Genomic DNA, 57,300 nt, shown 5'->3' with positions numbered 1-57,300 from the left:
CGGGGTGAGTCAGGAAATATCTGGTAGTTCGGCGGATGTGGCGTCCTCGCGGCAAGAGGGCTCAGGTCAGGAGCCGTCGTTGGGCGGTGCTCATCCTGAGATGTCCGGTGGTTCGGGGTCTTCGTCGCGGGGGGTCGAGGGGTGGTCGTCGGGCGGGGCGTATCCCGAAATTTCCGGTGATTCTGCGGATGTGGTCCCCTCGCAACAGGATGGCGTGCGTCCCGACTGGAGTAGTGGCTACTGGGGCGCCTATCCCGCTGGGCCCGCGTTCTGCGCCGCGCTGTATGAAGGGCGGCCGGTGCGGGCCGTTTGGACGGCCCTACCTGGTGGGCCGCCCACTTGGCCGCAGGCCGTGGCAGAAGCCGTCGGGGCTACCGTGGCCGCCGGGCAAGGAGCCGTGGTCGTGGTTCCCGACGGTAAGGACGTCGCCATGGTCGACGCCGCTCTCGCCGACATCCCCCACGTCGCCATCACCGCCGACCTCGGGCCCGCCGAACGTTATCGGCGATGGCTCAAGGTGCTGCGCGGCGAGGTAGGGGTCGCGGTGGGGAACCGGGCCGTGGCGTTCGCGCCGGTGCGGGATCTCGGGCTCGCGGTTCTCTGGGACGACGGGGACGACCTGCACTCCGAGCGCCTCGCGCCCTATCCGCACGCCCGGGAGGTCCTGGCGACGCGGGTCCACGCGGCCGGTGCGGCGATGCTCATCGGAGGGTATGCGCGGACCGCCGAAGGGACGCGGCTGATCGCCACCGGGTGGGCGAAGCCGCTGACCGCCGCCCGGGAGGACGTCCGGCGGCGGGCACCCCGCGTGCGGGCGGCCGGGGACGACGCCGAGCTCCACCGTGACGAGGCGGCCCGGGCGGCGCGGTTGCCGAGCATCGCCTGGCGGGCGCTCAAGGCGGGGCTGGAGAGCGGGCCGGTGCTCGTGCAGGTGCCGAGGCGGGGATATCTCCCTGCGTTGAATTGTTTGGGATGCCGCAGCCGGGCGCAGTGTTCGGCCTGTTCCGGGCCGCTGGCGCTGACCAACGGGCACGCGGCGCCCTACTGCCGCTGGTGCGGCCGGATCGCCGGAGACTGGCGGTGCTCCAACTGCGGGTCTCCCCGGCTGCGAGCGGCCGTCGTGGGAGCGCGCAGGACGGCCGAGGAACTGGGGCGGGCGTTCCCGTCGACTCGGGTCACCACGTCGGGGCGTGACGGGGTGCTCGCTTCGGTGCCCGACGCGCCGGCGCTCGTGGTCGCGACTCCCGGCGCGGAGCCCGTCGCCGAAGGGGGATATGCCGCCGCCGCGCTGCTCGACGGGTGGGCGATGCTCAGCAGGCCCGATCTGCGGGCCGGTGAGGAGGCGCTCCGTCGGTGGCTGAACGCCGCAGCGCTCGTGCGGGCCGGCGGAGAGGTGGTTGTGCTCGCCGACGCGCAGGCGCCGGTCACCCAGGCGCTGGTGCGGTGGGATCCCGTCACGCACGCCGAGCGTGAGCTCCGCGACCGGGCCGAGCTCGGGTTCCCGCCCGTCACTCAGGTCGGTACGCTCACCGGGTCCCCTGCGGCGATCCGCGAGATGCTCGGGCTGATGACCCTTCCGGAGGGGGTCGAGGTGCTGGGGCCGGTTCCAGTGGGGCGTACCGGCGAGGAACGGGCGGTGCTCAGGGCGGCGCGGTCGCGGGGGGCCGAACTGGTCAGGGTCCTCAAGGGCGCGGCCGGGGTCAGGTCGGCACGCAAGGCCGCCGAGGTCGTGAAGATCGACATCGATCCGCTCGATCTCCTGTGATCACGCGTGATCTCAAGGGCGAAGACCTCACGGTGTTCGTCGGCCCGCGTCGCCTACGACGCCCCGAGTTCACCGATCATCGCCTGCGACCACCCGAGCTCGCCGATCGTCTCCTACGACGACCCGAGGTCGCCGATCGTCGGCCACGACGCCCCGAGTTCGCCGACTGTCACTACCGGAGTGATTACCGGAGTGCCTACCGGGGCGCACCCGAGTTCACCGATCGTCGCCTAGGGCGGCCCCAGCTTGCCGATCTTTGCTTACGACGACCCACGTTCGCCGATCGTCGATTGCGACTATTGGAGGCCGTCGACCGTCACGTGTGGCTACCCGAGGTCGCCGATCGTCGCCTGCGACCACCCGAGCTCGCTGATCGTCTCTTGCGACTAGCGGAGGCCGTCGACCGTCACGTGTGGCTACCGGAGCTCGCCGATCGTCGCCTGCGACCACCCAAGTTCGCTGATCGGCGCCTGCGACTACTGGAGGCCGTCAACCGTCGGCTGTGACCACTCGAGCTCGCCGATCGTCGCTTGCGACGGCCTACGTTCGCCGATCGTTGCCTGCGGCTACTGGAGGCCGTCGACTGTCACCTCTGACTACCGGAACTCGCCGGTCGTCGTGGACCATGCCGAGTTACCTGCGGTGGTGGCATCTTCGGGTTCTGTTAAGACCAGAGTGTCGTCACTTGACCAAGGGTAAGAGCGCTTCCCTCTCTGTCGGGATTCCGGTTCTAATCCGGCAAAAGGATCGCGAGTCGCGGCAATTCTGTCGTTGTGCGCCCGGAAGCCCGTCGATGACTCCACCTGAAGCGGATCCCGCTTGCGTGCATTGGCGGAACTCGAATGCATCAGCACGACAGAGGTCGAAATGGGCATCGTATGCGCCCTGGGCAAGCGGAGTCTTGCCGCCACGTGCTGCCGCGCTGGAGGCCGGGGTCGCCAAGGCCAACCCCGCATAGCCTGAGGCTGTATAGGCCAGCCTGTCAGTGTGTCGGCCGAGTCGATCGCCGCTGACGCAGGTACCCCGCGGAAACCTCCGCACGGTCCGCATGCTCGGCATCACAAGTCGCGCCGCAGGACGGTCCGAATCCCACGCGGAAACGTCGCCGGTTCCAAATGCCGAGCCCTTCGGCACAGACGCCGGCCCATGGATCTCACGTGATGCAGACGTGTTTCCGGCGTGCCGATAATCGACGCCGTGATTGGCTTCGGTTCCCGCCTACACGCCAGGCTCCAGGAAGAAAAACGCGCGATTTCGTCAAGGCCGGTCGCCCGCATATGCGGCCGGCCCAAGCGACGCCATTCCGGTTCCGAGCGCCGCGATGCGAGTGAGACCCCCTCGCGGGCCGGCCCGCCCCATGATCGCGAGCGCCCGCAGGCCCTTCGCGTGGGGTCGTCCAACGGCGTGAATTCGCGATGCGGTCAGTAACCCGTTAGCGTCTCCCTGTGTCGATCGAATGGGTGAACCGGGCCATCGATGGCCTGCGCGTGTGGGGGCACGAGAACGGCGTCACGCCCGATGTCGATGAGATCAGGCTGCTCTGCGACTACGCGAGTGACTACCTGGAGGTCGGGGCGCCGGGGGATTTCCGGCCCGCCACTTTCGAGGAACTGCTGCTGGAGATCTACCCCCGCAAGGTGATCACCCCGCCCGACAGCGCGCCGGGGACCGTCTTGGCCGCCCGCTCGCTCGTCGACTTCCTGGCGGCGACCGGGGAGATCGACGGCACGACCGCCGCCGAGATGCGGGGCACGCTCGACCGGGTGGGGCCGCTGATGCCGGCCGCGCTGGCCGACTCGTCCAAGTTCGGCATGGCCAAGAGCATTTTCAGCGTCATCGGGGCCGACACCTTCGAGCTCATCGAGCCGGGGGTCGACGACGCCGCGCCGCGGCTCGGGCAGGGGCGCAGCCTCACCCTCGACGAAGACTGCGACTGTCCCGGCTGCGCGCCGCTGCCGCCGGTGCGGCTGGCGGCGCCGGGCGAGGTCGCCGCGATGGTGCGGCGGGTGCCGCTGCTGCGCGACGCCCACACCGTTGTCGCCTGGATGGTGGGCAGCGGGGCTACCGCGACTACCCGCAAGGCCCTCCGGGTCAAAGACGCCAAGGAGCTCGCGGGGCGCGGGGTGGCGCGGCCCGCCGTCGCCTGGGGGCTGGCGCTGGAGCTCGGGCTCGCCGAGCTCGACGGCGTCCAGGTCAGTGCCGAGGCCGGCTTTCGGGCCCTTGCCGAGCGGGCCGACGAGGACGTGCTCGACCTCTGGGTCGGGCTGGTCGAGTTCCTCGGCGAAGACCGGGGCGAGGTCACCGGGTCGGCGGTGGTCGACAAGGAGGTCTACGCCATCCACGACCTGCTCTACCGGCTCCAGGTGCCCGTCCCGGTCGAGGCGGTGGGTGACTACCTCAGCGAGGTGGCCGACGACGGGCCGGTGGGCGACCTGACCGAGGCCCTCGAAGGGCTCGTCGCGGCCGGCACGGTCGCCATCACCGACGAAGGTCTCATGCTGACCCCCCACGGCATGTGGGGCATCCGCGAGATGTACGCCGAACTCGGCCTCGACGCGCCCATCGCGCCCGACCTGGCCGAGGGCGACGCGAGCGGGCTCATCGCGGGGCTGCTGTCCGACGGGATCACGCCCGAGGCGGCCGAGCCCGACATCGTGCGCTGGCTGGGCGCGCGGTCGCCCGCCGAGGCGGCGGGGGAGCTGCTCGAAGCGGTCGTCGGGGCGCCCGCCGAGGTGCGCGGGGTGGCCGTCACGATCGTCGACCGGCTGGGGTTCGAGGCCGAGCCCGCCGTCCGGCGCTACCTGTCCGACCAGGAGCTTCGGCCCCACGTCATCCACTGGTTGTCGGCCCGCCGGCTGGGCGCGCCGCCGATGACCGACGACGAGATGCTCTGGGTCAGCGTCGACATGCTCGCCCTGGCGATCCCGGCCGCCGAGGCCGATCCCGAGTCGTTCGCCGAGAACATGGCCGCCTCCGGGCCGTCGCCCGAGGTGATCGAGGACATGTGGAAGGTGGAGCACCCCGACGTCGTGCAGGTGCTTGAATTGCTCGGGCACACCCTGCCTGACCGCAACGCCGCCAAGGCCGCCAGGAAGGCCGCCTTCAAGGCTCGTTCGCGGGGTATCAGGTAACCAGTGTGGAGTAAGTTGCAGGAATGCCAGGTTCAGCGATCCTCGACAGCGACGTGCTCACCTTCCCGCCGGTCGAGCTGGCGCTCGACGACGAGCTCGCCGCTCAGGTGCGGGCGGTCTCCCTGGTACGCGACGCGGCCCGCCTCGCCGCCTGGACCGGCACCCGCCCCGTCGCCGACGATCACAACCTGCTGCCGGGCGACGCCGCGCAGGTCGTCCACGACCTCGGCCTGAAGGCCGACCGGCTGCGGCTGCTGTGGATCGTGGCGGTCAACGGCCGCCTGATCGAGATCACCCCTGAGGGCGCCCGGCCGGGCCCGGGGGTGCGCGACACGATGGAGTTCTGGGACGGCGTCGTCATGGACGTGCTCGACCGGACCGACGAGCAGGGCTTGACCGGCTCGGCCGTCGTCGACGAGCACCTGACCGAGATCCTGGCGACGATGTACTCGGTGCGCGAGGGCATGGCGGTGCCGCTGCTGACGACCGGCATCCTGCAGGCCCACGAGGTCGGCTGCGAGGCCGGGCTCCAGGAGCTGCGGCGGCTGCGGCTGGCGCTGCCCACCGAGCTGGCCGCGGCGATGGAGCTGCTGGCCTACTGCGGGCTGATCGAACCGGCGGGGGCCGACTCGGTGCGGCTCACCCCGATCGGCGTCTGGGCGGTCCGCCGCGACCTGCTGCGCGAGGGCCACGACGCCCCCTCGCTGAGCGAGATCGAGGGCCTGGCCCTGCTGACCGCCGGCGAGCTCATCGACGCGCTGATCGCCGGCAAGGCGTCGGCCAGCGCGGCGAGCCTGTGGCTGGAGCGGCGGGCGCCCGAGGAGGCGGCCCGCGACCTCATCAAGATCGCCGCGACCGGCAACGCCGCCCAGCGCGGCACCGCCGGCACCATCCTCGAAGAGCTCGGCCCCGAGGCGGCCCCGGCCGTGCGCGAGGCGCTCGACGAGCCGCTGATGTGGCGCTACGCCGCCGCCTGGCTGGGCGTGCGCGACTTCGACGCCCCCGCGCTCGGTGAGGCCGACGGCGCGTGGGTGGCCGTCGACACCCTGGCCGCCCTGCTCTACCTGGGCGCCCCGGCCAAGGGCGGCGACCTCGACGTGCTCGGCGACGACCTGCTCAGCCTGGTGCCGATCATGGGTGCGGCCGACCATCCCGACGCGCTGGCGGTGCTCGAACTGCTCGGCAAGAACCACCCCGACGTCGTGGTCGCCAAGGCCGCCCGCAAGGCGGCGATGAAGACCCGGTCGCGCTAAGAGGGCCCTTAAACTGGGCTGATCCCTAGTCCAAGGAGCCTTCTGGTGGCAGTTCAGCCGATCCGCCTGTTCGGCGACCCCGTGTTGCGCACTCCGGCGGAGCCGGTGAAGACCTTCGACAAGGAACTGCGCAAGCTCGTCAAAGACCTGACCGACACGATGATGGACGCCCCGGGCGCGGGCCTGGCCGCTCCGCAGATCGGCGTCGGGCTCCGCGTCTTCACCTACAACATCGACGACGTCGTCGGCCACCTGGTGAACCCGGTCCTCGACCTCGGCGACGAGTGCGACGAAGACGGCGAGGAGGGCTGCCTGTCCTTCCCCGGCCTGGCCTTCCCGACGCCGCGCGCGATCCGGGCGGTCGCCAGGGGCTTCAACATGCACGGCGACCCGGTCACGATCGAGGGCACCGACCTGATGGCCCGCTGCCTCCAGCACGAGACCGACCACCTCGACGGCATCCTGTTCGTCGACCGCATGGACGCCAGGCAGCGCAAGCTCGCCATGAAGGCGGTCCGGCAGGCCGAGTGGAGCGGTCTGGCCGCCCCCGTCGTCAAGTTCTCGCCGCACGCCACGTTCGGGAGGGCGATCTAGTGCGTCTCGTCTTCGCGGGCACCCCCGAGACCGCGCTCCCGTCGCTGAAGGCGCTGCTGGCCTCCCGCCACGAGGTGGCGGCCGTGGTGACCCGGCCCGACGCCCAGTCGGGGCGGGGCCGGCAGTTCCATCCCAGCCCGGTCGCCGAGCTCGCCGCCGAGGCGGGCGTCGAGGTGCTGAAGCCCGCGAAGGCCGGCGACCCGGCGTTCCTCGACCGGCTGCGCGAGATCGCGCCCGACTGCTGCCCGGTGGTCGCCTACGGCGCGCTGCTGCCGCAGGCGGCGCTCGACATCCCGGTCCACGGCTGGGTCAACCTGCACTTCTCGCTGCTGCCGGCCTGGCGCGGCGCGGCCCCCGTCCAGCACGCCGTGCTCCACGGCGACGAGATCACCGGCGCGGCCACCTTCCGCATCGTCAAGGAGCTCGACGCCGGCCCGGTGTTCGGCGTGGTCACCGAGGAGATCCGGCCGTCCGACACGAGCGGCGAGCTGCTGGCGCGGCTGGCCGAGTCGGGCGCGGGCCTGTTGGCCGCCACGATCGACGGCATCGACGACGGCTCCCTCGAAGCGCGCCCGCAACCCGCCGAGGGCGTCAGCCTGGCGCCCAAGATCCAGGTCGACGACGCCCGGGTCGACTGGACCGCCCCCGCCCTCCGCGTCGACCGTCTCATCCGGGCCTGTACGCCCAATCCCGGCGCCTGGACCGAGTTCCGGGGCCACCGCCTCAAACTCGGCGCGACCACCCCGGCGCCCGACGCCGAGAAGCTCGCGCCGGGCGAGATCCGCGTCCAGAAGAACCGCGTCTGGGTCGGCACGGCCAGTCACCCCGTGCTCCTCGGCGAGGTGCGGGCCGAGGGGAAGAAGCCGATGACGGCGGGCGATTGGGCCCGTGGTGCCCGGATCGGGGAAGGCGACCACCTCAGCTGAGCTACCCTGAATGATCGCTCGCCACCACCGACCAAAGGCAACCGCCAGATGACGAACCGGGGCAACAACCCCTCAGGACGGGCCCGCTCCACCGCTCGGCGCGGCGGCCCCCCGAGGCCCCCCAAGCCCGTCCGTGACGAGGCGAGAAACGCGGCGTACGACCTGATGAGGGCCGTCGACGAGCGCGACGCCTACGCCAACCTGCTGCTGCCGCAGATGTTGCGCCAGCGTGACATCACCGGCCGCGACGCCGCCCTCGCGACCGAGCTGGCCTACGGCACCCTGCGGGGTCTGGGCACCTACGACGAGGTGATCGCCGCGTGCAGCGACCGCCCGCCGGAGGAGATCGACCCGCCGCTCCTCGACGCCATGCGCCTGGGCGTCCACCAGCTGCTGCGCACCCGCATCCCGGCCCACGCCGCCGTCAGCGCCACGATCGACCTGGTCCGGCTGCGGGTCGGCCAGGGGCCGTCGCGGTTCGCCAACGCGATCCTGCGCAAGGTCAGCCAGCGTTCGCTCGACGAGTGGCTGAAGGCCGTCGCGCCGCCGGTCGAAGACGACCCGATCGGCCATCTCTCCGTCACCTACAGCCACCCGCAGTGGATCGTCACCGCTCTGCGTGACGCCGTCGGCGGCTCGGTCGACGAGACCGCCAAGGTCCTGGAGGCCGACAACGAGCGGCCCCGCGTGGCCCTGGTGGCGCGGCCGGGCCGGGCCACGATCGACGAGCTCGTCGACGCCGGCGCCGAGCCCGCCCCCTACTCGCCCTACGGCGCCTACCTGACCGAGGGCGACCCCGGCCAGCTCAAGGCGGTCGGCGAACAGCGCGCCGCGGTGCAGGACGAGGCGAGCCAGCTCGTCGCCCTCGCGCTGACCCGGGTGCCGCTCGACGACCGCGACGGCACCTGGCTCGACATGTGCGCGGGTCCCGGCGGCAAGGCGGGCCTGCTCGACGCGATCGCCACGCAGACCGGCGCGCGGCTGCTCGCGGGCGACGCGCAGGAACACCGGGCCCGGCTGGCCTGGCAGGCGACCAAGGAGGCCGCCGTCGTGGTGGCCGACGGCGCCAACCCGCCCTGGCGGGAGGGGGTGTTCGACCGCGTCCTGCTCGACGCGCCGTGCACCGGCCTGGGGGCGCTGCGGCGCCGTCCGGAGGCCCGGTGGCGGCGGGACCAGCGCGGCATCCCCGAGCTCACCGCGCTCCAGCGCACGCTGCTGCGGTCGGCGCTGCGGGCGGTCCGGCCGGGCGGCGTGGTCGCCTACGTGACCTGCTCGCCGCACATCGCCGAGACGCGGGCCGTCGTGGGCGACATGGCCGAGCTGGCCGAGACCCTCGACGCGCGCTCGTTCCTGCCCGAGGTCCCGGGCCTCGGCGACGGTCCCTACGCCCAGTTCTGGCCGCACCGCCACGGCACCGACGCGATGTTCCTGGCGCTGCTCAGACGTCGCGACGCCTGAACAGGACGAACGCGACCACCAGCACCAGGGCCGTGTAGCCCGCGAAGACGCCGAAGCCCTGCCACGGAGGCAGGGTGACCGGCGTCTCGCGGGTGGTCAAGATGGCGCTCCCGGCCGCCGGGGGCAGGAACTTCTGGACGGTACGCCCCCAGTCCTCCGGCAGGAACACCCCGAAGATCGGCGCGACGAACAGCACCCCGAGCACCGACGTGATCGCCCCGGCGGTGTGCCGCACGATCGCCCCGGCGCCGAGCGAGATCAGCGCGATCAGCGTCAGGTAGAGCCCGCCGCCGGTGACCGCCCGCAGCACCTCGGGGTCGCCGATCCCGACGCCGAGCCGCCGCATCGAGAAGACCGCCTGCGAGGCGAAGAACGCGGCGAACGACGAGATCAGCCCCACGGCCAGCGCGACGACGGCCAGCACGACGGCCTTGGCGGCCAGCAGCCGCGACCGGCGCGGCACGGCCGACAGCGAGGTCCGCATGAGCCCCGACGAGAACTCGGTCGACACCACCAGCACCCCGAGCACGCCCAGGGTGATCACCCCGAAGTTCAGCCCGGCCAGCCCGTAGGCGACCGGGTCGAAGGCCAGCCGGGCCCGGAACCCGAGCCGGTCGTACGACAACGTGTACGCCAGCGCCAGCAGCGACGACAACCCCACGGTGACCACGACGGTGGCGAACATGCTCCACAACGTCGACCGCACGGTCCAGATCTTGATCCACTCCCCGGCCACGGCCCCCGCGAAGCCGGCCCGCCGCAGGGTCATCCACCGCCCCCGTGGTATTCGACGCTGTCGGCTGTCAGGCGCATGAACGCCTCCTCCAGCGACGGGTGGACGGCCGCCAGCTCGTGCACCCGGATCCCGTTCCGGTGGGCGAGGTCGCCGACGTCGGCGGGCGTGACCCCGTACACGAGAAGGGCGTTGTCGGCGGGACGGGCCTGCCACCTCTCGGCGGCGACGGCCCTGACGAGGGCCGGCAGGTCGGGGGAGCGGACCCGCACGTGGCTCGCGGGGATGAAGTCGGCCACCGGGGTGTCGGCCAGGATCCGGCCCCGGCCGATCACGATCAGGTGCCCGGCGGTGACCGCCATCTCCGACATCAGGTGGCTGGAGACGAACACGGTCCGCCCTTCGGCCGCCAGCGACTGCATGAGCCGCCGGATCCACAGGATGCCCTCGGGGTCAAGCCCGTTGACCGGCTCGTCGAACATCAGGATCGCGGGGTCGCCCAGCAGGGCGGCGGCGATGCCGAGCCGCTGGCCCATGCCGAGCGAGTAGCCCTTGGCGCGTTTCCCGGCGACGTCGTGCAGGCCGACGATGTCGAGCACCTCGCGGACCCGCCGTTTGGGGATGCCGTTGGTGCGGGCCAGGAAGCGCAGGTGGTCGTAGGCCGACCGGCCGCCGTGCCACGCCTTGGCCTCCAGCAGCGCGCCGACCTCGCGCAGCGGCACGGGCAGGTCGCGGTAGCGGCGGCCGTTGACGGTGACCGAGCCGGAGGTGGCCCGGTCGAGGTCGAGGATCAGCCGCATCGCGGTCGACTTGCCCGCGCCGTTCGGGCCGAGGAAACCCGTCACCACACCCGGCCGGACCGTGAAATCGGCGTGATCGAGGGCGGTCCTCCCGCCGTAGACCTTGGTCAGGCCGGCTGCGCTGATCATGGTTCGAGGCTAGTTTGCGCAGATCATCCGCAGGTTCATGAGGGGACAAAACCTTGCCGCGTAGACTGCGGCGTCATGGCCGTACAGATCTCGCCCAGCATCTTGTCCGCTGATTTCGCCCGACTGGCCGACGAGGCCGCCCGGGTCGCCGGGGTGGCCGACTGGCTCCACGTCGACGTGATGGACAACCACTTCGTGCCCAATCTGACCCTCGGCCTGCCTGTGGTGGAGGCGCTGCTGAAGGCGGTCTCGACGCCGGTCGACTGCCACCTGATGATCGACGACCCCGACCGCTGGGCCGTCGGCTACGCCGAGGCGGGCGCCAAGAGCGTGACCATCCACGCCGAGGCCGCCAAGGCCCCCGTACGCACCCTCCGGGCGATCCGCAAGGAGGGCGCGCGGGCGGGCTTCGCGCTGAACCCGGCGACGGCCGTCGACGCCTACGAAGACCTGCTGCCCGAGATCGACATGCTGCTGCTGATGACCGTCGAACCGGGGTTCGGCGGGCAGCCGTTCCTCGACGGGGTGCTGCCGAAGATCCGCCGGGCCCGGCAACTGGTCTCCAAGCACGGCCTGGAGGTCTGGATCCAGGTCGACGGCGGGGTGGCCGACGAGACCATCGAGCGCTGCGCCGAGGCGGGCGCCGACGTCTTCGTGGCCGGGAACGCCGTCTACGGCCGCGACGACCCCGCCGGGGCGGTGCAGGCCCTTCGTGCGCTCGCCGAGGGGGCGTAGCGTGAGGTCATGAACCAAGACGGGCTGTTCGGCCCCGGTTCGGTCACCTGGCGGGTGATGGCGGAGCCGGTGTTGTTCGTGGGCGGCTTCCGGGCCCTGCTGATGCAGGGCCTCCACCCGCGCGCGATGCGCGGGGTGATCCAGAACTCGGCCCTGTTCGATCCCTCCGAGGCGTGGGCGCGGTTCCTGCGCACCACCGAGTTCGTCCGGGTCCGCACCTACGGCAGCGCCGCCGAGGTCGACAAGGCGGCGAGCCGGGTCCGCAGGATCCACGCCACCCTGACCGCCTACGATCCCGACGTCGGCGACCGCTACCACCTCGACGAACCCGACGCGCTGCGCTGGGTGCACGTCGGGGAGGTCGACTCCTACCTGTCCACGGCCCGTCGCGCCGGGGTGCCCCTGACCGACGACGAGGCCGATCTGTTCGTGTACGAATGGCGCCGCGCCGCCGAGGTCGTCGGCCTGTCACCCGACGAGGTGCCCCACTCGGTGGGCGAGCTACGCGACTTCATCGACGGCGAACGGCCGAAGTTGCGGTTCGTGCCCGAGGCGCCCCACCCGCTGCTGATGTCGCTGAACCCGCCGCTGCCGGCCCGGCTCACCCTGATCAAGCCGATCTTCCCGTGGATCACCGCCGTGGCCTTCGCCAGCCTGCCCCGATGGGCCCGCCGCCTCTACGGCCTGCCCGCCACCCCGTTCGGCGACGTGTGGGCGACGATGACGCTGCGCACCGTGCGGACCGGCCTGAACGCGGTGCCGAGGGCACTGCGACCGGCGCCACATTGACGCCGCCCGGAACCGTCGTGGCAGACTGGGAATAACTTGTGTAGGCAACAGCCTTTACGCAATTCGTAGAAAGCAATGCGTGCTCCGGGGTCGGTGAAAGTCCGAACCGGCGGTGACAGTCCGCGACCCGGCCGAATCCATCGGCCGGTTGACCTGGTGGAATTCCAGGACCGACGGTGAAAGTCCGGATGGGAGGCAGCACGCGGCGGGCGGGTCCCTCCATGGGCGCGTCCGTCTTCGGGCACCTCCATGCCCATGCCCCGGAGCCCTGATTCTTGGGAAGGGACCGGGGTGGACGACCACTTCATGCGCCGGGCGATCGACCTCGCCGCGCGCGGGCTGGGCACGACGAGCCCGAATCCGGTGGTCGGGTGTGTGATCACTTCCGCCGGCGGCTCCGTCGTCGGCGAGGGCTTCCACGCCGCGGCCGGCGGCCCCCACGCCGAGGTCTGGGCCCTGCGCGAGGCCGGTGAGCTGGCCCGCGGCGGCACCGCCTACGTCACCCTCGAACCCTGCGACCACCACGGCCGGACCGGCCCCTGCTCCGAGGCCCTGCTGAAGGCCGGCGTCAAGCGGGTCGTCGTCGCGGTCCCGGATCCCAACCCCGTCGCGGCCGGCGGCCTCGACCGGCTGCGCCGCGCGGGGGTCGCCGTCGAGAGCGGGCTCCTTCGGGCGCAGGCGGAGCGGGGGAACGCCCACTGGCTGACGTACACGCGGCTGAACCGGCCCTTCGTCACGTGGAAGCTGGCCGCGACCCTCGACGGCCGGTCGGCCGCCGCCGACGGCACCAGCCGGTGGATCACCTCGCCCGAGGCCCGCGCCGACGTGCACCGGCTGCGCGGGCAGCACGACGCGATCATGGCCGGGATCGGCACCGTGCTGGCCGACGACCCCCACCTGACCGTCCGGCCCGGCCCCGCGAAACCCCTGCGCGTCGTCGTCGACAGCGAGGGCCGCACGCCCCCGCGCGCCAAGGTGCTCGACGACGCCGCCCCCACGCTGCTCGCCGTCGCGGCCGACGTCGCCCGCGAGGACGCCGTGCGCGTCCCGCGCGGCCCCCACGGCCTCGACCTGCCCGCCCTGCTGGCCGAGCTCCACCGCCGTCAGATCGTCAGCGTCTTCCTCGAAGGCGGCCCCACCCTCGCCGGGAGCTTCCTGCGCGCCGGTCTGGTCGACCGGGTCGTCGCCTATCTCGCGCCCGCGTTCCTCGGCGCGGGGGCCAGTGCTCTCGGCGACGCCGGGGTGACCGGGATCGGCGGCATCCACCGCTGGGAGTTCGACGACGTCGTCCCCATTGGACCGGACCTGCGCGTGACCGCGCGGCCGGCACCCCCGAAGGAGAACTGAGCATGTTCACCGGAATCGTCGAGGAACTCGGCCAGGTCGTCGCCGTCGACCCGCTCCCGCAGGCCGCCCGGCTCGCCTTCCGCGGGCCCCTGGTGACCCAGGACGCCAAGCACGGCGACTCGATCGCCGTGAACGGGGTCTGCCTGACCGTCGTCGCGGTCGACGACGGCGTCTTCACCGTGGACGTCATGAAGGAGACCCTCGACCGCAGCAGCCTCGGCGCGCTGAAGCCCGGTTCCCCCGTCAACCTGGAGCGCGCGGTCAGAGCCGACCAGCGGCTCGGCGGCCACATCGTGCAGGGCCACGTCGACGGGACCGGCGTCATCGTGAAACGCGAGCCCGACGAGCACTGGGAGGTCGTCACGATCTCGCTGCCCGCCGACCTGGCCCGCTACGTGGTGCACAAGGGCTCGATCACCGTCGACGGCGTGTCGCTCACGGTCGCGTCGGTCTCCGATGAGGAGTTCACCGTCAGCCTGATCCCGACCACGCTGGCGCTGACCACCCTCGGCTCGAAGGTCGCCGGCGACCCGGTGAACCTGGAGGCCGATGTCATCGCCAAGTACGTGGAGAAACTGGTGGCCCGGTGAACGCCACCTTCGAGGTCTTCGGGACGCCCGTCCTGTGGAGCGACCTCATCGGCAACGTCCTGGCCCTGGCCACGGTCCTGTTCGCCATCCGCCGCTCGCTCTGGACGTGGCCGGTCCAGCTCACCGCCTCGGTGCTGCTGCTGACCGCCTCGCTCGACGCCGGGCTGATCGGCAACGCGCTCAAGCAGGTCATGTTCGGCGTGCTGGCCGTCTACGGCTGGGTGCGCTGGAAGAGCCAGGGCGAGCAGCTGGCGGTGCGCACCGCGACGCCCGCCGAGCGGCTGTTCCTGACCGGGACCGTCGTCGCCGGGACCGCCCTCGTCGGCTGGTTCTTCTTCGTCACCGGGCTCTCGTGGGGCGCGCACGCGCCCCTTCCCGAGGGGTACTTCCTGGTGGCCGCCGACGCCTACATCTTCGTCGGCAGCGCGGTCGCGACCTGGGCCCAGGGCAGGGCGCTGACCGACTTCTGGCTCGTCTGGATCGCCGTCGACCTCGTCGGGGTGCCGCTGGCCTTCCGGTCGGGGCTGGTCGTCTCGGGAGCGGTGTACGCGGTGTTCTTCGTCCTGGTCCTCACCGGATTCGTGAACTGGCGCAAGCAGGAGGCGGTCGCAGTATGAACGACGACATCAGGCTCGACCCGATCGAACGGGCGATCGCCGACATCCGCGACGGCAAGCCGGTCGTGGTGGTCGACAACGAAGACCGCGAGAACGAGGGCGACCTCATCTTCGCGGCGTCCAAGGCCACGGCGCAGACGCTGGCCTTCACCATCCGGCACACCTCGGGCGTCATCTGCGTCGGCATGCGGGGCGACGACCTCGACCGGCTCGGGCTGCCGCTGATGGTGAACGACAACAAGGAGCGCATGCGGACGGCGTACACGATCAGCGTCGACGCCCGCGACGGGGTCAGCACCGGCATCAGCGCCGCCGACCGGGCGCGCACCATCCGCACCCTGGCCGACTCGGCCACCGAGCCGTTCGAGCTGGTCCGGCCCGGCCACATCTTCCCGCTGCGCTACCGCGACGGCGGCGTGCTGGTCCGGCCCGGCCACACCGAGGCCGCCGTCGACCTGGCCCGGCTCGCCGGCCTGACCCCCGCCGGGGCGCTGGCCGAGGTGACCAACGACGACGGCACCATGGCCCGGCTGCCCGAACTGCGCGCCTTCGCCGACGAGCACGACCTCGCGCTGGTCTCCATCGAGCAGCTCATCGAGTTCCGCCGCCGCACCGAGCGGGTGGTGACGCGGGTCGCCGAGACGTCCATCCCGAACCGCTACGGCATGTGGCGCGCCTACGGCTTCGCCAGCTCCCTCGACGGCGGCGAGCACGTCGCGCTCGTCTACGGCGACCTCGACGACGGCGAGAACGTGCTGGTCCGGGCCCACTCCGAGTGCATGACGGGCGACGTGCTCGGCTCGCTGCGCTGCGACTGCGGCGTGCAGCTCGACCACGCCATGGCCGCCATCGCCGCCGAAGGGCGGGGCGTGGTCGTCTACCTGCGCGGCCACGAGGGCCGCGGCATCGGCCTGCTGGCCAAGCTGCGCGCCTACGCCCTCCAGGACGACGGCCACGACACCGTCGACGCCAACCTCGAACTCGGCCTGCCGGTCGACGCCCGCGAGTTCTCCAACGCCGGCCAGATGCTCGGCGACCTCGGGGTCAAATCGGTGCGCCTGCTGACCAACAACCCCGCCAAGATGCGGGGGATGGACGGGTACGGCATCAAGGTCCTCGGCCGCGAGCCGATGCCGATCGCCGTGAACCCGTACAACGAGAAGTACCTGTACGCCAAGCGTGACCGTCTCGGTCACGAAATTCCTGAGGAGAACGCATGAGCGGCGTTGGACGGCCCGAGACGTGGCCGGTCGAGGCGCAGGGCCTGACGGTGGGCATCGTCGCGGCCAAGTGGCACGAGAAGATCACCGACCAGCTGGTCGAACGGGCCGTCGCGGCGGCCAAGGACTGCGGCGCGACCCCGACCGTGGTCCGGGTCGCCGGATCCCTGGAGATCCCCGTGGTGGCGCAGGCGCTCGCCCGCACCCACGACGCCGTCGTGGCGCTGGGCGTGGTCGTGCGCGGCAAGACGGCCCACTTCGAGTACGTCTGCGACTCGGTCACCAGCGGCCTGACCAGGGTCTCCCTCGACGAGTCGACGCCCGTCGGCAACGGGGTGCTGACGTGTGACAGCGTCCACCAGGCCGTCGAGCGGTCGGGTGTGCCCGGTTCGAAGGAGGACAAGGGCTACGAGGCGACCGTCGCGGCCCTGGAGACGGCGGTCCTGTTGCGCGGCCTCACGCCCGGATCGCGCTAACGTTCGGTTCCATGTTCCCGAGTGTTCCCGCGCCGCCCCTCCCCGTCGTCTGGCGCCCGAAGAGGGCCCGCGTCGTGGCCTACACGCTCGCGGCGGTCATGGTGGGCGGCGCGCTGATCCTGGCGGTCGTCCTCCCGGAGCAGTTCCACCTCCCCGACCGCATCGGGGTCTTCGTCTTCGGCTGCGCCGTCGCCTTCCTCCTCCACCTGCTGGGCCGCCTGCGCGTGGTGGCCGACGACGGCGGCGTGACCGTGGTCAACGCGGTGCGGGTCCACCGCTACGAGTGGGCCGAGATCCTCGGCGTCTCCCTCCCCGACGCCGAGCCCTGGCCCCACCTCGACCTCGCCGACGGAAGCGTCGTGGGCGCGATGGGCATCCAGGGCTCGGAGAAGGCACGGGCAGCCCGGGCGGTGGCGGAGCTGAACGCGCTGATAAAGATCAAGAGCGAGGCCCCCGACCACTAGGCGGCCTTGGCGACCAGGCCCCTCCTGCGCAGCTCGGGCAGCACCCCCTCGCCGAACCAGTAGGCCTCCTCCAGGTGCGGGTAGCCCGACAGGATGAACTCCGACGCCCCGTGGGCGGCGTACTCCTCCAGCAGGTCGGCCACCTCCGCGTGGCTGCCCACCAGCGCGGTGCCTGCCCCGCCGCGCACCAGGCCCACGCCCGCCCACAGGCCCGGGTGGATCTCCAGGTCGCGGGCCCTGCCGCTGTTGAAGCCCTCGTGCAGGGCCAGCATGCGCTTCTGGCCTACGGACTCGCTCGACGACAACAACGTGCGGGCCTTGGCGATGTCGCCGCTCGGGATGCGCTCCAGCAGGCGGCCCGCTTCGGCCCAGGCCGCTTCGCTGGTGTCTCTGGTGATGACGTGCAGGCGGACGCCGTACCGCAAGGTGCGGCCTTCGCGGGCGGCGAGCTCGCGGATCCAGCTCAGCTTCTCGCCGACCTGCGCGGGCGGTTCGCCCCACGTCAGGTAGACGTCGGCGTGCCGGGCGGCGACCGGGCCGGCCGCGCCGGAGGAGCCGCCGAAGTAGATCTCCGGGGTGGGTTCCGGCGGGGCGGCCACGCGGGCGTCGGCCACGTCGTAGTAGGCGCCGGTGAAGTCGAAGCCGCCCTGCCAGGCGCCCCGCACGACGCTGAGGAACTCGTCGGTACGGGCGTAGCGTTCGTCCTTGCTCAGATGGTCGCCGAAGCGGGCCTGTTCGGCCGTCTCGCCGCCGGTGACCACGTTCAGCAGCAGCCGGCCGCCCGACACGCGCTGGTAGGTCGCGGCCATCTGCGCGGCCAGCGTCGGGGAGAGCAGGCCGGGCCGGAACGCCACCAGGAACTTCAGCCGGGTCGTCACCTGGGTGAGGGCGGCCGTGACGAGCCAGGCGTCTTCGCACCAGGTGCCGGTCGGGGTCAGCACCGCCTCGAAGCCGACCTGTTCGGCCGCCTTCGCGATCTGGCCGAGGTACTCGACCGTCGGCGGGCGGTATTCGGCGTCGCCGTGGGTGCGGCCCAGGCCGTGGCCGCCGGCCACGATCGAGCGGCCGTCGCCGGTCGTCGGCAGGAACCAGTGGAACCTCACTGCGCGGCCCCCACGATGTCGTTGAAGCGCTGGTCGACGAAGCCGGCGAACTTCAGGCCGCCGGGGATGAGGCCCTCGGCGGAGAAGGCGTCGGCCATGTCCTGCTCCGAGGCGATCACCGCGTCGTCGATGACGATCGGCGAGGAGACCGCGTTGTCGACGGCCGCGTCGGCGACCTCCTGCGGCAGGCCGGTCTCGGCCGCCCACACCTTGGCCCATTCGGGCTTGTGGGTGAGGGCCCAGTCGCGGGCCTTGGCCAGGCGGGTGAGGTAGTCGCGGACCGCGTCGGTCTTGCTCTCGACCGCCTCGGGGGCGGCGACGGTGAAGTTCAGGCCGTTGACGTAGCCGGTGCCGTCGACCAGCACCTTCGCCTTGTGCTGGAGGATCGCCTGCGAGGTGAAGGGCTCCCAGATCGTCCAGGCGTCGACGGTGCCGCCGGAGAAGGCGGCCAGCGCGTCGGCGGGCTGGAGGTACTGCGGCTGGATGTCGGAGAAGGTCAGGCCCTCCTTCTTCAGCACCGACAGCAGGTGGTGGTGGGAGGAGCTGCCCTTGGCCACCGCGATCTTCTTGCCCTTCAGGCCGGCCGGGCTCGTGATGGTCGAGCCGGCCGGTACGACCACCGCCGCCCCCGTCACGTTCTGCTTGTAGGCCGCCACGATCTTGATCTTCGAGTTGGCCGCCGCCGCGAAGATCGGGGGCGTGTTGCCCACCCCGCCGATGTCGACGGCCCCGGCGTTGATCGCCTCCAGCAGCGGCGGACCCGACGTGAACTGGGCGAACGTGATCTTGTACGGGGCGCCGTCGAGCAGCCCGGCCGCCTTCAGCAGGGCCTGCGCCCCGGCCTTCTGGTCGCCGACGCGGAGCGTGACCGTGGCCCCCGAGGCGCCGGACTCCGCCGCCGGGGCGCCGCACGCGGCGGCGGCCAGCAGCAGGACGGCGGCCAGCAGTGCGCGTTTCATGATCTTCCTTCGGGTGAGACGCCGAGCGCGGCGAGCAGGGTGGTGCGGAGGGCGACCAGCTCGGGGTCCTCGCGGTGGCGGGGACGGCCGGCCGTGATGGAGACGTCGTGGGCGATGCGGCCCTCGTCGAGCACCAGCACCCGGTCGGCCAGCAGCAGCGCCTCGTCCACGTCGTGGGTGACCAGCAGGACGGCGGGGCGGTGCCGGGCCCACAACTCCAGCACGAGCTGGTGGACGGTGATCCGGGTGAGGGCGTCGAGGGCGGAGAAGGGTTCGTCCAGCAGCAGCAGTTCGGGTTCGCGGACCAGCGCGCGGGCCAGGCTCGCGCGCTGCGCCTCACCACCCGAGAGGGTCAGCGGCCAGGCGTCGGCGCGTTCGGCCAGCCCGACCTCGGCCAGCGCCTCCTTCGCCTTGGTGACGGGGGCGTCGAGCCCGAGGGTGATGTTGGCCAGCAGCCGCTTCCACGGCACCAGCCGGGGCTCCTGGAAGGCCACCGCGACCGAGCCGGTGACGTCGATCGTGCCGGTGACCTCGTGGTCGAGCCCGGCCAGCGCCCGGAGCAGGGTGGACTTGCCGGAGCCGCTGCGGCCCAGCAGGGCGGTGAACTCGCCGTCGCCCAGCACCAGGTCGAGCGAGTCGAGCACGACCCGGTCGCCGAACGCGCGTGCTACGCCAGAAAGCCGCGTCGCCATGCCAGCGCCCTCCTCTCCAGCAGCCGGACGATCGCGTCGGTGGCCAGGCCCAGCGCGCTGTAGACGAGCAGGCCGACCACGATCACGTCGGTGCGCAGGAACTCGCGGGCGTCGTTGATCATGTAGCCGAGGCCGGTGGTCGCGTTCACCTGCTCGGCCACGATCAGCGCCAGCCAGGCCACGCCGAGGGCCTGCCGCAGCCCGACGAGCGTCTGGGGCAGCGCGCCCGGCAGCACGATGTGCCTGATCAGCTGGCCGCGCGACAACTTCAGCGTGGTGGCGACCTCGGCGAGCTTGCCGTCGACGCCCCGGATGCCGGAGAAGGTGTTCAGGTAGAGGGGGAACGACACCGCCAGGGCCACCAGCAGGATCTTCGGCTCCTCGCCGATGCCGAACCAGAGGATGAACAGCGGGATGAGGCCGAAGAACGGCAGCGCCCGCAGCGCCTGCATGATCGGGTCGACCGCGTTCTCACCGGCCCGGCTCAGCCCGGCGACCAGGGCCAGCACGATCCCGGCCGTGCCGCCGACCAGGAAGCCGATCAGCACCCGCTGGAGGGAGACCCCGATCGCGGTCGGCAGCGTGCCGGCCTGGGTCAGTTCGACGGCGGTGGAGGCGATGTCGGCCGGTGCGGCCAGGAGGCGTTCGGGGAGCAGGCCGGTGGCGCTGGCGATCTGCCAGACCACGAGCAGGGCCAGGGGGCTCAGCCAGCGATGCCACGCGGTGACGCGGCGCCGGGGCCCTTTCGGCGTGGCGCGCGCCTTCTCGATCGGGCGCGCCAGCTCGACGACGGACATACGGGAACCTCGCAGAGAGCGGTGAGTGGACCGCCCTCAGAGTTACCCATATTTCCTACCAAGTCAATCGGTAATATCTCTGAGCTCCCGCTCCAGGTTGCGCCGCGCCTGGTCTTCCCACAGGTCACGGGCGGTCTCGGTGCCATAGAGAGAACCGCCGAGCAGCCGCTTGAGCACCTCGGCCCGGCCGATCCGGAACAGGGGATCGGGCACATGGAGGTACTCCCGCCTGACCGACTCGGCGTAGGCGGCGTACCGCTCCGGGCTCTGGCCGAGCACCGCCAGGTCGGCGTCGCACAACACCGCCGCGTTCCCGTCGCCCTCGCGGTAGGAGTGCGTCGTCGTCACCCGGACCAGCCGGGCGACCTCCCGGGCAATTGGCAGGCCGAGGGCGGTCAGCCGTGCTTGGGCGAGCTGGGCGCTGCGCTCCTCGTCGAGGCCGGGCCGGCCGTCGTAGACGGCGTCGTGGAACCAGGCCGCCAGCCGCACCGCGTGCGGGTCGGGCGCGTGGTGCTTCAGCGCCTCGACCGCCGCCAGGACCTCGGTCAGGTGGCGGGTCGTGTGGTAGCTGCGGTGGGGTTCGGCCCAGCGTGCGGACAACTCCGCGAGCAGGGCGCGCCCCGCGGGGGAGTCGGGGAAATCCTGCGTCACCCGGCGAACCTACCAAGGGCCGTCGCCGCGTGATCACCCTCCGAAGTAGCCTGGACGGGTGGAAATCGACTCCCCGGAGACCCTGCGGGACCTCCTCGAACAGCGCGACTACCTGGCCGGGCCGGGCCTGGCGACCGCCGCCTACCTGGCCCTGCGCATGGGCCGCCCGCTGTTCCTCGAAGGGGAGGCCGGAGTCGGCAAGACCGAGCTCGCCAAGACCCTCGCCGCCCTCCTCGGCGCGCCGCTCATCCGCCTGCAGTGCTACGAGGGCCTGGACGCCGCCCAGGCCCTCTACGACTGGGACTTCGCCCGCCAGCTGCTGCACCTCAAAGCCGCCGAAGCCGCCGGCGTGACCGACCTGAAAGCCCTCGAAGGCGAGATCTACGACCGCCGTTTCCTCATCGCCCGGCCATTGCTCCAGGCGATCGAGACGCAGCCCGCCGTCCTTCTCGTGGACGAGATCGACCGGGCCGACGACGAATTCGAGGCGTTCCTCCTCGAAGTGCTTTCGGATTTCACCATCTCCATTCCGGAACTCGGCACCATCCGCGCTTCTTCACCGCCGCTGGTCGTATTGACCTCCAACCGCACCCGCGAAGTCCACGACGCCCTGAAAAGGCGCTGCCTCTACCACTGGCTCGACCACCCGGGATTCGACCGCGAGGTCGCCATCCTGCGCCGCCGCCTGCCCTCCTGTACGACCGCCCTCGCGGAGCAGGTCGCCCGCGCCGCGGCCCGGCTGAGGGCCGCCGACCTGCTGAAACCTCCGGGAATCGCCGAGACGATCGACTGGGCCGAGGCCCTGCTGACCCTGGGCGCCGACCGGCTCGACCCGGCGCTCGCGGCGGTCACGCTGGGGGCCGCGCTGAAACACCGCGAAGACCAGCAGGCCGCCATTCAGAACGGCCTTCTCGATGTCTGACGTCGTTTCGGTGATGGCGGGATTCGTCCGTACACTCAGGGCCGCCGGAGTGGCGGCCGACCATGAGCGGACCCGGGGATTTCTCGAAGCCCTGGAGAATTTGAACGTCGGCAAGCGGCACGACGTATATTGGGCCGGCCGCCTCACCCTTTGTTCCGGCCCCGACGACCTCCCGAGATACGACCGCTGTTTCACCGCCTATTTCGACGGCCGCGACGCGCCGAGGCCCCTGAGGCCGGCGGTCACGGTCACCCGCTACACCGCGTGGCCCGGCGGCGGCGAGGAGGAGGGCGCGGGGGAGAAGACCACCGCCGCCACCGCCAGTGTTCTGGAGATCCTCCGCTCCCGCGACGTCGCCACGCTCACCCCCGAGGAACGGGCCGAGATCAACCGCCTGCTCGCCCTCCTGCGGACCGCCCGCGAGACGCGGCTCTCCCGCCGCCTGGCCCCCGCCAGGCACGGCTCCCTCGACCCCCGCCGCACGGTCAGGGAGGCCATGCGGCGCGGCGGCGAACCGGCCCGGCTCCGGTTCCGCGACCGGCGGCGCAAACCCCGCCGGGTGGTGCTGCTGATCGACGTGAGCGGCTCGATGCGGGCGTACGCCGACACCCTGCTGCGGCTGGCCCACGCGGTGGTCCGGTCGGCGCCCCGCGCCACCGAGGTCTTCTCCGCAGGCACCCGGCTGACCCGGCTCACCGCCGAGCTGCGCGTCCGGGACGCCGCTCGCGCCATGGACCAGGTCTCGGCCGCCATCCCCGACTGGAGCGGCGGCACCCGCCTGGGCGAGGAACTGCGGGAGTTCCTGAAAGGCCCCGACGCGCGGGGCGCGATCGTGGTGATCGCCTCCGACGGGTGGGAACGTGGTGATCCGTCCCTGCTCGGCGCCCAGATGGCGCGGCTGGGCCGGATGGCCCACCGGGTCATCTGGGTTAACCCCCATAAGGGGGACCCGGCGTACCGCCCGCTGACCGGGGGGATGCGGGCGGCGCTGCCCCACGTCGACGACTTGGTGGCCGGGCACAGCCTGGCCGCCTACGAGGAGCTGGCCGGGCTCCTCGCGGGAAGGAGAGCCGGGCATGCGTGACATCCTTTCGCAGGTCAACCGCTGGTGGACGGCCGACCGGGGCGTGTTCGGCCTCGCCACGGTCGTCGGCACCTTCCGCAGCGCGCCCCGCCAGCCCGGCGCGGCCATGGCCGTTTTGGGCGAGGAGGCGGTCGGCAGCGTGTCGGGCGGCTGCGTTGAGGGTGCCGTCTACGAACTGGCCCAGGAGGTCGTCGCCTCGGGGAAACCCGTCCTGCAGCGGTACGGGGTGAGCGACGACGACGCCTTCGCCGTCGGCCTGACCTGCGGGGGCATCATCGACGTCTTCGTCGAGCCGGTCTCCCGAGACGCCTACCCCGAGCTGGGCGAGATCGCGGCCTCGATCGAGAAGCGGGTCCCGGTGGCGGTGGCGACCATACTGTCGGGCCCCGGCAAGATCGGCGCGCGGCGGGTCGTATGGGACGACCGCGTGTCGGGCACGCTCGGCTCGCCCCGGCTCGACGCCGCCGTCGACGACGACGCCCGGGGCATGCTGGCCCAGGGCACGACCGGCGTCCGGCGCTACGGCCGCAGCGGCGAACGCCGCCTCGACGACCTCCAGGTGTTCGTGCAGTCGTTCGCGCCGCCGCCCAGGATGCTGGTGTTCGGCGCGATCGACTTCGCGGCGGCGGTGGCCCGGGTGGGCAAGTTCCTCGGCTACCACGTGGTCGTCTGCGACGCCCGGCCGGTGTTCGCCACCTCCAAGCGCTTCCCCGACGCCGACGAGGTCGTGGTGAAGTGGCCCCACGACTACCTGTCCCACGCGGCCGTCGACGAGCGCACCGTCATCTGCGTGCTGACCCACGACCCGAAGTTCGACGTCCCGCTGCTGGAGGTGGCGCTGCGCACCCCCGCCGCCTACGTCGGCGCGATGGGCTCGCGCCGCACCCACGACGACCGTTTGGCCCGGCTGCGCGAGATCGGCCTCACCGACGTGGAGCTGTCGCGGCTGCGCTCGCCGATCGGGCTCGACCTGGGGGCCCGCACCCCCGAGGAGACGGCCGTCTCGATCGCCGCCGAGCTCATCCAGCTGCGCTGGGGCGGCTCGGGCCGCCCGCTGACCTCCACCGAGGGCCGCATCCACGGCGACCTCGCATGATCGCCGGCGTCCTGCTCGCCGCCGGCGCGGGCCGCCGCTTCGGCCGCCCGAAGGCCCTGGTCGAATACAAGGGCGAACGCCTGGTCGACCGGGGGGTGCGGCTGCTCGAAGAAGGCGGCTGCCATCCGGTCGTCGTCGTGCTGGGAGCGGCGTGTACCCAGGTGCGGGGCGCGGTGACGGTCCTGAACCCCGACTGGGCGACCGGGATGGGCTCCTCGTTGCGGGTCGGCCTGGCCGCGGTGCCGCCCGAGGCGCCGGGCGTGGTGGTCGCCCTGGTCGACCAGCCGCTCATCCGCCCCGAAGCGGTCGAACGCCTCATCGCCGCCTTCCAGGCGGGAGCGGAACTGGCCGTCGCCACCTACGGGGGAGCGCAGCGCAACCCCGTCCTGATCGGCCGCGACCACCTCGCCGCGGTGGCCGCCTCACTGGAGGGCGACGTCGGGGCCCGGCCCTACCTGAAGCGGAACCGGAGCCTGGTGACCGAGGTGCCCTGCGACGACGCGGGCGACCCCGCCGACCTCGACGAGCCGGGCGACCTGCCGGTGGGCTAGAACCTGAGGTCGGCGACCGCCGCGCGGTGGTCGCTGCCGGCCGCCTCGCGGACGTCGGCCAGCGTCGCCGTCATGCCCCGGTAGAGGATGTGGTCGGGGCGGGTGATCGGGAAACCCGACGGCCAGGTGAAGCCGAAGCCCTGGCCCGCCTCCTCCTGGGCGTCGCGCAGCGGCGGCACCAGGTGACCCCGGTTGCGGTCGGTCGTGGCGGTGTTCAGGTCGCCGAGCAGGACCAGCCGGCGGCTCTTGTCCTTGCCGATGACCTCACCGGCCTCTTTCAACGTCTTGTCGCGGAACGAGGTCTCGCCGGGGCGGGCGGAGGCGAGGTGCATGACGTACACGGTCACGTCGCCTTTCTCGGCCTTGACGACGGCGCGCAGCGCCCTGGCCCAGCCGAGCCCGACGTCGACGCGCTTCGCGCCGTCGAGCCGGTACTTGCTCCACAACCCGACCGTGCCGACCTGGAAGCGGTAGGGGTAGATGCGGTTCAGCTGCCGGGCGGCCGGGCCGCCGGGGGTCAGCTCCTGCGCCGCGACCACGTCGCGGCCCTCGGCCGCCGCCTGCACGGCCTCGCCGGACAGTTCGTTGGCCACCCCGACGTTGAGCGTCGCCACCGTGAAGTCGGCGGTCCCGCCGGGCGGTTGCCGCAGCACGCCCGGCCCGAACATCACGCCCCACACGAGGGCCGGGGCCAGCGACGCGATGACCGCCCCCCGCGAGCGGGCCACCGCCGCCAGCGCCACCAGCGGCACGATCGCCACCCCGAGCCACGGCAGCACGCTTTCGAGAACCGGCGTCACCCCGCCCAGTTCGGGCAGCAGCGAATGCCCGGCCAAGATCGCGGCGAGCAGCACCGCGACGACCGACACCACACGACCCAGCAAGATCCCTCCCCTGCCGCGAAAGTGTACGGCTCCCCGGATACGGAGGACGTGAGCCGACATGTACCCTCGGAATCCCGTACTACCGGAACAACATTCGGTCCAGGAGGATCTATGCGGATCGGGATGGCCCTGAGCTATTCCGGCGGTTTCAAGGAGACCGTCGCCGAACTGGCCGACTACGAGAAGGCCGGCCTCGACATCGTGTTCGTCGCCGAGGCCTACAGCTTCGACGCCGTCAGCCAGATGGGCTACATCGCCGCCCGGACCGAGCGCCTGGAGATCGCCTCCGGCATCCTCCCGGTCTACTCCCGCACCCCCGCCCTGCTGGCCATGACCGCCGCCGGCCTCGACTACGTCTCCGACGGCCGCTTCACCCTGGGCCTCGGCGCGTCGGGCCCGCAGGTGATCGAGGGCTTCCACGGCGTGCCCTACTCGGCCCCGCTGGGCCGCACCCGCGAGGTCATCGAGATCGCCCGCAAGGTGTGGAAGCGCGAACGCCTCGAATACCAGGGCAAGCACTACACGATGCCCCTCCAGGGCGGCACCGGCCTCGGCAAGCCGCTGAAGCTGATCAACGCCCCGGTCCGCGAGCGCATCCCGATCGTGGTGGCCGCCATCGGCCCCAAGAACGTCGAACTGGCCGCCGAACTGGCCGAGGGCTGGCTGCCCATCTTCTACATGCCGGAGAAGGCCGCCGACGTGTGGGGCCCGTCCCTCGCGGCCGGCGCGGCCAAACGCGACCCCGAACTCGGCGGCCTGGACGTCATCGCCACCGCCCACCTGGCCATCGGCGACGACGTGGCGGGCTTCCTGGAGTTCGGCCGCCCGATGGCCGCGCTCTACATCGGCGGCATGGGCGCGAAGGGCAAGAACTTCTACAACGACCTCGCCGTCCGCTACGGCTACGAGCGGGAGGCGGCCGAGATCCAGGACCTCTACCTGGCCGGCAAGAAGGACGAGGCCGCCGCCAAGGTGCCCCACGAGCTGCTGGAGAAGATGTCCCTGATCGGCAGCGAGGGCTTCGTCCGCGACCGCCTGGCCGCCATGAAGGAGAGCGGCGTCACCACGATCAACGTGACCCCGGTCGGCGCCACCCACGAAGACCGCGTCCGCCTGATCGAGAAGGTCAAGGAACTCGCGGGCTGAGAATGTCGGTGACCCTGTCTAGGGTCGCCGACCATGGGTTCCCTGTATGCGTGGTCCGACCGCTTCCCCGAGGCGGGGCCGAGGCCCGAGTCGTATGACGGTCCGTGGTTCACCGGCCTTCGCCCGGGGGCCGGTGACCCGGAGTTGCGGCTCGTCGAGGAGCGGCTCGGCAGGGTGTTGCCGCCGACCTATCGAGATTTCCTGAGGTTCTCTGACGGCTGGGACTTCGGTCCGGAGGAGAACGTCCTGGGTTCGGCCGAGGTCGGCTGGCTGCGCGATCTGGAACCCGAGTTGGCCCGGATCTGGGGCCCGCAGGAGGGCGACCAGGTTCCGAGCGTGCCCGACGACCTCTATTTCGACTACGGGCCGGAGCAGAACGGTTTCGTGCGCGGCGAATACGTGCCGCACACCCTTCTCGTCGGCCACCACGACGACGGCGTGTACCTGCTCAACCCCGAGGTCGTCACCCCTGAGGGGGAGTGGGAGGCCTGGTATCTCGCGCCCTGGTTGCCGGGGGCCGTCAGAGCGCGGTCGTTCTGGGAACTGATGCAGGAGTGGTGAGCCTCTAGGGGCGCAGGCAGATCTCGAACATCGCGCGCAGGCGCGCCTCGACCTCTTCGGCGTCGACCGCCTCGATCACGCCCGGGCCGAAGAGGCGGCGTACCGAGCCCGTTCCCAGGATCATCGTGGCGGCCAGCAGGGCGCGCTGTTCCGGGTGGGGGCCGTCGAGCTGGGCGGCGATGCGTTTCACCACGGTCGCCTCGACGTGGGTGTGCAGGATCGCCTGGATCTCGGGGCTGGTGCCGGCGCGGTCGACCATGCGGGTCACCGGTTCGGTCGCGCCGCTCTGCAGCCTGACCGCCAGGCGGTGGGCCAGGCGGCCGGCCAGGCCCGCCGGGTCGCCGGCGATCACCGACTCGATCGTCGAGCCGGTCGCCAGGGCCTCGGCGAAGAGGGCGGCCTTGGTGCCGAAGTAACGGTTGACGAGGGCCACGTTGGCCCCGGCCTCGGCGGCGATCATGCGCATCGTCACCTGGTCGTAGCCGTCGGCGGCGAACAGGTCGCGGGCCGCCTCCAGGATCCGCCGGCTGGTCGCCTCCCGATCTCTCGTCACCTGACGAATATTAGCTGCGTTTGACAAGTAAACAAGCGTCTACTAACTCTGTTGAGGAGCATTCTTTACACGGGGGGACGCCGGCTTTGACTCTCTTGGACGCACCACAACGCACCTACAGCCATCGCCAGATCCTGGAGATCCTCTCCGGCCTCCTGCTCGCCCTCATGACGTCGATGCTCTCCACGTCGGTCGTCGGCACCGCCCTCCCCACGATCGTCGGCGACCTGGGCGGCCAGGAGCAGCTGTCCTGGGTGGCCAGCGCGACCCTCCTCACGATGACCGTCTCCACCCCTCTCTGGGGCAAGCTGTCCGACATCTTCGGCCGCAAGCGCCTCTTCCAGATCGCCCTCGGCCTGTTCGTGGCCGCCTCGGTGGTGGCGGGCCTGTCGCAGAACATCGGCATGCTCATCGCGGCCCGCGCGGTCCAGGGCCTCGGTACGGGCGGCCTGTCGGCCCTCACCCAGGTCATCCTGGGCGACATCGTGCCGCCCCGGGAGCGGGGGCGTTACTCCGGCTACGTCGGCGCGGTGTTCGGCCTGTCGACCGTCGCCGGGCCGCTGCTCGGCGGGTTCATCGTCGACACCGAGTGGCTCGGCTGGCGCTGGTGCTTCTACGTCTGCGTGCCGCTCGCGGTCGTCGCGTTCGCGGTGGTCCAGCGGGTGCTCCGGTTCGACCACGAGAGCCGCGACGCCCGCATCGACTGGTGGGGCGCGACCACGCTGACCGGCGGCGCGACCGCCCTCATGCTGCTGCTGTCGTTCGGCGGCCACGAGTTCGAGTGGAACTCGGTGTGGACGTACGTCCTGGGCGCGGTCACCGTCGTCCTGGTCGCGGCGGCCGTCGTGGCCGAGCGGGCGGCGGCCTCGCCGATCCTGCCGCCCCGGCTGTTCCGCGACCGCACGTTCGTGCTGGCCAGCGTCGCCTCGCTGCTGGTCGGCGTCGCCCTGTTCGGCGCGATGATCTACCTGCCGCAGTACCTCCAGATCGTGAAGGGCATGTCGCCCACCGAGTCGGGCCTGATGACCCTGCCGATGGTGATCGGGCTGTTCCTCAGCTCGATCGTCTCGGGCCGGATCGCCTCGACGACCGGGCGGTGGAAGGCGTTCCCGGCGGTCGGGCTGGTGCTGGTCGCGATCGGGCTGTTCCTGCTGTCGGGGCTGCACGTCGACTCCACGCCGGTGGAGATCGGGGCGTACATCACGATCATGGGCGCGGGGCTCGGCATGACGATGCAGATGCTCGTCCTGGCCGCGCAGAACGCCGCCTCCCGGCAGGACATGGCGGTCAGCACCTCCGGCGTCACGTTCTTCCGCAGCCTGGGCGGCGCGGTCGGCGTCGCGGCGTTCGGCGCGATCCTCACCAACCGGGTCAAGGACGAACTGGCCGCCCGTCTCGGCGGCGTCGCCGCCGCGCCCCAGCTGGGCACCCCCGAGGCCATCCACGGGCTGCCGCCGCAGGTGGTGAAGGCGGTGCTGGAGTCGTACACCGAAGCGATGCAGACCGTGTTCCTGGTCGGCGTGCCCGCGGCGGTCCTCGGGGTGGTCGCGGTGCTGTTCCTCAAGGAGGTGCCGCTGCGCGGCGGCGCGGCCCCGCAGCCCCGGGGCGGCCGGCACGAGCGCCGCAGGCAGCCCGTCTGAGGCATCCGTGCGGCAGCATGACCGGGTGACGTCAATCGACTCGCACGACGCCCGCGCCCTGGCCCACAGCCTCCGCCGGGTCTACGAAGCCGTCGCCGGACGAGTGAGCGAGGACAACGCCTCCTCGCCCCTCGTCGCCAAGGTCACCGGCCACCTGGGCCGACCACTGAGCGAGCTGGTGGTGGTCGAGGAGAAGTACCGCCTCTTCGAGCACGCCGGCCTCCAGCTCGCCGCCGACCGCTACCTGGCCACCCACACCCCCGACGCCGGATGGTTCGGCGTGGTGGGCTCCGACCGACGCTTCATGAGCATGATCAACATGATCACCAGCGCCCTGACGCACGGCGGCACGCTGCTGGGCCGCCCCGACTACACGGTGGCCGCCGTCGGCCCCGACGACACCATCGACGTGATCCAGCTCGGCCTGGTGTGCACCCACGCCCCCGGCGGCGCCCCGGTGGTGCTGGGGATCAACACCCGTGAGGACTTCACCGAGGCCTCCGTCCTGACGGTCATCGCCGCCGACAGGGAGACCGCGACGGGCGTGCGTCAGGAGGTCGACCGCCTCATGCGCGACCTCGATCCGCTGCGCGGCCGGGTGGTCACGTTCGGCTTCAGCGAGCACCGCAGGAACGAACTGCTCACCTTCGTCCCCCGGGCCGATCTGGCCCCCGAGGAGGTGGTGCTCCCCGAGGGCCGCCTCGAAGCCCTGGAGGAGCACGTCGTCGGCATCGGGCGGCGGAGCGACCGGCTCCGCGAGGCGGGCCAGCATCTGCGGCGGGGCCTGCTGCTCTACGGACCGCCCGGCACCGGCAAGACCCACACCCTGCGCTACCTGCTCGGGCGGCGGCCCGAGAGCACCGCGATCCTGATGACCGCCGAGGGCATGGCGAAGATCGGGTTCGCGGTCGCCCTGGCCCGGAAGCTGCAACCCTCGATCGTGGTCGTCGAGGACGTCGACCTCATCGCCGAGGACCGCTCCCAATTCACGACCAGCCCGCTGCTGTTCAGCCTCCTCGACGCCATGGACGGGGTCGGCGGCGACGCCGACGTGACCTTCCTGCTCACCACCAACAGGGTGGAGGCACTGGAGAAGGCGCTGGTCCAGCGGCCCGGCCGCATCGACCTGGCCGTCGAGATCCCGCCCCCCGACGCCCGCTCCCGGGAGCGGCTGGTCCGCCTCTACGCCCGCGACCGGCCCCTCGACGCCGACGTGGCGGCGGTGGTCGCCGCCACCGAGGGGGTCACCGCCTCCTACATCAAGGAGCTGGTCAGAAGGGTCGTCCTGACCGCCCTGAACCGCGACGAGCACGTCCTCACCGACGCCCACTTCGCCGAGGTCCTCGACCGGATGGCCGACGACGGCGAGCACCTCACCCGCGCCCTCCTCGGCGGCGCGGCGGAACGGAAGGACAGCCGCACCCCACCCCGCCTGGAGCCCCCGGCATGCTGACATGTCTTACATTTCGACCATGAGTTTCGCGGAACGCCGAGCCCGTCTGGCCGCCCTCCTCGCCGAGGGCGGCCACCCCGGCCTGCTGGTCACCCGGCCCGTCAACGTGCGCTACCTGACCGGCCTGGCCAGCTCCAACGCCGCCGTGCTGGTGCGGGCCGACGCGACCGCCGTGCTCGCGACCGACTCCCGCTACATCGAGACGGCCCGGGGGCTCGCGGGCGACGTCCAGCTGAAGGAGACCCGCGACGTCGCCGGCGACCTCCTGGAACCCGGCGCCGCCGTCGAGGCCCACCATCTGACCGTCGCCGAATACCGCCGCCTGGGCGGCGCGGCGCCGCTCACCGAGGGCCTGGTCGAAGACCTCAGAAGGGTCAAGGACGACGCCGAGATCGCCGCCCTGGCCCGCGCCTGCGCCCTCACCGACGAGGCGTTCGCCCTGGTCGTCGGCCAGATCGCGGCCGGCGTGACCGAGCGTGAGATCGCCCGCATGCTGGAGGCGCGGATGACCGAACTCGGCGCCGACCGCCCGGCCTTCGAGACGATCGTCGCGAGCGGCCCCAACGGCGCGGTCCCGCACCACGTGCCCGGCGACCGCCCGCTGGAGCGGGGCGACCTCGTGACCATGGACTTCGGCGCCCTGTACGCCGGCTACCACGCCGACATGACCCGGACCGTCGCCCTCGGCGAGCCGTCAGAGTGGCAGCGCGAGATCTACACCCTCGTCCACGACGCCCAGGCGGCCGGACGCGCCGCCGTCCGCCCCGGCGCGACGGCCGCCGAGATCGACGCCGCCGCGCGCGACCTGATCGCCGGCGCGGGTTACGGCGAGCGCTTCGGCCACGGGCTCGGCCACGGCGTCGGCCTGGAGATCCACGAGGAGCCGTTTCTCGGCCCCGGCCGGACCGGTAGACTAGAGGATCGAGTTCCGATCACCGTCGAACCCGGGGTCTACCTGCCGGGGTTGGGCGGTGTGCGCATCGAGGACACGCTCGTGACGCGTGACCCAGTGCCGGAACTGCTCACACTCACCACCAGGGAGCTGCTCGTCCTGTGAGCGGCCCGCACGCAGGAGAAGAGACTTCACGTGGCGACCACGAACGACCTGAAGAACGGACTCGTGCTCAAACTCGACGGTGGCGACCTCTGGTCGGTCGTCGAGTTCCAGCACGTCAAGCCCGGTAAGGGCGGCGCGTTCGTGCGCACCAAGCTGAAGAGCATCAAGTCGGGCAAGGTCGTCGACAAGACCTTCAACGCCGGCGTCAAGGTCGAGGTGGCGACCGTCGACCGCCGTGAGATGCAGTTCTCCTACATGGACGGCGACGAGTTCGTCTTCATGGACACCGAGACCTACGACATGCTCAACGTCACCCGGGTGGCCGTCGGCGACGCCGCCAGCTACCTGCTCGAGAACATGCTCGCGACCGTCGCGATCAACGAGGGCAACGTCCTCTACGTCGAGCTCCCGGCCGCCGTCGAGCTGATCATCTCCGAGACCGAGCCGGGCCTCCAGGGCGACCGCTCGACCGGCGGCACCAAGCCCGCCACGCTCGAGACCGGCGCCGAGATCAAGGTGCCGCTGTTCATCACGACCGGCGAGAAGGTCAAGGTCGACACCCGGACCGGCGACTACCTCGGTCGCGCTTGATGTCTGCCCGGGGGAAGGCGCGCCGCCGCGCGCTCGACATCCTCTTCGAGGCCGAGGCACGCGACACCAACCCGCTCGACATCCTCGCCGAGCGGGTCGAGCGGGCCGAGCCGCCGGTCAACGAATACACGGTCAGCCTGGTCGAGGGCGTGGCCGGGCGGCTGAGCCGCATCGACGACCTCATCTCGACCTACTCGGAGGGGTGGACGATGGAGCGCATGCCCGCCGTCGACCGCAACATCCTCCGCGTGGGCACCTACGAGATGCTCTGGGTCGAAGAGGTGCCCGAGGGCGTCGTGATCAGTGAGTGGGTGGCCCTCGCGGGCGAGTTGTCGACCGACGAGTCGCCCCAGTTCGTCAACGGGCTGCTGGCCCGTTTCAAGCAGCTCAAGCCGTCACTGACGCTCTGAGCTCCGGCGGCGGCGTAGGCTGGCGTGCCTACGTCGTCGTCGACTTTTTCGGAGGATCACCGTGCGTGACGCCACGCGGCAGGCCGTCGTCTGGGAGTCGCTCCAAGCGGTCATCGCCGGCAGATCCGCACTCGACATCCTCGACGCCGGCGGCGGCACCGGCGGCTTCGCGGTGCCGCTGGCCCGGCTCGGCCACGCGGTGACCGTGGTCGACCCCACCCCCGACTCGCTGGCCGCGCTGGAGCGCCGCGCCGCCGAGGCGGGCGTGACCGTCACCGGCATCCAGGGCGACGCCGGCGACCTGGCCGACCTCCTCCCGCCCGCCAGCGCCGACCTGGTGCTCTGCCACAGCGTGCTCGAATACGTCGACGACCCGTCGGCCGCCCTCGCGTCGGTCCACACGGTCGTGCGTCCCGGGGGAGTGGTCAGCGTGCTGGCCGCCAACCCCGTCGCGACCGCCATCCACCGCGCCCTGGCCGGCAACTTCGCCGAGGCCCGCGGCGTGCTCGACACGGGCACCTGGGGCGAGAAGGACCCGACCCCCCGCCGCTTCACCGGCGAGGCCCTCGCGGCCCTGCTGGGCAAGGCGGGCTTCACCGTCGGCGACGTCCAGGGCGCCCGCATCTTCACCGACCTGGTCCCCAGCCGCTTCGCCGAAGACGACCCCGAGGGCCTGGTCGAACTCGAGCGCGCCGCCGCCGCCCACCCGGTCCTCCGCGACATCGCGACCCGGATCCACCTCCTCGCCCATCGCTAAGCGCCCTCTTCAAAACTTCTCTCCGTTACGGCTCCGCCCACCCCGGCACCGCCCGCCGCGCCCGGTTCGCCCGCATTTGGCGCCAACCGGCCGCGCCCGCTTCCGCCTGAACGAGCCGGTCAGGCCGTACCGGCCGAACGCCTGTTCGGATATGCTCTCGGCATGTCGAGGAAACAGGTGTTGCCGCAGGTCACCACCCCGGCCGGGAATGCCGATGACACCGGCTGCCCGATCCTCCACGTCGACATGGACGCGTTCTTCGCGGCGGTCGAGCTGATCGACCGCCCCGAGCTCACGGGCACCCCCGTGATCGTCGGGGCCGCCGGGGCGCGGGGCGTGGTGCTGAGCGCCACCTACGAGGCGCGGCGGTTCGGGGTCCACTCGGCGATGCCGATGACCCGGGCGATGCGCCTGTGCCCGCAGGCGACGGTCATCCCGCCCTCCCACGGCAAGTACGGCGCGGTCTCCAAGGGCGTCTTCGAGATCTTCCACGCGGTCACCCCGCTGGTGGAGCCGCTCTCGGTCGACGAGGCGTTCCTCGACGTCGGCGGCGCCCGCCGCAGGCTGGGGTCCCCGGTTCAGGTCGCGGCGGCGATCCGGGCCCAGGTGGCCGAGCGTTTCGGGGTGACCTGCTCGGTCGGGGTGGCCTCCACCAAGTTCGTCGCCAAGCTCGCCTCCCGCCAGTGCAAGCCCGACGGCCTCCTGGTCGTCCCGGCCGAGGGTGTCGTCGAGTTCCTCCACCCGCTGCCCGTCGCGGCCCTGTGGGGCGTGGGCGAACGCACTGAGCAGGCCCTGACGCGACTGGGCATCAAAACGGTGGGCGACCTGGCCCGGGTGCCCGTTGCCACGCTCCAGCGCGAGTTCGGGGCCGCGGGGAGCCATCTGGCGGCGCTGGCGTGGGGCCGCGACGAGCGCCGGGTGACCGCCCACGTCCCCGACAAGAGCATCGGCAACGAGGAGACCTTCGCCCACGACGTCGACGACCCCGAGACGATCATGCGGGAGCTGCTCCGGCTCTCCGAGCGGGTCGCCGCCCGGTTGCGCGCCGCCGGTTACGTCGGCCGGACCGTCAGCGTGAAGCTGCGCCGGTCCGACTTCACGACCATCACGCGGTCGCGTACCCTCCGAGAGGCCACAGATGTGGCGAAAGAGATACATACCACCGCTTGCGACCTCTACAGGGCCGCAGGTCTCGATAGAGTGCGGCTGCGACTCGTAGGCGTCCGGATGGAGAACCTCCGCCCGGCCGACACGGCGACCAGGCAAATCGGCCTGGGAGATCGCGAGATCGGCTGGCGGGAGGCGGAACAGGCCATGGACAAGGCGATCCGGAGGTTCGGGCCCGATGCGGTCCGCCCCGCCTCGCTCGTCCGAAAACGGTTTGGTCCAATGGATCTATGACGTCACCTCCGCATTGGACCGCGCTTGTGGACGTTCTGACCGTTTTCTTTCGCCCACGTCTACAGACTCGTATTCTGGGGATAACCGACCGCAGGGTTCGGACATCCTTCGTTCGTTGCCGTCTTCCCCGTCTTGGGGCCGTCCTTGGGAGGCGCCGTGCCGCTGTCTGAGCACGAGCAGCGCTTGCTCGACCAGATCGAGCAGGCCCTCTATGCCGAGGACCCGAAGTGGGCCAATACCGTCCGGATCAGTGACCCACGCAGCCATTACAAGCGCCGCCTGGTGAAGGCCTCCATCGGCTTCGCACTCGGCGTCGTCCTGCTGATGGTCGGCGTCGTGTCCACCGTCATCTGGCTCGGGGTCGCCGGCTTTGTGGTCATGCTCGCGACGTGTCTGTGGGGTCTGTCCAGCTGGAAACGCATGAACGGTTTCCACGGCGACAGCCGCTCCGCCACGTCCACGCAGGAGCAGGGGCCGGCCGCCCGCCGTGGGCGCCGTCCCGGCTTCATGGAGCGCATGGAGGAGCGCTGGCGCCGTCGCAACGACGAGCGCTAGCCGCCGCAGTGGTTTCACAGTAATAGTGCGAACACGGCGGGCCCGGGGCTGACACGCCCCGAGCCCGCTCGTTTGTTCCGGTATTACCGACGCGACCCGACCTGTGACTCCAGCACGTCGTCCATGGTCTCGGTCTCGCGTTCCTTGCGCGCCGGCCGCAGCCGGATGTTCTCCAGGCGGTCGAACCCGTCGAGCATGCGCTCGCCGAGGCCGCGCACCCGCAGCAGCGCCGACATGGGCGCCAGCACCGCCGCGATCCGCCGCCCGCGCGACACCGACGCCGCCAGGCTGCGCCTGACCGCCTTCAGGTCGTCGACCAGCGGCGTGACCTCGCCGGGCGTGCGGGCGTAGCGCAGCTTCTCCTCACTGGTGGCGATCTTGTTCAGCGCCTTGGCCGCCTCGGTGTCGAGGGGGTAGGCCGCCGCCAGCCGCCGGCCCAGCGCCCGGGGCGTCTCGCTGCCCGCCTTGGGCATGCCCAGGTCGACCAGCGTGTCGCAGAGCTCGGCCCAGGCGGCCTCCACGGCCGGGGCCGCGAAGGTGTTCTCCCGCTGGGGGGCCGGGGCCGCGGGCTCCTCGGCGACGGCCCAGACCGACCGTGGCTTCTCGGCGGGCTCGCCGCCGATCACCTCGCCGCCGCTCCAGCCGTCGTCGTCGTCCTTCGCCGGCTTCACGACCGGCACCTCGTCGTCGGGCACGGCGGCCGCCCGGTTGAGCACCCGCCGCCGCCAGAGCCAGAGCACCGCCCGCATCACCGCGGGGATCAGCGACAGCAGCAGCGCGACGACCACGCCGATGCCGACGTTCACCCACACCGACCGCTCCTCGGCCACCGGCAGGCCGGTCGGCCCGAGCTCCCGCTCGGCGTTGCCGATGCCGCGCGCCGGGTTGCTCGCCCCCGGAGAGGCGGCCGGGTCGCTCGACGGCCGCGCCGAGGCCCCCGTCGAGGGCTCGGCGGAGTCCGACTGCGGCAGCGTGTACGACGGCACCCGCGCCGTCGCCTGCCCGAACCCGCCCGCCGGGGTCGGCTCGAAGGTCAGCCATCCGGCGCCCTCGAAGTAGAGCTCCGGCCACGCGTGCGCGTCGTGGGTCCGGACCACCCACCGGCCCTCCGACTTGGTGCCGCCGGTGTAGCCGATCGACACCCGCGACGGGATGCCCAGCACCCGCGCCATCACCGCGAAGGCGCTGGCGAACTGCTCGCAGTAGCCCGACTTGCCGACCAGCAGGAAGTCGGTCAGCGCGTTGAGCCCCGACCCCTTCGTCTGCAGGTCGTAGGTGAACCCGCCGGTGCGGGTGAACCACTCCTGCAGCTTCACCGCCATCTGGTAATGGGTGGCCGTGCCCCGGGTGACGTCGTCGGCCAGCGCGACGACGGCGGGGTCGATGTCGGCGGGCAGCGTCAGGAAACGGCCCTGCACGTCGATCGGCGCCATCGGGGCGTTGTCCAGCATGTCGGGCGTGGGCCGCACGTCCTTGCCGACGACCTGGTATTCGAGCCCGGCCGCGTCGTCCTCGGTGGAGAACACCATGAGGGTGTTGCGGTCGGCTCGCCAGTCGCCGTCGGCGACGACCCGGGTGGCCGGGTAGGGGAGCGGCAGGAACCGCAGCTCCTCGATGTCGTCGCTGATCGTGATGGTCTGGTCGATCGGCGTCCCCGGCGTCATCGCAGACAGGCCCGGCGCGGGCGGCATGACGTTCTCGCTCACCCGGTCTTCGGGCCGCCCGCGCAGCGCGCTCGACTTGAACTGCTGCCCGTCGAACTCGTCGAGGGAGTAGATGCGCAGGTAGCGCGGCACGTCGTCCTTGGACGTGTAGCTCAGCACCGGCGCGTTCACCGGGTGCGACAACTGCCCGCTGAGCTTGGCGATGGCGTCGGGGATGCCGACGTTGCGGCCGCCCGGCCCCAGGCCGTTGCCGACCCCGAACCCGAACGGCGGGTTGGGCGTCAGCGTGGGGATCAGCGCCGGGATGCCGATGGCCAGCGCCACGGCGGTGACCCCGATGCGCTTGCCCGACAGCACCAGCTTGCCCGCGTCGGGGGTGGTGGTGGTCGTGCGCGAACGGCGTACCAGCACGGCCCTGCCCCAGTGGGACACCCTCTCGCGCCCGTCGGAGACGAGCAGGCCGACGAACCCGAGCGCGCCGATGATGAACGCGGGCCAGGCGATCGGCTCGTTCAGCACCGCGGCCGGGACGGTGAACAGCCCGAGCAGCGGCAGGCCCGCCAGCGCCGCCCGGCGCACCCGCACCGCGAGCGCGTCGACGAGGATCGCGATGAACGCGACCCCGCCCGCGGTCAGCAGGCTGATGCCCCCGGTCGAGGGGACCGGCGCGGCGAACTTCTGGATCTCGTCCCAGCCCTCGGCCATCGTCTGGGCGATCCGGGCGGTGGAGTCGAAGTTGGGGATGAAGCCCCACCACGCCTCGTCGCGGGCGAAGGTGACCGTCATGAAGACGATGGCCGCCAGCGCCATGCCGACCGGCGCCGCGAACGCGGGCTGCGCGTACCGCGACACCAGCGCCGCCGCCAGCGTCGTGCACAGCAGGATGCCGAGCGTCGCCCAGAACCACGAGCCCTCGGAGAACAACGGATAAAGGGTGAGCGCGACGGCGCCGGTGGCCGCCCCCGAAGCGATCGGCAGTCGCATCACGCGGCACTCCTCTTGTACGCGGCGTCGGGCCAGATCGTGGCCAGCGACACCCCGGCGGGCAGCCGCAGCACCCGCCAGCCGCTCGCGGCCAGCACCGCCTGCGCCTGCTCGTGCTCGGGGGAGACCTCGCCCTCCGAGCCGCCCTCCCAGGTCGCGACGTCGAGCAGCACCGCGACGCCGGTCATGTGGCCGTGCCGCAGCCGCGCCAGCGACTGCGCGTCGTCGAGGTCGAGCGCCCCGAGCACCGCCACGATCAGTCCTTCGCCGCCGCCCTGCCGCAACCCGGCGATGCCGTTGGACAGCGAGCGGGCCTGGCTGTTGCGCACCACGGCGAGCGTGTCGAGCAGCGAGGCCTGCACGCCGCCCTCCATGAGCTGCTGCGGCCCCTGGTCGGTGACCAGCCGCAGGCCGAGCCCCTCGTGCGAGAGGTGCACGCCGATGGAGGCCGCCGCCGAGACCGCGACCTCGAACGAGGAACGCGGGCCCTCGCCCCGGTGGGCCGGCCGCCGGGTGTCGAGCAGGAGCGCGCCGCGGCTCTGCCACTGCTGCTCCTCGCGCCGCACCATCAGCTCGCCGTAGCGCGCGGTCGAGCGCCAGTGAACCCGGCGCAGGTCGTCGCCCTGCCGGTAGTCGCGCGGCGCGACGTCGTCGTCGCCGGCCGCCGCCACCGAGCGGGTCCGGCTGTCGCCGCCGCCCGCCCACTCGCCCGACAGGCGCACGTACGGCAGCGGGATGACCTGCGGGGTGACCACGAGGGTGTCGGTCGCGGTGAACGTGCGGGCCAGCTCGACCAGCCCGAACGGGTCGGTGATGCGCACCGACAGCGGCCCGATGGAGTAGCGCCCGCGCAGGTCTGACCGCACCTTGTAGTCGATCTCGCGGATCCCCTTGGCCTCCACCCGGTCGAGCACGAACCGGGGGCGGGTGCCGAGGGCGTACTGCAGCGTGTCCTCGATGAGGAGCAGGCCGGTGGGCAGCCGGGTCACGTTCTCCAGCCGCAGGGTGACCGTGCTGTCGTTGCCGGCCTCGACCCGGGAGGGGTCGAGGCGGCGGGCGCAGCTCAGCCGGTAACGGGTCCGCGCCACGACCATGACGGCCAGCAGCGGCAGCGCGACGATCAGGATCGCCACCCGGATGAGGTCGTGCTCCCCGAGCAGGAACGCGCACACCAGGGCGGCGATCCCGGACGCGAGGAACGACCTGCCCCGGGCGGTGAGCGCCCTGAGTCCGGTCATAAAGAGGTGTCCTACTTCGTGTCGGGCACCGGGATGCGGCGCACAAGCTCGGCGAGCGACTGCTCGGGCGTACGGCGCTGGCCCTGGGCCTCCATGCTGGGCAGCAGGCGGTGGGCCAGGACCGGCCCGGCGAGGTCCTGGAGGTCGTCGGGGATCACGTAGTCACGGCCGGAGAGCGCGGCGTGCGCGCGGGCCGCCCTGACCAGCTGCAGGGTGGCGCGCGGGGAGGCGCCGAGCCGCAGGTCGGGGGTCTGGCGGGTGGCGGTGACCAGGTCGATGGCGTACTTCTTCACGGTCTGGGAGACGTAGACCGCGCGGACCGCCTCGATCAGCGCCTTCACCTCGGCGGTGGTGGCGACCGGCTCCAGCTTGTCGAGCGGCTGCGAGGCGCCGTGCACGTCGAGCATCTCGAGCTCGGCGAGCGGCTCGGGGTAGCCCATGGCGATCTTCGCGGTGAACCGGTCGCGCTGCGCCTCGGGGAGGGGATAGGTGCCCTCCATCTCGATGGGGTTCTGGGTCGCGATGACCATGAACGGCGCGTCGAGCCGGTGGGTGAGGCCGTCGACCGTCACCTGCCGCTCCTCCATGCACTCCAGGAGGGCCGACTGGGTCTTCGGCGAGGCCCGGTTGATCTCGTCGCCGACGACGATGTTGGCGAACACCGGACCGGGCTTGAACTCGAACTCCCGCGTCTGCTGGTTGTAGGCGCTCACACCGGTGATGTCGGAGGGCAGGAGGTCGGGGGTGAACTGCACGCGGCGCATCGGGCAGTCGATCGACTTCGCCAGCGCCTTGGCGAGCATCGTCTTTCCCACACCCGGTACGTCTTCGATGAGAAGGTGACCTTCGGCGAGCAATACGGTCAGCGTCAGCCGAACCACGTCGCTCTTGCCTTCGATGACGGATTCGATCGCGTCCCGGATCCGGTGCGCGGTGTCGACCAGCTCGTTGAGACTCTCCGAGCCGGTTTTGTCACCGACGCCGTGAGTTACTGCCACCGGGCCTCCAAGGGCGTGCCGTATTGCTGGGGGTTTGCCATTTGTTATCCATTGTGTGTACCGAGACTATGCCGCACATGGTTCTCCGGCGACTTTGTGCGGAAAGAAGCGTGAACTGCCCACAGTGTCGTGCTAAGCGGTGTCGATCGCGTGGTACGCCGGTCAGGATTCCGTGACACGCCGGGCGGGCGACTTGACCTCTCGGCGGCGCGCGACACGCCCGCGCCGCTCCGCCGCCCCACTTCACACCACCGCGTTTGACCTGCGAAAACGTCCGATAAACGAGATCGTCATACCGTTTGAATCAGTTGACGGTGGAGAGAAGTGGAGTATGGTGGAGCCCAATGGAGGACCGTGGCTGTAGGGCTTCGTGTTCCCCATGGCACGGGAGGTGGCGCCGGTGTTCCTCGGCACTCACCACCCGCGCCTCGATGACAAAGGACGGCTGTTCCTGCCGGCGAAGTATCGCGAGGAGCTGGCGGAGGGTCTTGTGATCACCAAAGGCCAGGAGCGCTGCCTCTACGTCTTCCCCGTAGAGGAGTTCCAGCGCATCACTGAGGCTTTGCGCACCGCGCCGGTGACCGCCAAGGCCGTCCGCGACTACAGCCGCGTCTTCTTCGCCAGTGCCTCCGATGAGACCCCCGACAAACAGGGGCGCGTCACCATCCCCTCCGGCCTGCGCCAGTACGCCGGGCTCGATCGTGACTGCGTGGTCATCGGCGCCAACACCCGGCTGGAGATCTGGGCCGCCCCGGCGTGGGAGGCCTATCTCGCCGACCAGGAGCAGGCATTCGCCGACCTGTCCGAGGAGGTGTTGCCAGGGATCCTGTGACCTTTCGAAATGACCCGTCGGTGACGTTCGGCGAGGTCTCCACCCGCCCGCCGGGTACCTGATGCACCTTCCCCGGTGTCAGGTGCCACGAGACGCGGTCCGCGGATGGGGACCTGGCCGGACGGGTCGGCTCTCCGCCATAGTTCTCGGCGGCAGTCGACCGAGGGTGGGGACTGTCTAGCCGACGGGGCGCCGCGCGACCGCGAGCCCAGAAGCGGCATTTATCTATGGGGGTGTACGACGTATGACCGACCAGAACACCGGTGGGCACGTTCCGGTGCTGCTCGGCCGTGTGCTGGAGCTGCTGGCTCCCGCGCTCACCGGGCCGTCTCCGGTGGTCGTCGACGCCAACCTGGGCCTCGGGGGCCACGCCGAGGCGATCCTCGCCGCACATCCCAACGTGCACCTCATCGGCATCGACCGCGACCCGTTCGCCATCGACCACTCCACCGCCCGGCTGGCGCCCTACGCCGACCGCACCACCATCGTCCGCGCCGTCTCCAGCGAGCTGGAGGAGGTGCTCGCCGACAGCGGGCACCCCGTCATCCACGGCGCGCTCTTCGACCTCGGCGTCTCCTCGCCGCAGCTCGACGAGGCCGACCGCGGTTTCGCCTACTCCTACGACGCGCCCCTCGACATGCGCATGGACCGCGACCAGGAGCTGACCGCCGCCGACGTGGTGAACACCTACGAACCCCGCGACCTGGCCCGGGTGCTGCGCGACTTCGGCGAGGAACGCTTCGCCGCGCGCATCGCCGAGCGGGTCGCCAAGGAACGGGCCATCGAACCGATCACCTCCACCAAACGCCTCGCCGACCTCGTGCGCGAGGCGATCCCCGCCGCGACCCGCCGGACCGGCGGCAACCCGGCGAAACGAACCTTCCAGGCGTTGCGCATCGAAGTGAACGCTGAGCTGGCCGCCCTCGACGCGGCCCTGCCCGCTTCTCTCGATGCGCTTGCGGTGGGCGGGCGCGTGGTCGTGCTCTCCTACCACTCCTTGGAGGACCGGCTCACCAAGCAGGTCCTCGCGGCGCGAACCAGGGAAACCGGCCCTCCGGGGCTGCCGGTCCCGTTGGAGGCTCACCAGCCCCGGTTCCGTCACCTGACGAGGGGGGCCGAGCTCCCCGACGACGACGAGCTGGCCCGCAACCCGCGGGCCGCCTCGGCCCGGTTGCGGGCGGCAGAGAGGATCCGCCAGGGATGAGGCCAACGATGAGCCCACTGAAAGACCCGAAGACCGGCGCCAAGCCCGGCGCCAAGCCCGACGTCCGCCGTCGTCCGCGCGGCCCCGTCACCCACGCCCGCCCGGTGGAGCGGGCCGAGGTCCCGGTCGCGCGGCGCGCGCCGCAACCGCCGTCCGAACGGCGGCGCCCGCCGAGGGCGCCCTTCGTCATGCTCGTCGTCGGCCTGCTCGGCGGCGGTCTGGTCAGTCTGCTCCTGCTCAACACGGTGCTGGCGCAGGACTCGTTCAAGCACAACGAGCTGCGCCGCGTGAACGAGCAGCTGCGCCAGCAGGCCGACGCCGAGAAGGGCCGCATCCGCGAAGCCCGCCAGCCCGACGCGGTCGCCAAGGGCGCCGTCCAGCACGGCGTCTCGCCCGACGAGTCGGCCCCGAAGTGGGTCGGCGGCGGTCACACGCCGTCGGCGCCGGGCGCCGAGCCCACCACGTCGGGCCAGACCGAGCCCGGCGGCGCGGCGGAGGCTTCGGAGACGGGGAGCAGCGAGCAGTGAGCAGTGGCGGCGGCCGCCCACCGTCCCCGGGCCGGCCGGGCAGCCCCGGCGACCGGGGCCCACGCGACGGCCGCCGCGCCTCCGGCTCGGGCTCCCACCCGGGCCGCGCCGACGGACCGGGCCGCCCCAGACGCCCCGACGACCCGAACCGCCCCCGAGAGGCCGACACCGAACCGGGCACCCCCAGAACGGGCCGCCCGGCCGACGACCACCCGGAGACGCCCAGGGAGGGCCGCCCGGCAGCGGGCGGCGCCCGCTTCCGCGACGCCCGGTCCGGCGACGGCGGCGCGCGTTCTCGCGACGCCCGGTCTGGTGACGGCGGCGCGCGCTCCCGCGACGGGCGCTCTGGTGAGAGCGGTGCGCGTTCTCGCGACGGCCGGTCTGGTGACGGTGGCGCGCGCTCCCGCGACGGGCGGTCCGGTGAGGACGGTGCGCGCTCCCGCGAGAGCGGCCGGTCCGGTGAGAGTGGTGCGCGTTCCCGTGATGGGGTGCGCCTGCGTCCCGGTGACGGTGGCGCGGGTTCCCGTGACGGCGGGCGAGCCGGTGACAACGGGGCTCGCGCTCGCACCCGTGGGCCGGTCGGCGACGGTGGTGCGCGCTCGCGTGACGGCGAGCGCACCGGTGAGGATGGCCCGCGTTCCCGTGACGGCGGTTGGGCCGGTGAGAGCAGCACGCGTTCTCGCGCCCGAGGGTCGGCCGGTGACGGCGAGCGCGGAGACTCCGGCCTTCTTGGCGAGGGCCGGTTCCGCGATGGCGGTCGTTCCGGAGAGGGCCGGTCCCGCAGTGACGCGCGCCCGGCGGACGGGCGTCCCCGCCCGGGCAGGCGCGGTGGCGACGGCCCTTCCCGTGGCGATGGACCTTCCCGTGGCGGCGGTCGCTCCTCTGACGGGCCGCTTCGTGAGGGCACTCGGGGGCGGGACGGTGCCGGGAGGCCGCCGCGACCCGGGGACAGGCCCGTGCGGCCGGGGGAGCGGGTGGTTCGTGGGCGGGACGGCGACGTGCCGCCGCGCCGGGGGCCCGCCGGGCCCGGGGGGCCGCCTCGGCGGCCGGGGCCGCCGCCCAGGCCCGCCGTGTTGCGGCTGGGGAATCCCCGGCGGCGCATCAACCTCGCGTTGATGGCCATGGCGGTGGTGCTTTCGCTGTTCGCCGGGCGGCTGGTGCAGCTGCAGGGGCTGAACTCCAAGACGTTCCAGGCCAAGGCCGCCGACCAGCGGGTCACGCCCGAGGTCCTGCCGGCCAAGCGGGGGTCGATCACCGACGTCAACGGCAACGAGCTGGCCGTCACGGCCGACGCGCGGGAGATCTACCTCGACCCCAAGGAGGTCAAGGAGACCCAGCGGGAGCTGATCGCCACCACGCTCTCGGCGGAGCTGGGCAAGCCCAAGGACGGCATCGCCGCCAAGCTCGCCCAGGTCGACAAGCGCTACATGGTCGTCGCCCGCGACGTCGACCCGCTGGTCGCCCGCAAGATCATGGGCATGGGCTTCCGCGGGGTGGGCTCCAAGCCCACGTACCGGCGGCTCTACCCGGGCGGCACGCTGGCCGGCGGGCTGGTCGGGTTCGTCGGCGACGACGGGTTCGGGCTCGAAGGGCTGGAGCAGGCGTACAACAAGACGCTCGCGGGGCAGGACGGCCAGCAGAGCATCGAGATCGGCCGTGGTGGCGAGCGCATCCCGATGACGCGCAGCACCCGCCAGGCTCCGGTGCCGGGGCGCGACCTGCGGCTGACGATCGACCGGTACATCCAGTGGGCCGCCTACGAGGCGATCGCCAAGCAGGTCAAGGCGGTCGGGGCGCGCAGCGGCAGCGTCATCGTCATGGACATCAAGACCGGGCAGATCCTCGCCATGGCCAACGCGCCCGAGGTCGACCTGCGCGACTGGCAGGCGACCAGCGCCGAAGACCGCGGCAACAAGGCCGCCGCCGAGGTGTTCGAGCCGGGCTCCACCAACAAGGTCATCACGGCCGCCGCCGCGCTGGAGGCGGGCGTGGTCGCGCCGTCGACGCTGTTCACGGTGCCCGACAACATCCAGTGCGCCGACAAGGTGCTGCGCGACGCCCACCCGCACCCGACGGAGCAGATGACCTTCGCCCAGATCCTGGAGGAGTCGAGCAACGTCGGTACGATCATGGCGGGCACCAAGATCACCGACCAGCGGCTGCACAACATGTTCACCGCCTTCGGCTTCGGCGCGAAGAGTGGCGGCGGCATCCCGAGCGAGGAGGCCGGCCTGCTGCCCGACTGGCAGGACTGGAGCGGCTCCCAGCGCTGCACGATCATGTACGGCCAGGGCATCAGCGTCACCGCCCTCCAGATGGCCAGCGTCTACCAGACCATCGCCAACGGCGGCGTGCGGCTGACCCCCACGATCGTCGCCGGCAGCACCGACGAGAAGGGCCACCTGGTCCCGGCCGCCACCCCGAAGCAGACCCGGGTGATCAGCGAGCTGACCGCCCGCCAGCTCGCGAGCATGCTCGAGAAGGCGGTCGCCGGAGCCGACGGAACCGGCGGCGCGGCCGCCATCGACGGCTACCGGGTTGCGGGCAAAACCGGAACCGCCATGCGTTATGACCAGAAATGTGGCGGATACTGCGGTTATACGGCGACCTTCGTCGGCTTCACCCCCGCCGAAGCGCCCCGCCTGGTGGCCCTGGCCGTCATTCAGGACCCGAAAAAAGACCATTACGGCGGTACGATCGCCGCGCCCGTTTTCCAGGAAGTCATGACTTTTGCGTTGAAGACCAAGAAAATCCCGCCGACCGGGTCGACAAGCCTTCTCCGGTGACCGGGAACGATACGCTCTCGCCGTGAACGAGCCCGACCGCACCGCCCGACCTTCACCGGACCAGCAGATGCGCCCGTCGTCCAGTCCGCCGCGCCCGCTCTCGGGGCTCACGGCCCTGCTCGGCGTGCAGTCGGTCGCCGGTGCGGGGCGCGGCGTGGTCACCGGGGTCACGATCGACTCCCGCCGGGTCCGCCGGGGCGACCTCTACGTCGCCATTCAGGGCAAGACCGCTCACGGCGCCACCTTCAGCTCGGCCGCCATGGGCGCGGGCGCGAGCGCCATCCTGACCGACCACGAGGGCGCCGAGATGGCCGCCGAGACCGGCCTGCCGGTGTTCGTGCTGCCCGACCCGCGCGCGGTGCTCGGCCAGGTGGCCGCCTGGGTCTACGGCCAGCCGGCGACCGGCATCCCGGTCATCGGGGTCACCGGCACCAGCGGCAAGTCGACCTCGACGTTCCTGCTCGAAGCGGGGCTGCGTGCGGCCGGGCACCGCACCGGCCTGGTCGGCGGGGTCGAGATCCACGCGGGCGACGTCGTCGTCAAGCCCGAGCTGACCACCCCCGAGGCCAGCGACCTGCAGGGCCTGTTCGCGCTGATGCGCGAGCAGAAGGTGACCGCCGCGACGATGGAGGTCTCCAGCCACGCGCTGGCGCTGGGCCGGGTCGAGGGCCTGTTCTACGACGTCGCGATCTTCACCAACCTGTCGCAGGACCACCTCGACTTCCACAAGGACTTCGACGACTACTTCGCCGCCAAGGCCCGGCTGTTCACACCGGAGTTCTCGCGGCTGGGCGTCATCAACGTCGACGACCCCCACGGGCGCGAGCTGGCCGGGTTCGTGAAGATCCCGATCACCACGTTCTCGGCCGAGGGCGCGGCCGACGCCGAGTGGCGTGCGGCCGACGTCCGGCTCGGGGCCGACGGGAGCTCGTTCCGGGTCGTCGGGCCGGGCGGGGTCGAGGCCGACGTGACCGTCGGGCTGCCGGGTCCTTTCAACGTCGCCAACACCCTGGGCGCGCTCGTGGCGCTCGTGGAGTCGGGGGTGCCGCTGCAGACCGCCGTCCACGGGGTGAGCGGGTTCCGTGGCGTCCCGGGCCGGATGGAGCGGGTGCCGGGCGGAGACGGGTTCCAGGCGATCGTCGACTACGCCCACAAACCGGGCGCGGTCGAGTCGGTGCTGCGTGCGCTGCGCGAGGTCACCGACGGTACTCTGACGATCGTCCTGGGCTGCGGCGGCGACCGCGACAGCGGCAAGCGCGCCCTCATGGGCGAGGCCGCCGCGCGGCTGGCCGACGTGGCCGTGTTCACCAGTGACAACCCCCGCAGCGAAGACCCGCTCGCGATCATCGCCGCGATGCTCGACGGCGCGCTGGCCGTGCCGCGCGAAGACCGCGCCCGTGTGATCGTCGAGCCCGACCGCGCCGCCGCGATCGACCTGGCGATCTCCAGGGCCGGCCGGGGCGACGTGGTCGTCGTGGCCGGGAAGGGCCACGAGCAGGGGCAGTACTTCGCGGGCGAAGTCGTCCCCTTCGATGACCGTGACGTGGTCGCCGCCGCCATCAGCAGGAGGAACGCATGATCCCGTTGCCGCTGGGCCGGGTCGCAGAGATCACATCGGGCGCCCTCACGGGCCAGGCCGACCCGGGCGCCGTCGTGAGAGGCCCGGTGGTGATCGACTCGCGGGCCGCCGAGCCGGGGTCGCTGTTCGTCGCGATCAGGGGCGAGCGGGCCGACGGCCACGACTTCGCCGCCCAGGCCCTCGCCTCGGGCGCGGCCGCCGTGCTGGCCTCGCGGCCGGTCGACGGGCCGGCCGTCGTGGTCGACGACGTCGTGGCGGCGCTGGCGAAGCTGGCCAACGCCGTCGTCACGGACCTGCCGAAGGCGACCGTGGTCGGCGTGACCGGGTCGGCCGGCAAGACGTCGACCAAAGACCTGATGGCGCGGCTGGCGGCCAGGATCGGTCCAACGGTGGCGCCGGTGGGGTCGTACAACAACGAGATCGGGCACCCCCTCACGGTGCTCAAGGCCGATGAGGACACGCGGTTCCTGGTGCTGGAGCTTTCGGCGCGTAACGCCGGACATATCGCTTATCTGGCGGGAATCGCCCCGCCGTCCATCGGGGTCGTCCTCAACGTCGGCACGGCCCACCTCGGCGTGTTCGGCGGCAAGGAGGCCATCGCGCAGGCGAAGGGCGAGCTGCCCGAGGCGCTGCCCTCCTCGGGCGTCGCGGTGCTCAACCTCGACGACCCGCTGGTCGCCGCGATGAGCAAGCGCACCCGGGCGCGGGTCCTCTACTTCGGCCGCTCGCGCAGCGCCCACGTCCGCGCCTCCCACGAGAGCCTCGACGACCGCGGCCGCGCCCGCTTCACCCTGCACACCCCCGCGGGCGAGGCCGACGTGGCGCTGCGCCTCCACGGCGCCCACGCGGTCGAGAACGCCCTGGCCGCCGCGGCCGCCGCCCACGAGCTGGGGCTGTCGCCGGCCGCCATCGCCGAGGAGCTGTCGCTGGCCGAGCCGCGCAGCCGCTGGCGGATGGAGGTCACCGACCGCCCCGACGGCGTGACCGTGATCAACGACGCCTACAACGCCAACCCCGACTCGATGCGCGCCGCCTTCGCCGCGCTGCACGCCCTGGCCGGCCACCGCCGCAAGTACGCGGTCGTGGCCTCCCTGCGCGAACTCGGTGACGACGCCTCCGAGCTCAACGCGGGGGTCGGCCGCCTGGCCGCGGGAGCCGGTCTGGCGGCACTGGTGGTCGTGGGCGAGGACGCCGGGCAGATCATCGCCGGGGCCCCCGACGCGATCCACGCGCCCGACGTCGAGGCCGCCGTGGCCGAGCTCACCGGCCGCCTGGCGCCGGGTGACGTCGTGCTGATCAAGGGACCCCGGGCCGCCGGGCTGGAGAAGGTCGCCGAAGCCCTGTTGGGGGGTGACGCCCGGTGAGAGACATCATCGTCGCCGCGGCGGTCGCGCTCGTCGTCTCGATGTTCGGCACCCCCCTCGCGATCCGGCTGTTCGGACGGCGCGGCTACGGCCAGAACATCCGCGAGGAGGGCCCCCAGGGCCACTACGACAAGAAGGGCACGCCCACCATGGGCGGCACGGTGATCGTGATCGCCGCCCTCCTCGGCTACGCCGTCGCCCACCTGGCCACCATGTTGTCGGCCAACCCCTCACCCCCCACCGCCTCCGCGCTGCTCGTCCTCTTCCTCATGACGGGCCTGGGCGTGGTCGGCTTCCTCGACGACTTCATCAAGATCTACAAGCAGCGCAGCCTGGGCCTGCGGTCGGGCGCCAAGGCCCTCGGCCAGCTCCTCGTCGGCGTCGTCTTCGCGATCCTCGTGGTGCGTTTCCCCAACGCCTACGCGGTCACCCCCGCCGAGACCCGGTTGTCCTTCCTCCGCGACTTCGGCCCCTCGATCGGCCTCATCGGCTTCATCATCTGGGTCCTCATCATGATCGTCGGGTTCTCCAACGCGGTGAACCTGACCGACGGCCTCGACGGCCTCGCCTCCGGCGCGACCGGCGTGGTGCTGGCGTCGTACGTGCTCATCGGCAACTGGCAGCTGCGCAACAGCTGCACGACCGCGATCCTCGGGCCCAACTGCTACATCGTGCGCGACCCGCTCGACCTGGCCGTCGTGGCCGCCGCCGTGCTCGGCGCGCTGATCGGGTTCCTGTGGTGGAACGCCCCCCCGGCCAAGATCTTCATGGGCGACACCGGGTCGCTGGCCCTCGGCGGCGTGATCGCCGGTCTGGCCATCACCACCCGCACCCAGCTGCTCCTGCTGCTCCTGGCGGGCCTGACGGTCGTCATCACCTCCTCGGTGATCATCCAGGTCGGGTTCTTCAAGATGACCAGGAAACGCATCTTCCGGATGGCCCCCCTCCAGCACCACTTCGAGCTCAAGGGCTGGGCCGAGACCACGATCGTGGTCCGGTTCTGGCTGATCGCGATGTTGTGCGCGGCCGCCGGGCTCGGTCTCTTCTACGTGGAATGGATGCCCAAGACGTGAGCCGTGTCGTCGTCGCCGGGCTCGGCGTCTCGGGCACCGCCGCCGCGCGCGGCCTGGCCCTGGGCGGCGAGCGGGTCGTCGTGGTCGAGCAGTCCGACCGGCCGCTCCCGCCGGAGCTCGCCGACCTCGGGGTCGAGAAGGCCGACCGGCTGCCCGACAAGGTGGAGCTGGTCGTCACCTCGCCGGGCTGGCGGCCCGACCACCCGCTGCTGCTGGAGGCGGCGGCGGCCGGGATCGAGGTCATCGGCGAGGTCGAGCTGGCCTGGCGGCTGCGCCACGAGGGCGCCGCGCCGTGGCTGGCGCTCACCGGCACCAACGGCAAGACGACGGCCGTGCGCATGCTGACGTCCATCCTGGAGGCGGCGGGGGAGCGGCCGCTCGCGGTCGGCAACGTCGGCACCCCGATCGTCGACGCGGTGCTCGACCCCGGCGACAGCACCGTGCTGGCCGTGGAGTTGTCGAGCTTCCAGCTCCACTGGTCCTCCAGCGTCGCGCCGAAGGCCGCCGCGATCCTCAACGTCGCGCCCGACCACATCGACTGGCACGGCTCCTTCGAGGAGTACGCCGCCGCCAAGGCCCGCATCTTCGCGGGCGCCGGCGTGGTCGTGCACAACGCCGACGACCCCTGGTCGGCCCGGCTCGCCGAGCCCTACGACTCGGTCGGCTTCACCCTCCAGGTGCCCCGGCCGGGGGAGCTGGGCGTGGTGGAGGACCTGCTGGTCGACCGGGCGTTCTGCGACGACCCGCGCACCTCGGCGGTCGAGCTGGCCACGCTGGCCGACGTCAGGCCGTTCGCGCCGCACAACGTCGCCAACGCGCTGGCCGCCGCCGCGCTCGCCCGCGCCCACGGGGTGCCCGCCGAGGCGGTGCGCGCGGGGCTGACGGCGTTCACCCCCGACCCCCACCGGATCGCCCACGTGGCGACCGTCGCCGGGGTCGACTACGTCGACGACTCCAAGGCCACCAACCCCCACGCGGCGGGGGCGTCGCTGGCGGCGTACGGCTCGATCGTCTGGATCGCGGGCGGGCAGCTGAAGGGCGCCGACGTCGACGAGCTGGTCGCGCGGGCCGCGAAGCGGCTGCGCGGCGCGGTGCTGCTGGGCGCCGACAGGGCCAGGATCGCCGAGGCGCTCGCGCGACACGCGCCGGATGTTCCCGTCGTGGAGGTCGCCGGGGAAGACACTGGGGTCATGGACCGTGTCGTCACCGAAGCCGCCCGGCTCGCCTCCCCGGGTGACACCGTGCTGCTGGCCCCCGCCGGGGCGTCATTGGACATGTTCGCCAACTACGGCGCGCGGGGAGACGCCTTCGCGCGCGCCGTTCGCACCCTGGAACCGCGGTGACCGCCACCCAGGAGGCGGAGGAGACCCAGACCCGGTCGCGTCCGTCGTGGGCGGCGACCCAGCTCGGCGCCCTGCGCGAGCTGCTGAGCCGCCCGCTGACCTCCTACTACCTGATCCTCGGGTGCAGCGCCCTGCTGCTGGCCCTCGGCCTCATGATGGTGCTGTCGGCCTCGTCGATCGAGGCGCTGCAGATGATGGGCGACCCGTTCTACTGGTTCCTGAAGCAGTCGCTGTCGGTGGGTCTCGGCCTTCCCTTGATGTACGTCTGCTCGAAGCTCCCCCAGCGCTATTTCCGGCTGGCCGGATATCCGCTGATGGCGTTGTCCATCATCGGCCTGGTCATGACCATCTTCATCGGCTCCTCCGAGCTGGGCGCGCAGCGCTGGATCTACATCGGCAGCCTGACCATCCAGCCGTCCGAGCCGGCCAAGCTCGCCATGGTGATCTGGGGCGCCGACCTGCTCGCCCGCCGGGCCCGCAACGGCATGATCGAGTGGCGGCACCTGCTGGTCCCGCTGATGCCCGGCGTCGCCATCCTGGCCGTGCTGGTCATGCTCGGCCGCGACCTCGGCACCACGATCGTGCTGATGATCATCTTCCTGGCGCTGCTGTGGGTCGTCGGCGCGCCCGTACGGCTGTTCGCCGGCATCCTGTCGCTGCTGGCCATGGCCACCGTCTTCATGATCATTTCCGAGGGTTATCGGTCTGACCGGATCGAGGGCTGGCTGAACCCCTGGGGCAACGCGCAGGGGTCGGGCTACCAGGCCGCCCAGGGGCAGATCGCGATGGGGTCGGGCGGCTGGTTCGGGCTCGGCCTCGGGTCGTCGCGGCAGAAGTGGGACTGGCTGCCCCACGGCGAGAGCGACTTCATCTTCGCCATCCTCGGCGAGGAGCTCGGCCTGATGGGCACCCTCACCGTGCTCTGCCTGTTCGGCCTGCTCTGCTACGCCGGGCTGCGCATCGCCTCGCGGACCAAGGACCCGTTCATCCGGCTGACCGCCGCCGCCTGCACGGCCTGGATCGGCGGGCAGGCGATCGTGAACATCGGCGCGGTCATCGGCGCGCTGCCGATCACCGGCATCCCGCTGCCCCTGGTCTCCTACGGCGGATCGGCGCTGTTGCCGACGCTCGCCGCGCTTGGCATGTTGTTGTCGTTCGCCAAACGCGAGCCGGGGGCCGCCGAGGCCTTGGCCGCACGGGGCCCCGGCCCGGCCGCACGGGCTCTAAGCTGGCTTGGCCTCAAGACCTGACCGCCCTGGGCAGTTCGGTCCATAGCACGACTAGGGAGAGACATGAGGGTTGTCCTCGCCGGCGGCGGGACGGCCGGCCACATCGAGCCGGCGCTGGCGCTGGCCGACGCGCTTCGTCAGTTCGACCCGTCGATCGGCATCACCTGCCTCGGCACCGAACGCGGCCTGGAGACGCGGCTGGTCCCGGCCCGGGGTTACGAGCTCGCACTCGTGCCCGCGGTTCCGCTGCCCCGCGCGCTGACGCCTCAGCTCCTCACCGTGCCGGGGCGGCTCGCCGGGGCGATCAGCGCCGCGGGCAACATCCTGGAGCGGGTGGGGGCCGACATCCTGGTCGGCTTCGGCGGCTACGTCGCCACCCCCGGCTACCTCGGGGCGCGCCGCAAGGGCGTGCCGATCGTCGTCCACGAGGCCAACCCGCGTCCGGGCCTGGCCAACCGGCTGGGCGCCCGGCTGACCGACCACGTCTTCACCGGCCACCCCGACACGCCGCTGCCCAACGCGCAGTACGTCGGCATCCCGCTGCGCAAGGACGTCTCGACGCTCGACCGGTTCTCGCTCGGCGACAAGGCGCGGTCCTACTTCGGTCTCGAGAGCGACCGCCCGACGCTGCTGGTCTTCGGCGGCTCCCAGGGGGCCCGCTCGATCAACAACTCGGCCCTCAACGCCGAGCCCTACCTGCGCCGCGCCGGCATCCAGGTCATCCACGTGATCGGCCCGAAGAACACCGTCGAGGTCGAGCCCCCGCCGGGCGACCCCCAGTACGTCATCCTGCCCTACGTCGACCGCATGGACCTGGCGTACGCCGCCGCCGACCTGGTGCTGTGCCGCAGCGGCGCGATGACCACCGCCGAGCTGACCGCCGTCGGCCTGCCGGCCGCCTACGTGCCGCTGCCCCACGGCAACGGCGAGCAGCGCCTCAACGCCGAGCCGATCGTGCGGGCGGGCGGCGGCCTGATGGTCGACGACGCCGAACTCTCCCCCGACTGGATCATGCGCACCCTCGCGCCCCTGCTGCACGACCCCAACCGGATCGCCGCCATGTCGGAGGCCGCCGCCCGGATGGGACGCAAGGACGCCGACGTGACGCTCGCCCGCAAGGTTCTGGAGATCGCAGCCCGATGAGTCTGGTCAAACTGGTTGAGCCCATCCCCGCCGAGGAACTCGGGCGGGTCCACTTCATCGGGATCGGCGGGGCCGGCATGTCCGGCATCGCCCGCATCCTGCTCAAGCGCGGGGTGGCCGTGTCGGGCAGCGACGCCCGCAGCTCCGACCTGCTGACCGAGCTGCGCGAGCTGGGCGCGACCGTCCACGTCGGCCACGCCGCCTCGCACATCCGCGACGTCAACACCGTCGTGGTCTCCACCGCGATCCGCGACTCCAACCCCGAACTGGGGGAGGCGCTGCGGCAGAACGTGCGCATCATCCCGCGCGCCGCCGCGCTCGCGGCCGTCATGACCGGCAAGACCGGGGTCGCCGTCGCCGGCACCCACGGCAAGACGACCACGACCTCGATGCTCACCGTGGCGCTGCAGAAGTGCGGGGCCGACCCGTCCTACTGCGTCGGGGGGCAGCTCGTCACCACCGGCCTGGGCGCCGACGAGGGCACCGGACAGGCGTTCGTCGCCGAGGCCGACGAGAGCGACGGCTCGTTCCTGATGCTCGCCCCGCGCATCGCGGTGGTCACCAACGTCGAGCCCGACCACCTCGACAACTACGGCGAGCCGCAGGCCGTCTACGACAGCTTCGCCCGCTTCGTCGAGCGGATCGGCGAGACGATCGTGCTCTGCTCCGACGACCCGGGCGCGGCCGCGCTGGCCCCGATCGCCCGCGCCCAGGGCCTGAAGGTCGTCACCTATGGTGAGGGCGAGGAGGCCGACCTGCGCATCTGCGACGTGGTGCCGCGCGGCCTCGGCGTCGAGTTCACCCTGAAGGGCCACGGCGCGGTCCGCCTGTCGGTGCCCGGCCGTCACAACGCCCTCAACGCCACCGCCGTCATCGCCGTCGCCCTCGACCTGGGCCTGCCGTTCGACGAGGTCAGAGACGGCCTGGCCGCCTTCACCGGGGCCAAGCGGCGGTTCGAGTCCAAGGGCGAGGCCGACGGCGTCACCGTCTTCGACAGCTACGCCCACCACCCGACCGAGTTGGCCGCCGATTTGCGCGCCGCCCGCGACGTGGTGGCCGGGGCGGGCCGGGTCATCGCGGTCTTCCAGCCCCACCTCTACAGCCGCACCCGCTTCTTCGCCGACGAGTTCGGCGCCGCGCTCGGCCTGGCCGACGAGGCGATCGTCCTCGATGTGTACGGCGCCCGCGAGGACCCCGAGCCCGGGGTCTCCGGCGCGCTGGTGGCCGGCAAGGTCACGCTCCCGGCCGGCAACGTGGCCTACGCGCCCGACCGGGCGGCGGTCCCGGCGCTGGTCGCCGAGCGGGCCCGTCCCGGCGACATCGTGCTCACGATGGGCGCCGGCGACGTCACCGAGCTCGGCCCCCGCATCGTCGCGGAGCTGCGGTCCCGGTGACCCCTTCCGAAGCCCCGGTCGTCACCGAGAGGCCGCCCGCCGCCGAGCGGGCGGCCCGCAGGCGGCCGGGCATCTGGCGGTTCGCCACCGCCGCCCTGATCACCGGCGGCACGCTGGCGGTCTCGGGCTGGCTGGTGTTCCTGTCGCCCGTGCTGGGCGTCAAGGAGATCAAGGTGGAGGGCGTGCTGGGGCTGGCGACCGAGCAGATCGAGCAGGCCGCCGCGCTGCCCCTCGACACGCCGATGGCCATGGTCGACACCGAGGCGGTCCGCCAGCGGGTGGCTGCGGTGACCGAGGTCGAGTCGGCCAAGGTCGAGCGGGTCTGGCCGGGCACCGTCATCATCAAGATCCGCGAGCGCACCGCGCTGGCCTCGGTGCCGATGAACGGCAAGTCGGCCGTGGTCGACCGGTTCGGCGTGGTGCTCGACATCGTCGCGGTCGCCCCGCCCAAGCTGCCGGTGGTCCGGCTGCCGCACCTCGACCCGCAGGATCCGTCGGTGCGCGCCGCGCTGACCGTGCTGGGCGTGCTGCCCGACCATCTGCTGCGCAAGGTCCACGAGGTGCAGGCCAAGACGGCCGACTCGGTGACCCTGCTGCTCTCCGACGGCCGCACCGTCGTCTTCGGCGGGCCCGAGCGCGCGGCCGACAAGACCCGTATCCTTCTCGGGCTGCTGAACCAGCGGGCCGAGACCTTCGACGTGAGCTCTCCGGAAGTCGTCACCGTACGCTGAGGAGACGCGTTCACGACACGCCGGGCCGGTTGCGGCGCGGTGAGTTGACCCTGGCGGGGCGCAACCCTACTGTCCGTATCAATCCTCAGGTTGACATAACTCTAAATCTCAACTTGAGGGTGAGAGTTGGCTAGTGCGGGCACCCGCCCGTGACGGACATATGTAAGCGAGCGGAAAGGCCCCTCGTCGTGGCAGCACCGCAGAACTACCTCGCGGTCATCAAAGTCGTTGGAATCGGCGGCGGCGGAGTCAACGCCGTCAACCGGATGATCGAGGAGGGACTCAAGGGCGTCGAGTTCATCGCCATCAACACCGACGCCCAGGCGCTGCTGATGAGTGACGCCGACGTCAAGCTCGACGTCGGCCGGGAGCTCACCCGCGGCCTCGGCGCCGGCGCCAACCCCGAGGTGGGCCGCAAGGCGGCCGAAGACCACCGCGAGGAGATCGAAGAGGTCATCAAGGGCGCCGACATGGTGTTCGTGACCGCGGGCGAAGGCGGCGGCACCGGCACCGGCGGCGCGCCCGTCGTGGCCAACATCGCGCGCTCGCTCGGCGCGCTGACGATCGGCGTGGTCACTCGCCCCTTCTCCTTCGAGGGCAAGCGGCGGGCGATGCAGGCGGAGGCCGGAATAGAGAATCTCCGCGCCGAGGTCGACACCCTCATCGTCATCCCGAACGACCGGCTGCTGTCGATCAGCGACCGGCAGGTCAGCGTGCTCGACGCCTTCAAGGCGGCCGACCAGGTGCTGCTCTCGGGCGTCCAGGGCATCACCGACCTGATCACCACGCCGGGTCTGATCAACCTCGACTTCGCCGACGTGAAGTCGGTCATGTCGGGGGCGGGCTCGGCCCTCATGGGCATCGGCCACGCGCGCGGCGACGACCGTTCGGTCGCCGCCGCCGAGATGGCCGTCTCCAGCCCGCTGCTGGAGGCCAGCATCGACGGCGCCCACGGCGTGCTGCTGTCGATCGCGGGCGGCTCCGACCTGGGCCTGTTCGAGATCAACGAGGCCGCGCAACTGGTGTCCAACGCCGCCGCGCCCGACGCCAACATCATCTTCGGCACGGTCATCGACGACGCCCTCGGCGACGAGGTGCGCGTGACGGTCATCGCGGCCGGGTTCGACGAGCCCGAGCCGGTGCGCGCCCAGCCGGTGCCGCAGCAGACCTCGCGCCCGCAGCCCGCCGCCCCGGCCGCCGCCACCGGCCGTCCGGCCCAGACCCAGGCCGCCGCGCAGCCGGCGCGGGAGCGGCCGACGCTCTCGTCGTTCGTCGCGCCGCCGCCCAAGCCGAAGCCCGAGCCGCGTGCCGAGGCCCCGGC

52 protein-coding genes, 1 pseudogene and 1 riboswitch are annotated in these 57,300 nt (G+C 72.0%); of the genes and pseudogenes, 41 read left to right on the top strand and 12 right to left on the bottom strand.

Annotated elements, in window-relative coordinates; translation table 11 throughout:
- Positions 1-220 precede the first annotated feature (220 nt).
- The 6 genes and pseudogenes from AW274_RS38465 to AW274_RS38440 all read left to right on the top strand — a co-directional run.
- Positions 221-1,765, top strand: a pseudogene (locus AW274_RS38465) (primosome assembly protein PriA); the annotation flags it as partial.
- Positions 1,766-3,210: 1,445 nt separating this feature from the next.
- Positions 3,211-4,896 (top strand): hypothetical protein, encoded by a 1,686-nt coding sequence (locus tag AW274_RS38460; protein ID WP_062444175.1) that lies wholly within the window; start codon positions 3,211-3,213, stop codon positions 4,894-4,896.
- Positions 4,897-4,919: 23 nt separating this feature from the next.
- Complete coding sequence (locus AW274_RS38455; protein ID WP_198169606.1) at positions 4,920-6,149, top strand: hypothetical protein; 1,230 nt, start codon at positions 4,920-4,922, stop codon at positions 6,147-6,149.
- 45 nt (positions 6,150-6,194) lie between these two features.
- On the top strand, positions 6,195-6,743 hold the full coding sequence (def, locus tag AW274_RS38450; protein WP_062444171.1) for a peptide deformylase: 549 nt from the start codon (positions 6,195-6,197) through the stop codon (positions 6,741-6,743).
- Positions 6,743-7,669 (top strand): methionyl-tRNA formyltransferase, encoded by a 927-nt coding sequence (gene fmt / locus AW274_RS38445; RefSeq protein ID WP_062444168.1) that lies wholly within the window; start codon positions 6,743-6,745, stop codon positions 7,667-7,669. The genes def and fmt overlap by 1 nt, the downstream gene beginning before the upstream one ends.
- A 48-nt stretch (positions 7,670-7,717) precedes the next feature.
- The gene (locus AW274_RS38440) at positions 7,718-9,127 is read left to right on the top strand and encodes an RsmB/NOP family class I SAM-dependent RNA methyltransferase (RefSeq protein ID WP_062444165.1); all 1,410 of its coding nucleotides are present in this window, start codon (positions 7,718-7,720) and stop codon (positions 9,125-9,127) included.
- Here the strand turns inward: AW274_RS38440 and AW274_RS38435 are convergent.
- Positions 9,108-9,896, bottom strand: coding sequence for an ABC transporter permease subunit (locus AW274_RS38435; RefSeq protein WP_062444161.1), 789 nt, complete (start codon positions 9,894-9,896; stop codon positions 9,108-9,110). The genes AW274_RS38440 and AW274_RS38435 overlap by 20 nt on opposite strands.
- The gene (locus AW274_RS38430; protein WP_062444158.1) at positions 9,893-10,789 is read right to left on the bottom strand and encodes an ATP-binding cassette domain-containing protein; all 897 of its coding nucleotides are present in this window, start codon (positions 10,787-10,789) and stop codon (positions 9,893-9,895) included. The genes AW274_RS38435 and AW274_RS38430 overlap by 4 nt, the downstream gene beginning before the upstream one ends.
- 75 nt (positions 10,790-10,864) lie before the next feature.
- Between AW274_RS38430 and rpe the strand changes: the two genes are divergently transcribed.
- From rpe to AW274_RS38390, 8 genes are all read left to right on the top strand, one after another.
- Positions 10,865-11,524 carry a ribulose-phosphate 3-epimerase gene (gene rpe / locus AW274_RS38425; RefSeq protein WP_062444155.1) on the top strand — a complete coding sequence of 220 codons (660 nt, stop codon included), beginning with the start codon at positions 10,865-10,867 and terminating at the stop codon, positions 11,522-11,524.
- 9 nt (positions 11,525-11,533) lie between these two features.
- Positions 11,534-12,313: an oxygenase MpaB family protein gene (locus AW274_RS38420; RefSeq protein WP_062444152.1), complete on the top strand. Its 780-nt coding sequence runs from the start codon at positions 11,534-11,536 to the stop codon at positions 12,311-12,313.
- A 75-nt stretch (positions 12,314-12,388) separates the two neighbouring features.
- Positions 12,389-12,519: riboswitch (FMN riboswitch) on the top strand.
- 85 nt (positions 12,520-12,604) lie between these two features.
- On the top strand, positions 12,605-13,660 hold the full coding sequence (ribD, locus tag AW274_RS38415; protein ID WP_232320697.1) for a bifunctional diaminohydroxyphosphoribosylaminopyrimidine deaminase/5-amino-6-(5-phosphoribosylamino)uracil reductase RibD: 1,056 nt from the start codon (positions 12,605-12,607) through the stop codon (positions 13,658-13,660).
- 2 nt (positions 13,661-13,662) lie between these two features.
- Positions 13,663-14,250, top strand: a complete 588-nt coding sequence (locus AW274_RS38410) for a riboflavin synthase (RefSeq protein WP_062444149.1) — start codon at positions 13,663-13,665, stop codon at positions 14,248-14,250.
- Entirely contained in the window at positions 14,247-14,867 is a 621-nt protein-coding gene (locus AW274_RS38405; RefSeq protein WP_062444141.1) for a nicotinamide mononucleotide transporter family protein, read from the top strand. Before AW274_RS38410 ends, AW274_RS38405 begins: the two co-directional genes overlap by 4 nt.
- Positions 14,864-16,087 (top strand): bifunctional 3,4-dihydroxy-2-butanone-4-phosphate synthase/GTP cyclohydrolase II, encoded by a 1,224-nt coding sequence (locus AW274_RS38400; protein ID WP_062444138.1) that lies wholly within the window; start codon positions 14,864-14,866, stop codon positions 16,085-16,087. Before AW274_RS38405 ends, AW274_RS38400 begins: the two co-directional genes overlap by 4 nt.
- Entirely contained in the window at positions 16,084-16,563 is a 480-nt protein-coding gene (gene ribH, locus AW274_RS38395; RefSeq protein WP_062444137.1) for a 6,7-dimethyl-8-ribityllumazine synthase, read from the top strand. Before AW274_RS38400 ends, ribH begins: the two co-directional genes overlap by 4 nt.
- Positions 16,564-16,574: 11 nt before the next feature.
- Positions 16,575-17,027, top strand: coding sequence for a PH domain-containing protein (locus AW274_RS38390; RefSeq protein WP_062444136.1), 453 nt, complete (start codon positions 16,575-16,577; stop codon positions 17,025-17,027).
- Here AW274_RS38390 and AW274_RS38385 read toward each other — a convergent pair.
- The 5 genes from AW274_RS38385 to AW274_RS38365 all read right to left on the bottom strand — a co-directional run bounded on the left by AW274_RS38385 (position 17,024) and on the right by AW274_RS38365 (position 21,229).
- The gene (locus AW274_RS38385; RefSeq protein WP_062444131.1) at positions 17,024-18,130 is read right to left on the bottom strand and encodes an LLM class flavin-dependent oxidoreductase; all 1,107 of its coding nucleotides are present in this window, start codon (positions 18,128-18,130) and stop codon (positions 17,024-17,026) included. The two genes, AW274_RS38390 and AW274_RS38385, sit on opposite strands and share 4 nt — an antisense overlap.
- Complete coding sequence (locus tag AW274_RS38380; RefSeq protein WP_062444130.1) at positions 18,127-19,089, bottom strand: ABC transporter substrate-binding protein; 963 nt, start codon at positions 19,087-19,089, stop codon at positions 18,127-18,129. The genes AW274_RS38385 and AW274_RS38380 overlap by 4 nt, the downstream gene beginning before the upstream one ends.
- Positions 19,086-19,781 (bottom strand): ABC transporter ATP-binding protein, encoded by a 696-nt coding sequence (locus tag AW274_RS38375; RefSeq protein WP_062444128.1) that lies wholly within the window; start codon positions 19,779-19,781, stop codon positions 19,086-19,088. The genes AW274_RS38380 and AW274_RS38375 overlap by 4 nt, the downstream gene beginning before the upstream one ends.
- Complete coding sequence (locus tag AW274_RS38370) at positions 19,757-20,578, bottom strand: ABC transporter permease (protein WP_062444127.1); 822 nt, start codon at positions 20,576-20,578, stop codon at positions 19,757-19,759. Before AW274_RS38370 ends, AW274_RS38375 begins: the two co-directional genes overlap by 25 nt.
- A 63-nt stretch (positions 20,579-20,641) precedes the next feature.
- Positions 20,642-21,229 (bottom strand): HD domain-containing protein, encoded by a 588-nt coding sequence (locus AW274_RS38365; RefSeq protein ID WP_062444124.1) that lies wholly within the window; start codon positions 21,227-21,229, stop codon positions 20,642-20,644.
- Between the two features lie 58 nt (positions 21,230-21,287).
- Here AW274_RS38365 and AW274_RS38360 point away from each other — a divergent pair, with 58 nt between their 5' ends.
- Genes AW274_RS38360 through AW274_RS38345 form a run of 4 tightly spaced genes read left to right on the top strand, consistent with a single transcriptional unit; the run spans position 21,288 to position 24,882 of the window.
- Positions 21,288-22,151: an AAA family ATPase gene (locus AW274_RS38360; protein WP_062444113.1), complete on the top strand. Its 864-nt coding sequence runs from the start codon at positions 21,288-21,290 to the stop codon at positions 22,149-22,151.
- On the top strand, positions 22,144-23,235 hold the full coding sequence (locus AW274_RS38355) for a vWA domain-containing protein (RefSeq protein ID WP_062444110.1): 1,092 nt from the start codon (positions 22,144-22,146) through the stop codon (positions 23,233-23,235). Before AW274_RS38360 ends, AW274_RS38355 begins: the two co-directional genes overlap by 8 nt.
- A complete protein-coding gene (locus tag AW274_RS38350) occupies positions 23,228-24,331 on the top strand; it encodes an XdhC family protein (protein ID WP_062444108.1) in 1,104 nt (367 codons plus the stop codon). Before AW274_RS38355 ends, AW274_RS38350 begins: the two co-directional genes overlap by 8 nt.
- Entirely contained in the window at positions 24,328-24,882 is a 555-nt protein-coding gene (locus tag AW274_RS38345) for a nucleotidyltransferase family protein (RefSeq protein ID WP_062444098.1), read from the top strand. Before AW274_RS38350 ends, AW274_RS38345 begins: the two co-directional genes overlap by 4 nt.
- On the opposite strand, the gene AW274_RS38340 is transcribed toward AW274_RS38345, so the two are convergent.
- Entirely contained in the window at positions 24,879-25,766 is an 888-nt protein-coding gene (locus AW274_RS38340) for an endonuclease/exonuclease/phosphatase family protein (protein ID WP_062444096.1), read from the bottom strand. The two genes, AW274_RS38345 and AW274_RS38340, sit on opposite strands and share 4 nt — an antisense overlap.
- Positions 25,767-25,877: 111 nt before the next feature.
- Here AW274_RS38340 and AW274_RS38335 point away from each other — a divergent pair, with 111 nt between their 5' ends.
- Complete coding sequence (locus AW274_RS38335; protein WP_062444093.1) at positions 25,878-26,912, top strand: LLM class F420-dependent oxidoreductase; 1,035 nt, start codon at positions 25,878-25,880, stop codon at positions 26,910-26,912.
- Positions 26,913-26,945: 33 nt separating this feature from the next.
- Positions 26,946-27,473, top strand: coding sequence for an SMI1/KNR4 family protein (locus tag AW274_RS38330; RefSeq protein WP_062444089.1), 528 nt, complete (start codon positions 26,946-26,948; stop codon positions 27,471-27,473).
- Positions 27,474-27,477: 4 nt separating this feature from the next.
- Here the strand turns inward: AW274_RS38330 and AW274_RS38325 are convergent, their stop codons facing one another.
- Positions 27,478-28,026 (bottom strand): TetR/AcrR family transcriptional regulator, encoded by a 549-nt coding sequence (locus AW274_RS38325; protein WP_232320696.1) that lies wholly within the window; start codon positions 28,024-28,026, stop codon positions 27,478-27,480.
- 95 nt (positions 28,027-28,121) lie between these two features.
- Here AW274_RS38325 and AW274_RS38320 point away from each other — a divergent pair, with 95 nt between their 5' ends.
- The 8 genes from AW274_RS38320 to AW274_RS38285 all read left to right on the top strand — a co-directional run bounded on the left by AW274_RS38320 (position 28,122) and on the right by AW274_RS38285 (position 35,890).
- Positions 28,122-29,666: an MDR family MFS transporter gene (locus AW274_RS38320; RefSeq protein ID WP_232320695.1), complete on the top strand. Its 1,545-nt coding sequence runs from the start codon at positions 28,122-28,124 to the stop codon at positions 29,664-29,666.
- Between the two features lie 25 nt (positions 29,667-29,691).
- Entirely contained in the window at positions 29,692-31,119 is a 1,428-nt protein-coding gene (locus AW274_RS38315; RefSeq protein ID WP_062444078.1) for an AAA family ATPase, read from the top strand.
- A gap of 19 nt (positions 31,120-31,138) precedes the next feature.
- A complete protein-coding gene (locus tag AW274_RS38310) occupies positions 31,139-32,176 on the top strand; it encodes a M24 family metallopeptidase (RefSeq protein WP_062444193.1) in 1,038 nt (345 codons plus the stop codon).
- Positions 32,177-32,206: 30 nt separating this feature from the next.
- Positions 32,207-32,767, top strand: a complete 561-nt coding sequence (gene efp / locus AW274_RS38305) for an elongation factor P (RefSeq protein ID WP_062444075.1) — start codon at positions 32,207-32,209, stop codon at positions 32,765-32,767.
- Complete coding sequence (gene nusB, locus AW274_RS38300) at positions 32,767-33,177, top strand: transcription antitermination factor NusB (protein WP_062444072.1); 411 nt, start codon at positions 32,767-32,769, stop codon at positions 33,175-33,177. The genes efp and nusB overlap by 1 nt, the downstream gene beginning before the upstream one ends.
- Positions 33,178-33,238: 61 nt before the next feature.
- Positions 33,239-33,934, top strand: coding sequence for a methyltransferase domain-containing protein (locus AW274_RS38295; protein ID WP_062444069.1), 696 nt, complete (start codon positions 33,239-33,241; stop codon positions 33,932-33,934).
- 162 nt (positions 33,935-34,096) lie between these two features.
- Complete coding sequence (locus AW274_RS38290) at positions 34,097-35,335, top strand: DNA polymerase IV (protein WP_062444065.1); 1,239 nt, start codon at positions 34,097-34,099, stop codon at positions 35,333-35,335.
- Positions 35,336-35,491: 156 nt separating this feature from the next.
- Positions 35,492-35,890 (top strand): SCO2097 family morphological protein, encoded by a 399-nt coding sequence (locus AW274_RS38285; protein ID WP_062444060.1) that lies wholly within the window; start codon positions 35,492-35,494, stop codon positions 35,888-35,890.
- A gap of 83 nt (positions 35,891-35,973) precedes the next feature.
- Here AW274_RS38285 and AW274_RS38280 read toward each other — a convergent pair whose 3' ends face one another.
- From AW274_RS38280 to AW274_RS38270, 3 genes are read right to left on the bottom strand one after another with little or no spacing between them, the layout of a single operon-like run.
- Positions 35,974-38,538, bottom strand: a complete 2,565-nt coding sequence (locus AW274_RS38280) for a transglutaminase TgpA family protein (protein ID WP_062444057.1) — start codon at positions 38,536-38,538, stop codon at positions 35,974-35,976.
- On the bottom strand, positions 38,538-39,776 hold the full coding sequence (locus tag AW274_RS38275) for a DUF58 domain-containing protein (protein ID WP_062444054.1): 1,239 nt from the start codon (positions 39,774-39,776) through the stop codon (positions 38,538-38,540). Before AW274_RS38275 ends, AW274_RS38280 begins: the two co-directional genes overlap by 1 nt.
- A gap of 11 nt (positions 39,777-39,787) precedes the next feature.
- Positions 39,788-40,774: an AAA family ATPase gene (locus tag AW274_RS38270; RefSeq protein ID WP_062444050.1), complete on the bottom strand. Its 987-nt coding sequence runs from the start codon at positions 40,772-40,774 to the stop codon at positions 39,788-39,790.
- A gap of 400 nt (positions 40,775-41,174) precedes the next feature.
- Here AW274_RS38270 and mraZ point away from each other — a divergent pair, with 400 nt between their 5' ends.
- From mraZ to ftsZ, 13 genes are all read left to right on the top strand, one after another.
- Entirely contained in the window at positions 41,175-41,606 is a 432-nt protein-coding gene (mraZ, locus tag AW274_RS38265; RefSeq protein WP_030450330.1) for a division/cell wall cluster transcriptional repressor MraZ, read from the top strand.
- Between the two features lie 244 nt (positions 41,607-41,850).
- A complete protein-coding gene (gene rsmH, locus AW274_RS38260) occupies positions 41,851-42,810 on the top strand; it encodes a 16S rRNA (cytosine(1402)-N(4))-methyltransferase RsmH (RefSeq protein WP_062444046.1) in 960 nt (319 codons plus the stop codon).
- 8 nt (positions 42,811-42,818) lie between these two features.
- Positions 42,819-43,337, top strand: a complete 519-nt coding sequence (ftsL, locus tag AW274_RS38255) for a cell division protein FtsL (protein ID WP_062444044.1) — start codon at positions 42,819-42,821, stop codon at positions 43,335-43,337.
- Between the two features lie 1,070 nt (positions 43,338-44,407).
- Positions 44,408-46,123, top strand: a complete 1,716-nt coding sequence (locus AW274_RS38250) for a peptidoglycan D,D-transpeptidase FtsI family protein (RefSeq protein ID WP_500786081.1) — start codon at positions 44,408-44,410, stop codon at positions 46,121-46,123.
- Between the two features lie 67 nt (positions 46,124-46,190).
- Positions 46,191-47,702 carry a UDP-N-acetylmuramoyl-L-alanyl-D-glutamate--2,6-diaminopimelate ligase gene (locus AW274_RS38245; protein ID WP_062444190.1) on the top strand — a complete coding sequence of 504 codons (1,512 nt, stop codon included), beginning with the start codon at positions 46,191-46,193 and terminating at the stop codon, positions 47,700-47,702.
- The gene (locus AW274_RS38240) at positions 47,699-49,066 is read left to right on the top strand and encodes a UDP-N-acetylmuramoyl-tripeptide--D-alanyl-D-alanine ligase (protein WP_062444041.1); all 1,368 of its coding nucleotides are present in this window, start codon (positions 47,699-47,701) and stop codon (positions 49,064-49,066) included. The genes AW274_RS38245 and AW274_RS38240 overlap by 4 nt, the downstream gene beginning before the upstream one ends.
- Complete coding sequence (gene mraY / locus AW274_RS38235; RefSeq protein WP_062444039.1) at positions 49,063-50,139, top strand: phospho-N-acetylmuramoyl-pentapeptide-transferase; 1,077 nt, start codon at positions 49,063-49,065, stop codon at positions 50,137-50,139. Before AW274_RS38240 ends, mraY begins: the two co-directional genes overlap by 4 nt.
- Entirely contained in the window at positions 50,121-51,482 is a 1,362-nt protein-coding gene (gene murD, locus AW274_RS38230) for a UDP-N-acetylmuramoyl-L-alanine--D-glutamate ligase (protein WP_062444037.1), read from the top strand. The genes mraY and murD overlap by 19 nt, the downstream gene beginning before the upstream one ends.
- The gene (gene ftsW / locus AW274_RS38225; protein ID WP_062342736.1) at positions 51,479-52,732 is read left to right on the top strand and encodes a putative lipid II flippase FtsW; all 1,254 of its coding nucleotides are present in this window, start codon (positions 51,479-51,481) and stop codon (positions 52,730-52,732) included. Before murD ends, ftsW begins: the two co-directional genes overlap by 4 nt.
- Before the next feature lie 42 nt (positions 52,733-52,774).
- Positions 52,775-53,854 (top strand): undecaprenyldiphospho-muramoylpentapeptide beta-N-acetylglucosaminyltransferase, encoded by a 1,080-nt coding sequence (gene murG, locus AW274_RS38220; RefSeq protein WP_062444035.1) that lies wholly within the window; start codon positions 52,775-52,777, stop codon positions 53,852-53,854.
- On the top strand, positions 53,851-55,248 hold the full coding sequence (gene murC / locus AW274_RS38215) for a UDP-N-acetylmuramate--L-alanine ligase (protein ID WP_062444031.1): 1,398 nt from the start codon (positions 53,851-53,853) through the stop codon (positions 55,246-55,248). Before murG ends, murC begins: the two co-directional genes overlap by 4 nt.
- The gene (locus tag AW274_RS38210; RefSeq protein WP_062444028.1) at positions 55,245-55,979 is read left to right on the top strand and encodes a cell division protein FtsQ/DivIB; all 735 of its coding nucleotides are present in this window, start codon (positions 55,245-55,247) and stop codon (positions 55,977-55,979) included. Before murC ends, AW274_RS38210 begins: the two co-directional genes overlap by 4 nt.
- Before the next feature lie 188 nt (positions 55,980-56,167).
- Positions 56,168-57,300 (top strand): cell division protein FtsZ (ftsZ, locus tag AW274_RS38205; RefSeq protein WP_062444025.1); only part of this gene is annotated, 1,133 nt, incomplete at its 3' end.

The organism is Herbidospora daliensis (genome assembly GCF_001570585.1).
In the GTDB taxonomy this organism is placed as follows: domain Bacteria; phylum Actinomycetota; class Actinomycetes; order Streptosporangiales; family Streptosporangiaceae; genus Herbidospora; species Herbidospora daliensis.
This window is presented reverse-complemented; position numbering and strand designations above follow the sequence as displayed.

Coding starts and splice junctions, on each gene's coding strand:
- AW274_RS38440 (WP_062444165.1), top strand. CDS start 7,718: ATGACGAACCGGGGCAACAACCCCTCAGGACGGGCCCGCTCCACCGCT.
- AW274_RS38245 (WP_062444190.1), top strand. CDS start 46,191: ATGCGCCCGTCGTCCAGTCCGCCGCGCCCGCTCTCGGGGCTCACGGCC.
- AW274_RS38375 (WP_062444128.1), bottom strand. CDS start 19,781: ATGGCGACGCGGCTTTCTGGCGTAGCACGCGCGTTCGGCGACCGGGTC.
- AW274_RS38280 (WP_062444057.1), bottom strand. CDS start 38,538: ATGCGACTGCCGATCGCTTCGGGGGCGGCCACCGGCGCCGTCGCGCTC.
- AW274_RS38390 (WP_062444136.1), top strand. CDS start 16,575: ATGTTCCCGAGTGTTCCCGCGCCGCCCCTCCCCGTCGTCTGGCGCCCG.
- AW274_RS38430 (WP_062444158.1), bottom strand. CDS start 10,789: ATGATCAGCGCAGCCGGCCTGACCAAGGTCTACGGCGGGAGGACCGCC.
- nusB (WP_062444072.1), top strand. CDS start 32,767: ATGTCTGCCCGGGGGAAGGCGCGCCGCCGCGCGCTCGACATCCTCTTC.
- rpe (WP_062444155.1), top strand. CDS start 10,865: ATGGCCGTACAGATCTCGCCCAGCATCTTGTCCGCTGATTTCGCCCGA.
- AW274_RS38275 (WP_062444054.1), bottom strand. CDS start 39,776: ATGACCGGACTCAGGGCGCTCACCGCCCGGGGCAGGTCGTTCCTCGCG.
- AW274_RS38380 (WP_062444130.1), bottom strand. CDS start 19,089: ATGAAACGCGCACTGCTGGCCGCCGTCCTGCTGCTGGCCGCCGCCGCG.
- AW274_RS38435 (WP_062444161.1), bottom strand. CDS start 9,896: ATGACCCTGCGGCGGGCCGGCTTCGCGGGGGCCGTGGCCGGGGAGTGG.
- ftsL (WP_062444044.1), top strand. CDS start 42,819: ATGAGCCCACTGAAAGACCCGAAGACCGGCGCCAAGCCCGGCGCCAAG.
- murD (WP_062444037.1), top strand. CDS start 50,121: ATGGATGCCCAAGACGTGAGCCGTGTCGTCGTCGCCGGGCTCGGCGTC.
- AW274_RS38345 (WP_062444098.1), top strand. CDS start 24,328: ATGATCGCCGGCGTCCTGCTCGCCGCCGGCGCGGGCCGCCGCTTCGGC.
- AW274_RS38290 (WP_062444065.1), top strand. CDS start 34,097: ATGTCGAGGAAACAGGTGTTGCCGCAGGTCACCACCCCGGCCGGGAAT.
- AW274_RS38310 (WP_062444193.1), top strand. CDS start 31,139: ATGAGTTTCGCGGAACGCCGAGCCCGTCTGGCCGCCCTCCTCGCCGAG.
- AW274_RS38330 (WP_062444089.1), top strand. CDS start 26,946: ATGGGTTCCCTGTATGCGTGGTCCGACCGCTTCCCCGAGGCGGGGCCG.
- AW274_RS38400 (WP_062444138.1), top strand. CDS start 14,864: ATGAACGACGACATCAGGCTCGACCCGATCGAACGGGCGATCGCCGAC.
- AW274_RS38355 (WP_062444110.1), top strand. CDS start 22,144: ATGTCTGACGTCGTTTCGGTGATGGCGGGATTCGTCCGTACACTCAGG.
- AW274_RS38410 (WP_062444149.1), top strand. CDS start 13,663: ATGTTCACCGGAATCGTCGAGGAACTCGGCCAGGTCGTCGCCGTCGAC.
- AW274_RS38350 (WP_062444108.1), top strand. CDS start 23,228: ATGCGTGACATCCTTTCGCAGGTCAACCGCTGGTGGACGGCCGACCGG.
- rsmH (WP_062444046.1), top strand. CDS start 41,851: ATGACCGACCAGAACACCGGTGGGCACGTTCCGGTGCTGCTCGGCCGT.
- murC (WP_062444031.1), top strand. CDS start 53,851: ATGAGTCTGGTCAAACTGGTTGAGCCCATCCCCGCCGAGGAACTCGGG.
- AW274_RS38455 (WP_198169606.1), top strand. CDS start 4,920: ATGCCAGGTTCAGCGATCCTCGACAGCGACGTGCTCACCTTCCCGCCG.
- AW274_RS38240 (WP_062444041.1), top strand. CDS start 47,699: ATGATCCCGTTGCCGCTGGGCCGGGTCGCAGAGATCACATCGGGCGCC.
- AW274_RS38420 (WP_062444152.1), top strand. CDS start 11,534: ATGAACCAAGACGGGCTGTTCGGCCCCGGTTCGGTCACCTGGCGGGTG.
- murG (WP_062444035.1), top strand. CDS start 52,775: ATGAGGGTTGTCCTCGCCGGCGGCGGGACGGCCGGCCACATCGAGCCG.
- AW274_RS38335 (WP_062444093.1), top strand. CDS start 25,878: ATGCGGATCGGGATGGCCCTGAGCTATTCCGGCGGTTTCAAGGAGACC.
- AW274_RS38370 (WP_062444127.1), bottom strand. CDS start 20,578: ATGTCCGTCGTCGAGCTGGCGCGCCCGATCGAGAAGGCGCGCGCCACG.
- ribH (WP_062444137.1), top strand. CDS start 16,084: ATGAGCGGCGTTGGACGGCCCGAGACGTGGCCGGTCGAGGCGCAGGGC.